The 54823-nt window shown below is 51.9% G+C and carries 63 protein-coding genes (1 of these 63 cut by a window edge); 52 read left to right on the forward strand and 11 right to left on the reverse strand.

The window, feature by feature from the left end:
* Positions 1-118 precede the first annotated feature (118 nt).
* Positions 119-610 carry a cyclic pyranopterin monophosphate synthase MoaC gene (gene moaC / locus ACT53G_RS11585; RefSeq protein ID WP_476169478.1) on the reverse strand — a complete coding sequence of 164 codons (492 nt, stop codon included), beginning with the start codon at positions 608-610 and terminating at the stop codon, positions 119-121.
* 127 nt (positions 611-737) lie between these two features.
* Here moaC and ACT53G_RS11590 point away from each other — a divergent pair, with 127 nt between their 5' ends.
* The 8 genes from ACT53G_RS11590 to cyoD all read left to right on the forward strand — a co-directional run bounded on the left by ACT53G_RS11590 (position 738) and on the right by cyoD (position 9831).
* On the forward strand, positions 738-2297 hold the full coding sequence (locus tag ACT53G_RS11590) for a beta-barrel assembly-enhancing protease (protein ID WP_476156380.1): 1560 nt from the start codon (positions 738-740) through the stop codon (positions 2295-2297).
* 9 nt (positions 2298-2306) lie between these two features.
* Positions 2307-3113 carry a thiosulfate oxidation carrier complex protein SoxZ gene (gene soxZ, locus ACT53G_RS11595; protein ID WP_476156382.1) on the forward strand — a complete coding sequence of 269 codons (807 nt, stop codon included), beginning with the start codon at positions 2307-2309 and terminating at the stop codon, positions 3111-3113.
* Positions 3114-3266: 153 nt separating this feature from the next.
* Positions 3267-3830: an alkyl hydroperoxide reductase subunit C gene (ahpC, locus tag ACT53G_RS11600; RefSeq protein ID WP_313986261.1), complete on the forward strand. Its 564-nt coding sequence runs from the start codon at positions 3267-3269 to the stop codon at positions 3828-3830.
* A 189-nt stretch (positions 3831-4019) separates the two neighbouring features.
* Positions 4020-5585: an alkyl hydroperoxide reductase subunit F gene (ahpF, locus tag ACT53G_RS11605; protein WP_476156384.1), complete on the forward strand. Its 1566-nt coding sequence runs from the start codon at positions 4020-4022 to the stop codon at positions 5583-5585.
* Positions 5586-5842: 257 nt separating this feature from the next.
* Positions 5843-6787, forward strand: a complete 945-nt coding sequence (gene cyoA, locus ACT53G_RS11610; RefSeq protein WP_476169479.1) for a ubiquinol oxidase subunit II — start codon at positions 5843-5845, stop codon at positions 6785-6787.
* Positions 6788-6791: 4 nt separating this feature from the next.
* Complete coding sequence (gene cyoB, locus ACT53G_RS11615) at positions 6792-8828, forward strand: cytochrome o ubiquinol oxidase subunit I (protein ID WP_476156388.1); 2037 nt, start codon at positions 6792-6794, stop codon at positions 8826-8828.
* Positions 8825-9436: a cytochrome o ubiquinol oxidase subunit III gene (gene cyoC / locus ACT53G_RS11620; RefSeq protein ID WP_476145314.1), complete on the forward strand. Its 612-nt coding sequence runs from the start codon at positions 8825-8827 to the stop codon at positions 9434-9436. Before cyoB ends, cyoC begins: the two co-directional genes overlap by 4 nt.
* Complete coding sequence (gene cyoD / locus ACT53G_RS11625; RefSeq protein ID WP_476156390.1) at positions 9436-9831, forward strand: cytochrome o ubiquinol oxidase subunit IV; 396 nt, start codon at positions 9436-9438, stop codon at positions 9829-9831. Before cyoC ends, cyoD begins: the two co-directional genes overlap by 1 nt.
* 32 nt (positions 9832-9863) lie before the next feature.
* On the opposite strand, the gene ACT53G_RS11630 is transcribed toward cyoD, so the two are convergent.
* Positions 9864-11495, reverse strand: a complete 1632-nt coding sequence (locus tag ACT53G_RS11630) for an NAD(P)/FAD-dependent oxidoreductase (RefSeq protein WP_476156392.1) — start codon at positions 11493-11495, stop codon at positions 9864-9866.
* Positions 11496-11679: 184 nt separating this feature from the next.
* On the opposite strand from ACT53G_RS11630, the gene ACT53G_RS11635 reads away from it, so the two are divergent.
* Positions 11680-12774, forward strand: coding sequence for a diguanylate cyclase domain-containing protein (locus tag ACT53G_RS11635; RefSeq protein ID WP_476156394.1), 1095 nt, complete (start codon positions 11680-11682; stop codon positions 12772-12774).
* 36 nt (positions 12775-12810) lie between these two features.
* On the opposite strand, the gene ACT53G_RS11640 is transcribed toward ACT53G_RS11635, so the two are convergent.
* Together ACT53G_RS11640 and ACT53G_RS11645 are read right to left on the reverse strand one after the other, a co-directional pair.
* Positions 12811-13416, reverse strand: a complete 606-nt coding sequence (locus ACT53G_RS11640) for an HdaA/DnaA family protein (protein ID WP_476145310.1) — start codon at positions 13414-13416, stop codon at positions 12811-12813.
* A 20-nt stretch (positions 13417-13436) separates the two neighbouring features.
* Complete coding sequence (locus ACT53G_RS11645; RefSeq protein WP_379073381.1) at positions 13437-14567, reverse strand: AI-2E family transporter; 1131 nt, start codon at positions 14565-14567, stop codon at positions 13437-13439.
* Between the two features lie 173 nt (positions 14568-14740).
* Here ACT53G_RS11645 and purM point away from each other — a divergent pair, with 173 nt between their 5' ends.
* The 7 genes from purM (at position 14741) to ACT53G_RS11680 (ending at position 22064) form a co-directional block, all read left to right on the forward strand.
* Positions 14741-15787 carry a phosphoribosylformylglycinamidine cyclo-ligase gene (gene purM / locus ACT53G_RS11650; RefSeq protein ID WP_445241978.1) on the forward strand — a complete coding sequence of 349 codons (1047 nt, stop codon included), beginning with the start codon at positions 14741-14743 and terminating at the stop codon, positions 15785-15787.
* Positions 15787-16488, forward strand: coding sequence for a DUF3108 domain-containing protein (locus tag ACT53G_RS11655; protein ID WP_476156396.1), 702 nt, complete (start codon positions 15787-15789; stop codon positions 16486-16488). The genes purM and ACT53G_RS11655 overlap by 1 nt, the downstream gene beginning before the upstream one ends.
* A gap of 25 nt (positions 16489-16513) precedes the next feature.
* Positions 16514-17608 (forward strand): DUF3108 domain-containing protein, encoded by a 1095-nt coding sequence (locus tag ACT53G_RS11660; protein ID WP_476156398.1) that lies wholly within the window; start codon positions 16514-16516, stop codon positions 17606-17608.
* 39 nt (positions 17609-17647) lie between these two features.
* Complete coding sequence (locus ACT53G_RS11665; RefSeq protein ID WP_476156400.1) at positions 17648-18925, forward strand: RsmB/NOP family class I SAM-dependent RNA methyltransferase; 1278 nt, start codon at positions 17648-17650, stop codon at positions 18923-18925.
* 178 nt (positions 18926-19103) lie between these two features.
* Complete coding sequence (locus tag ACT53G_RS11670; protein ID WP_476156402.1) at positions 19104-20330, forward strand: dicarboxylate/amino acid:cation symporter; 1227 nt, start codon at positions 19104-19106, stop codon at positions 20328-20330.
* 4 nt (positions 20331-20334) lie between these two features.
* Positions 20335-20871: a GNAT family N-acetyltransferase gene (locus ACT53G_RS11675; protein WP_476156404.1), complete on the forward strand. Its 537-nt coding sequence runs from the start codon at positions 20335-20337 to the stop codon at positions 20869-20871.
* A gap of 266 nt (positions 20872-21137) precedes the next feature.
* Positions 21138-22064 (forward strand): DMT family transporter, encoded by a 927-nt coding sequence (locus tag ACT53G_RS11680; RefSeq protein WP_476156406.1) that lies wholly within the window; start codon positions 21138-21140, stop codon positions 22062-22064.
* Here the strand turns inward: ACT53G_RS11680 and ampD are convergent.
* Positions 22061-22618, reverse strand: coding sequence for a 1,6-anhydro-N-acetylmuramyl-L-alanine amidase AmpD (gene ampD / locus ACT53G_RS11685; protein WP_476156408.1), 558 nt, complete (start codon positions 22616-22618; stop codon positions 22061-22063). The two genes, ACT53G_RS11680 and ampD, sit on opposite strands and share 4 nt — an antisense overlap.
* 126 nt (positions 22619-22744) lie before the next feature.
* On the opposite strand from ampD, the gene ACT53G_RS11690 reads away from it, so the two are divergent.
* Positions 22745-23755, forward strand: coding sequence for a sodium:calcium antiporter (locus tag ACT53G_RS11690; protein ID WP_379073389.1), 1011 nt, complete (start codon positions 22745-22747; stop codon positions 23753-23755).
* 45 nt (positions 23756-23800) lie between these two features.
* Here ACT53G_RS11690 and ACT53G_RS11695 read toward each other — a convergent pair whose 3' ends face one another.
* Together ACT53G_RS11695 and ACT53G_RS11700 are read right to left on the reverse strand one after the other, a co-directional pair.
* Complete coding sequence (locus ACT53G_RS11695) at positions 23801-25291, reverse strand: sigma-54-dependent transcriptional regulator (RefSeq protein ID WP_476156410.1); 1491 nt, start codon at positions 25289-25291, stop codon at positions 23801-23803.
* Complete coding sequence (locus ACT53G_RS11700; RefSeq protein ID WP_476145299.1) at positions 25292-26884, reverse strand: two-component system sensor histidine kinase NtrB; 1593 nt, start codon at positions 26882-26884, stop codon at positions 25292-25294.
* Between the two features lie 318 nt (positions 26885-27202).
* Here ACT53G_RS11700 and ACT53G_RS11705 point away from each other — a divergent pair, with 318 nt between their 5' ends.
* The 3 genes from ACT53G_RS11705 (at position 27203) to ACT53G_RS11715 (ending at position 28727) form a co-directional block, all read left to right on the forward strand.
* Positions 27203-27778, forward strand: coding sequence for an RNA polymerase sigma factor (locus ACT53G_RS11705; protein WP_476156412.1), 576 nt, complete (start codon positions 27203-27205; stop codon positions 27776-27778).
* 3 nt (positions 27779-27781) lie between these two features.
* The gene (locus tag ACT53G_RS11710) at positions 27782-28153 is read left to right on the forward strand and encodes a DUF3619 family protein (RefSeq protein ID WP_194749808.1); all 372 of its coding nucleotides are present in this window, start codon (positions 27782-27784) and stop codon (positions 28151-28153) included.
* Positions 28154-28325: 172 nt separating this feature from the next.
* Positions 28326-28727 (forward strand): DUF3106 domain-containing protein, encoded by a 402-nt coding sequence (locus ACT53G_RS11715; protein WP_379073753.1) that lies wholly within the window; start codon positions 28326-28328, stop codon positions 28725-28727.
* A gap of 57 nt (positions 28728-28784) precedes the next feature.
* On the opposite strand, the gene pbpG is transcribed toward ACT53G_RS11715, so the two are convergent.
* A complete protein-coding gene (gene pbpG / locus ACT53G_RS11720) occupies positions 28785-29867 on the reverse strand; it encodes a D-alanyl-D-alanine endopeptidase (protein ID WP_476156414.1) in 1083 nt (360 codons plus the stop codon).
* 214 nt (positions 29868-30081) lie between these two features.
* On the opposite strand from pbpG, the gene ACT53G_RS11725 reads away from it, so the two are divergent.
* Positions 30082-30453: a glycine cleavage system protein H gene (locus ACT53G_RS11725; RefSeq protein ID WP_194749811.1), complete on the forward strand. Its 372-nt coding sequence runs from the start codon at positions 30082-30084 to the stop codon at positions 30451-30453.
* A gap of 26 nt (positions 30454-30479) precedes the next feature.
* Here ACT53G_RS11725 and ACT53G_RS11730 read toward each other — a convergent pair whose 3' ends face one another.
* Positions 30480-30674, reverse strand: a complete 195-nt coding sequence (locus tag ACT53G_RS11730; protein WP_194749812.1) for a hypothetical protein — start codon at positions 30672-30674, stop codon at positions 30480-30482.
* 126 nt (positions 30675-30800) lie between these two features.
* On the opposite strand from ACT53G_RS11730, the gene ACT53G_RS11735 reads away from it, so the two are divergent.
* The 8 genes from ACT53G_RS11735 (at position 30801) to trhP (ending at position 37426) form a co-directional block, all read left to right on the forward strand.
* The gene (locus ACT53G_RS11735; RefSeq protein ID WP_476145297.1) at positions 30801-31067 is read left to right on the forward strand and encodes an FmdB family zinc ribbon protein; all 267 of its coding nucleotides are present in this window, start codon (positions 30801-30803) and stop codon (positions 31065-31067) included.
* A gap of 10 nt (positions 31068-31077) precedes the next feature.
* Positions 31078-31677 carry a DUF502 domain-containing protein gene (locus ACT53G_RS11740; RefSeq protein WP_275356490.1) on the forward strand — a complete coding sequence of 200 codons (600 nt, stop codon included), beginning with the start codon at positions 31078-31080 and terminating at the stop codon, positions 31675-31677.
* 32 nt (positions 31678-31709) lie between these two features.
* On the forward strand, positions 31710-33500 hold the full coding sequence (aspS, locus tag ACT53G_RS11745; protein ID WP_194749815.1) for an aspartate--tRNA ligase: 1791 nt from the start codon (positions 31710-31712) through the stop codon (positions 33498-33500).
* A gap of 91 nt (positions 33501-33591) precedes the next feature.
* Positions 33592-34113, forward strand: coding sequence for an adenine phosphoribosyltransferase (locus ACT53G_RS11750; RefSeq protein ID WP_194749816.1), 522 nt, complete (start codon positions 33592-33594; stop codon positions 34111-34113).
* A gap of 61 nt (positions 34114-34174) precedes the next feature.
* Positions 34175-34603 carry a VOC family protein gene (locus ACT53G_RS11755; protein ID WP_275356493.1) on the forward strand — a complete coding sequence of 143 codons (429 nt, stop codon included), beginning with the start codon at positions 34175-34177 and terminating at the stop codon, positions 34601-34603.
* Positions 34604-34699: 96 nt separating this feature from the next.
* Positions 34700-35488 carry a quinoprotein dehydrogenase-associated SoxYZ-like carrier gene (locus tag ACT53G_RS11760; RefSeq protein ID WP_476145295.1) on the forward strand — a complete coding sequence of 263 codons (789 nt, stop codon included), beginning with the start codon at positions 34700-34702 and terminating at the stop codon, positions 35486-35488.
* Positions 35489-35604: 116 nt separating this feature from the next.
* Positions 35605-36024, forward strand: a complete 420-nt coding sequence (locus ACT53G_RS11765) for a secondary thiamine-phosphate synthase enzyme YjbQ (RefSeq protein WP_194749819.1) — start codon at positions 35605-35607, stop codon at positions 36022-36024.
* A 55-nt stretch (positions 36025-36079) separates the two neighbouring features.
* Positions 36080-37426: a prephenate-dependent tRNA uridine(34) hydroxylase TrhP gene (gene trhP / locus ACT53G_RS11770; protein ID WP_476169480.1), complete on the forward strand. Its 1347-nt coding sequence runs from the start codon at positions 36080-36082 to the stop codon at positions 37424-37426.
* Positions 37427-37495: 69 nt separating this feature from the next.
* Here the strand turns inward: trhP and ACT53G_RS11775 are convergent, their stop codons facing one another.
* A complete protein-coding gene (locus ACT53G_RS11775) occupies positions 37496-37927 on the reverse strand; it encodes a CBS domain-containing protein (protein ID WP_194749821.1) in 432 nt (143 codons plus the stop codon).
* A 112-nt stretch (positions 37928-38039) separates the two neighbouring features.
* Between ACT53G_RS11775 and ACT53G_RS11780 the strand changes: the two genes are divergently transcribed.
* From ACT53G_RS11780 to xerD, 22 genes are all read left to right on the forward strand, one after another.
* Positions 38040-38549, forward strand: coding sequence for a MarR family winged helix-turn-helix transcriptional regulator (locus ACT53G_RS11780; RefSeq protein WP_476169481.1), 510 nt, complete (start codon positions 38040-38042; stop codon positions 38547-38549).
* 28 nt (positions 38550-38577) lie between these two features.
* Entirely contained in the window at positions 38578-38952 is a 375-nt protein-coding gene (locus tag ACT53G_RS11785) for a YybH family protein (protein ID WP_476169482.1), read from the forward strand.
* Positions 38953-38968: 16 nt separating this feature from the next.
* Complete coding sequence (locus tag ACT53G_RS11790) at positions 38969-39889, forward strand: DMT family transporter (protein ID WP_275356498.1); 921 nt, start codon at positions 38969-38971, stop codon at positions 39887-39889.
* 181 nt (positions 39890-40070) lie between these two features.
* Positions 40071-40799, forward strand: coding sequence for a YebC/PmpR family DNA-binding transcriptional regulator (locus ACT53G_RS11795; RefSeq protein WP_194749825.1), 729 nt, complete (start codon positions 40071-40073; stop codon positions 40797-40799).
* Positions 40800-40858: 59 nt separating this feature from the next.
* On the forward strand, positions 40859-41419 hold the full coding sequence (ruvC, locus tag ACT53G_RS11800; protein WP_194749826.1) for a crossover junction endodeoxyribonuclease RuvC: 561 nt from the start codon (positions 40859-40861) through the stop codon (positions 41417-41419).
* Positions 41416-41991, forward strand: coding sequence for a Holliday junction branch migration protein RuvA (ruvA, locus tag ACT53G_RS11805; RefSeq protein WP_194749827.1), 576 nt, complete (start codon positions 41416-41418; stop codon positions 41989-41991). The genes ruvC and ruvA overlap by 4 nt, the downstream gene beginning before the upstream one ends.
* Before the next feature lie 129 nt (positions 41992-42120).
* Positions 42121-43167: a Holliday junction branch migration DNA helicase RuvB gene (ruvB, locus tag ACT53G_RS11810; RefSeq protein WP_194749828.1), complete on the forward strand. Its 1047-nt coding sequence runs from the start codon at positions 42121-42123 to the stop codon at positions 43165-43167.
* A gap of 1 nt (position 43168) precedes the next feature.
* Positions 43169-43564, forward strand: a complete 396-nt coding sequence (ybgC, locus tag ACT53G_RS11815; RefSeq protein ID WP_476169483.1) for a tol-pal system-associated acyl-CoA thioesterase — start codon at positions 43169-43171, stop codon at positions 43562-43564.
* Positions 43561-44235: a protein TolQ gene (gene tolQ, locus ACT53G_RS11820; protein ID WP_194749830.1), complete on the forward strand. Its 675-nt coding sequence runs from the start codon at positions 43561-43563 to the stop codon at positions 44233-44235. The genes ybgC and tolQ overlap by 4 nt, the downstream gene beginning before the upstream one ends.
* 11 nt (positions 44236-44246) lie before the next feature.
* The gene (locus ACT53G_RS11825) at positions 44247-44639 is read left to right on the forward strand and encodes an ExbD/TolR family protein (protein ID WP_194749831.1); all 393 of its coding nucleotides are present in this window, start codon (positions 44247-44249) and stop codon (positions 44637-44639) included.
* Positions 44640-44660: 21 nt separating this feature from the next.
* Positions 44661-45500 (forward strand): cell envelope integrity protein TolA, encoded by an 840-nt coding sequence (gene tolA / locus ACT53G_RS11830; protein ID WP_476169484.1) that lies wholly within the window; start codon positions 44661-44663, stop codon positions 45498-45500.
* 99 nt (positions 45501-45599) lie between these two features.
* Entirely contained in the window at positions 45600-46895 is a 1296-nt protein-coding gene (gene tolB, locus ACT53G_RS11835; protein ID WP_409934479.1) for a Tol-Pal system beta propeller repeat protein TolB, read from the forward strand.
* Positions 46896-46956: 61 nt separating this feature from the next.
* Complete coding sequence (gene pal / locus ACT53G_RS11840) at positions 46957-47508, forward strand: peptidoglycan-associated lipoprotein Pal (protein WP_194749834.1); 552 nt, start codon at positions 46957-46959, stop codon at positions 47506-47508.
* Positions 47495-48358, forward strand: coding sequence for a YbgF trimerization domain-containing protein (locus tag ACT53G_RS11845; protein ID WP_275356505.1), 864 nt, complete (start codon positions 47495-47497; stop codon positions 48356-48358). The genes pal and ACT53G_RS11845 overlap by 14 nt, the downstream gene beginning before the upstream one ends.
* A gap of 84 nt (positions 48359-48442) precedes the next feature.
* A complete protein-coding gene (gene queE, locus ACT53G_RS11850; RefSeq protein ID WP_338656300.1) occupies positions 48443-49084 on the forward strand; it encodes a 7-carboxy-7-deazaguanine synthase QueE in 642 nt (213 codons plus the stop codon).
* A 2-nt stretch (positions 49085-49086) separates the two neighbouring features.
* Positions 49087-49785 carry a 7-cyano-7-deazaguanine synthase QueC gene (gene queC / locus ACT53G_RS11855; protein WP_194749837.1) on the forward strand — a complete coding sequence of 233 codons (699 nt, stop codon included), beginning with the start codon at positions 49087-49089 and terminating at the stop codon, positions 49783-49785.
* Positions 49786-49866: 81 nt separating this feature from the next.
* The gene (rpsP, locus tag ACT53G_RS11860; RefSeq protein WP_194749838.1) at positions 49867-50289 is read left to right on the forward strand and encodes a 30S ribosomal protein S16; all 423 of its coding nucleotides are present in this window, start codon (positions 49867-49869) and stop codon (positions 50287-50289) included.
* Between the two features lie 37 nt (positions 50290-50326).
* On the forward strand, positions 50327-50863 hold the full coding sequence (gene rimM / locus ACT53G_RS11865; RefSeq protein ID WP_476169485.1) for a ribosome maturation factor RimM: 537 nt from the start codon (positions 50327-50329) through the stop codon (positions 50861-50863).
* Between the two features lie 18 nt (positions 50864-50881).
* Positions 50882-51631, forward strand: coding sequence for a tRNA (guanosine(37)-N1)-methyltransferase TrmD (gene trmD, locus ACT53G_RS11870; RefSeq protein ID WP_476169630.1), 750 nt, complete (start codon positions 50882-50884; stop codon positions 51629-51631).
* A 33-nt stretch (positions 51632-51664) separates the two neighbouring features.
* A complete protein-coding gene (gene rplS, locus ACT53G_RS11875) occupies positions 51665-52054 on the forward strand; it encodes a 50S ribosomal protein L19 (RefSeq protein ID WP_194749841.1) in 390 nt (129 codons plus the stop codon).
* Between the two features lie 104 nt (positions 52055-52158).
* Positions 52159-52635 (forward strand): methylated-DNA--[protein]-cysteine S-methyltransferase, encoded by a 477-nt coding sequence (locus ACT53G_RS11880; RefSeq protein ID WP_379073403.1) that lies wholly within the window; start codon positions 52159-52161, stop codon positions 52633-52635.
* 6 nt (positions 52636-52641) lie between these two features.
* Positions 52642-53559, forward strand: coding sequence for a site-specific tyrosine recombinase XerD (gene xerD / locus ACT53G_RS11885; RefSeq protein WP_275356510.1), 918 nt, complete (start codon positions 52642-52644; stop codon positions 53557-53559).
* A gap of 793 nt (positions 53560-54352) precedes the next feature.
* Here the strand turns inward: xerD and folB are convergent.
* A complete protein-coding gene (gene folB / locus ACT53G_RS11890; protein ID WP_194749139.1) occupies positions 54353-54703 on the reverse strand; it encodes a dihydroneopterin aldolase in 351 nt (116 codons plus the stop codon).
* Between the two features lie 109 nt (positions 54704-54812).
* On the opposite strand from folB, the gene plsY reads away from it, so the two are divergent.
* Positions 54813-54823, forward strand: the 5' end (the start) of a protein-coding gene (plsY, locus tag ACT53G_RS11895) for a glycerol-3-phosphate 1-O-acyltransferase PlsY (protein ID WP_194749140.1). Its footprint extends 601 nt past the window's final position; only the first 11 of its 612 coding nucleotides appear in the window; it begins with the start codon at positions 54813-54815; its stop codon lies off the right edge, out of view.

A 54823-nucleotide genomic window follows, 5' to 3' on the forward strand; every position in this document is an offset into this window, starting at 1 on the left:
TAAAGGTTAGCCTTCGCCGCAACACTGCGTTAGTTGTGGTTACTTTCTGTGGGGCAAGCAACAGAAAGTAACTCGCCAAAAGGCGAAATAAATCTGCCGTTAAAATTCGATATTTAATTTAGTCATTTGCCACCCAGTCCCCACTCTTCCCACCATGTTTTTCCAGTACGCGAACACCTTGTATTGTCATACCTCTATCAATCGCCTTACACATGTCGTAAATCGTCAGCAGGCCAACCTGCACCGCGGTCAACGCTTCCATTTCGACGCCAGTTTGCCCGGTAGTTTCACATTGCACTCGGCAAGTAATACTGTGTTGCGTTTCATTCGCCATAAAACTGACATCTACGCGGCTTAGGCTAAGCGGGTGGCAGAGGGGGATCAGGTCGCTAGTTTTTTTGCTGGCCTGGATGGCGGCAATCCGGGCGATGCCAAGCACGTCTCCTTTTTTGGCGGTGCCTTGCAGGATGGTTTGCAACGTGGCTGCCTGCATTTGAATCTGGCCTTCAGCGATGGCGATGCGTTTGGTGTGTGCTTTGTCACCGATATCGACCATATGGGCATGGCCTTGGGCGTTAAAGTGGGTGAGTCCGTTGTTGGCAGTTGACATAAGTGGTCTTGAGCTCAGTTTGAGTGAAATCAGTGCGAGTGAAAAAGGATGAACTCGGGCAGTGAAGTCGTTATCATAACAAGTTTGGGTCTTTAGCACAGGGCACATGCGTTTTAAACCACTCCACATGGTATTTCAATCTGGCAATCTGCGTATACATTGTGCGCGGCTGTTGCGCGGGTTGTGTTTGTGCGCACTGTTCATCGTGCCAGAGGCGTCCTTGTTGGCGAATAACGCGACTGGTATTTTTTCTGGCAAGCCTTATGAGCCCGGCGATCTGGATGTCACCCTGCCTGCCGATTCATCTAACCAGCTGCCTGAGTTGGGTGACGCTTCGCAAACCGTATTGTCATTACGCGATGAAGAAAAAATTGCGCACCAGATTTTAAAGCAAGTCGCTACCGATGAAGATGTGTTCGATGATGCCGAGGTGACTGATTACCTGCAGGCACTGGGCACGCGGCTGGGGGCAAGTAGCCCGGACCGCGCTCAAAAGTTTTATTTTTTTGTGGTACAGGACAAGTCGATTAACGCTTTTGCCATGCCGGGCGGGGTCATTGGCGTCCATACCGGTTTATTCATTGCGGCCAACAGTGAGTCTGAGTTGGCCAGTGTGCTGGGGCACGAAATCGGCCATGTCACGCAGCATCACCTGGCGCGTATGCTTGCCTCTCAAAAGTACGATATGTTCAAAAATATCGCTGCGACGGCCCTGGCCTTGCTGGTGGCACGCTCTAACCCGCAAGTGGGCATGGGCGCGATGACTGCGGCCTCTGCTGCCGGGATACAAAAGCAGCTGGATTACACGCGTGAGCACGAGCGCGAAGCAGATCGGGTCGGCTTGACCATTTTGCAAGATGCAGGCTTTGATGTGCGCGCCATGCCGGCCTTTTTTACCACCATGCAGCGGGCGACGCGCTTTTCGGATGGCAATATGCCCAGCTATTTGCGTACCCACCCGCTGACCAGCGAGCGGATTGCCGATATAGGCAACCGTGTACAAAACTTGCCTTATAAGCAGGTGAATGAAAGTCTGCCCTTTTTTATGATGCGGGCAAAAATCCGGGCCTTTCAAGGCGCGCCCCAGCAAATGGTAGAAGAGTTTCAGAACAATATTAACGAGGGCCGCTATCAGAATGAGCTGGCTGAACACTATGGCCTGGCTTACGCCTGGCTGCGTGTCAATCAGCCGCAAAAAGCATTGACCGAGGTCGACTGGCTGGTTAAGCATGGGCTTTCCAGCCCTTATCTGGTGACCCTGCAAGGCTTGACCCTGGCCAAGTCGGGGCAGGTGGCACAGGCGCAAAACCGTTTTGTTCAGGGCTTGCAACAATATCCGCAACATCGTGCGCTGGCGCAAGGCGAGGCTGAGTTATTGATCCGCAGCAATCAGTGGGCGCCGGCAGTCAGTTTTATCCAGAAACAGCTTGAGGCCTTCCCTGAGGACCCAAAACTGTATGACTGGCTGGCTGCCGCATATCAGGGCCAGGACAAACAGATGTTGCGGCATCAGGCGCTAGGGGAGTCTTATGTGCGCAAGTATGATTTGCCGCGGGCGATTGAGCAGTTTGAAATTGCCAGCAAGGCCAAGGATGGCGATTTTTACCTGCAATCCAAAGTCGAGGCCAGATTGAAAGCGCTCAGGGTGCAGCTCAAGCTGGAACAAGGGGATGACAAAAATGGATAGGAGGGCAGGATGGACAGACGTCGCTGGTTAAAAAACAGTGTGCTGCTGGCAGCGCTACCATTGTGGATCATCGCCCGCAAAGTGCAAGCGGCCACCTGGTTTGCTTCTGCCTTTGAGGCTAAGCAAACAGCACAAGTGTTGGCTGCGCTCAAAGCCACCGCGGTGCCTGTCGCCAGTGATCTCAGTATTGACGCACCGCAAAAAGCTGAAAACGGCGCCGTGGTGCAAATTGAGCTGAGCAGCACGCAGGCGGCGGGCAAACTGCGTAGTTTGCGCTTGCTGGCAGATGCCAATCCCACTCCCTTGATTGCGAGTTTTGAGTTAGGCAAGCAGGTATTGCCGAGGCTGGTGACACGCGTCAAGCTCGCGCAATCGGGGGAGGTGATCGCGTTGGCAGAACAGGGGAATGGCCAGTTTACGCAGCAGCGGCGTCAGGTCATCGTGCTCGAAGATGGTTGCGCCAGCAGCGAACGTGAAGAGCCGTTTGCCAGCAGCATGAAAATGCGTGCGCGCATGCTGGAGAGCAGCCCGCTGGGGAACCATGTCACTGAACTTAAAATCATTATTGTGCATCCCATGCGTACGGGTCGTAGCAAAAATGAAGATGGCCAGTTAATGCCCGCGCACTTTATGCAACTGATGCAAGTGGTGATGAATGGGCAGGTGATTGTAGATGCCCAGACGGGCACCGCGATTGCACGCAATCCCTATTTCACCTTTTATATACAGGATGCCAAGGTCGGCGATGTGATTACGGTAAACTGGCAGGATAACCGTGGCCTTGAAGGGCATGGACAAGTCACGGTGGCTGTATAGTTTGATAAAAATAATTTATTGATAAAATTAAAATAATCAATTTTACATATTGAATGTGTGTGTCTACAATGCACTCATTCGCTGTTGAAATGCAGCAATATTTAATGAAGTCTGTTTAATTAACCCACGTTCTAAATCATAAAGGAGAACTACATGTCATTGATTAACACACAAGTACAACCATTCAAGGCGCAAGCTTTTCACAACGGTAAATTTATCGAAGTGACTGAAGAGTCTTTGAAAGGCAAATGGTCTGTGTTGATTTTCATGCCAGCAGCGTTCACTTTCAACTGCCCAACTGAAGTTGAAGATGCGGCTGACAATTATGCGGAATTCCAGAAGGCTGGTGCTGAAGTGTACATCGTGACCACCGATACCCACTTCTCCCACAAGGTTTGGCACGAGACTTCACCTGCAGTAGGCAAGGCAAAATTCCCACTGGTTGGTGACCCAACGCACCAATTGACACGTGCTTTTGACGTGCATATTGATGAAGAAGGTTTGGCTCTGCGCGGTACCTTCGTGATCAACCCAGACGGCGTGATCAAGACTGTTGAAGTACACAGCAACGAAATTGCCCGTGATGTAAAAGAAACCTTGCGCAAATTGAAGGCTGCGCAATACACCGCTGCTAACCCAGGCCAGGTGTGCCCAGCCAAGTGGAACGAAGGTGCAAAAACCTTGACGCCATCTTTGGACTTGGTAGGCAAGATCTAATCTCGTTGAGATTGGTATGAGCAACGCCCTGCGCCAGCAGGGCGCTCAGGAAAAGTCACTGAGTGGATGTGTTGTCACTGTGGTTTTTCCTGAGCGAGTTTCCCCCAACCATTTTTGATTGCCATGCGTGATGGCCACGGCGTGTTGTTGCCTGAAGAAATGCACCAGCCGTGATTTTGGAGAATGAATATGTTAGATGAAACCTTAAAAACCCAACTGCAGACTTACCTTGGCATGTTGCGACAACCTATCCGTTTGATTGCTTCGCTGGATGCGAGTGAGCGTGCCGCAGAAATGCGTGAACTGTTGCAAGAAATTGCTGCTTTGTCTGACAAGGTCAGCCTTGACGAGACTGGCGATGATGCACGCAAACCGTCATTCGTGATTGCCAAAGAAGGCGAAACCCATGGTGTGCGTTTCGCGGCGATTCCGTTAGGCCATGAGTTCACCTCATTGGTACTGGCGTTGTTGTGGACCGGCGGCCATCCACCAAAAGTGGAGCAGGATGTGCTAGACCAGATTAAGGCGCTGGATAGCGATTTGAATTTTGAAGTCTATATGAGCTTGTCTTGCCATAACTGCCCGGATGTCGTGCAGGCGACCACACTGATGACTGTGTTCAACCCAAGCATCAAGACCACCGTGATTGACGGCGCGCTGTTTCAGGACGAAGTCAACGAGCGCAACATCATGGCGGTACCCGCCACTTTCCTCAATGGCGAGATGTTTGCCTCAGGCCGTATGCTGGTCGAAGAAATTCTGGCCAAGGTGGATACGGGCGTTGTTGCCAGAGAGGCCGAAAAGCTCAACGCTAAAGAAGCGTTTGATGTGCTGGTGGTTGGCGGTGGCCCGGCGGGTGCTTCAGCAGCAATTTATGCAGCCCGTAAAGGCATACGCACGGGCATCGTCGCTGAGCGCTTTGGTGGCCAGGTTAACGACACCCTGGCGATTGAAAACTTTATTTCAGTCAAAGAGACCGAAGGCCCTAAACTGGTCGCGGCGCTTGAAGAGCACGTGAAAACCTACGACGTGGATATCATGCCATTGCAACGTGCCGTTGGATTGGCCGAGCCTAGCAAAACCGACAGCAAACATGCTGGCTTGATTGAAGTGAAGCTCGAAAGCGGGGCGATTTTGCGCAGCAAGTCTGTGATTCTGGCCACCGGTGCACGCTGGAGAAATCTGAATGTGCCTGGCGAAGAGGCCTATAAAAATAAAGGCGTGGCCTACTGCCCACACTGCGATGGGCCCTTGTTCAAGGGCAAGCATGTCGCGGTGATTGGCGGCGGTAACTCCGGCGTTGAGGCTGCGATTGACCTGGCGGGCGTCGTGGGGCATGTCACCTTGCTGCAGTTTGATACTGAACTGAAAGCCGATGCCGTGCTGCAACGCAAACTGCGCTCACTTGAAAACGTGACGATTTTAACCAGTGCGCAGACCACCGAAATCACGGGGGATGGGGCACGCGTCAATGGCTTGACCTACACGGATCGCGTCTCTGGCGAGAGCAAACATATCGCACTGGAAGGCGTGTTTATCCAGATCGGCCTGGTCCCCAACAGTGACTGGCTGAAAGGCACCCTGGACCTGAGCAAATATGGTGAAATTGAAATTAACCACCACAATGCCACTTCGTTGCCAGGCGTGTTTGCGGCCGGGGATGTCACAACGATTCCCTACAAGCAGATCATCATTGCCATGGGGGAAGGCTCGAATGCGGCACTGGGGGCATTTGATTACCTGATTCGTCAATAATGAATCATTAACCTTAAAGTATTACTGTTGCATCGCCCTCTACTTTGGATCAATCTCCAAAGTAGAGGGCGTAATTTTTTGTCGAAAAGAGGTTAATCGTTAAGCCTGCAAGGTCAATGTAAGACAATTTATTTAGCATACTTGCCAGAACTCAAAAGGTTCATGAGGAAATGGGCGGTTACATTCATGACGGCCAAGGTCATTTCTCGCCCAGTCACAGGTTTGATGTGGCGCAAGTTAGTTAAGGAAGTTGCTATATGCAGGAAATCCCGTTGAGTGAAATTCTTCCCCAACATGCTGTAGAGTGTCTGACCAATTGTTCATCATGGGTGCTACTCGATCCCGCAGGGCCCGTGGCCGCAGATGAAAAAAGACTAATTATTATTGCGTTTGCGCTGATGTTAACGGTGGTCATTCCGGTCATCGTGATGGCGATCATGTTTGCCTGGAAGTACCGTGCCTCCAAACAATCAGCAGACTTTGCCCCGAAATGGGCACACTCCTTCAAGATTGAGGTCGTGGTTTGGCTGGTGCCAGCCGTGATCGTAACAATATTGAGTGTGCTGGTGTGGGACTATTCACATCGGCTTGATCCTTACCAGCCACTGGCGTCAACAGTAAAACCCATTCAGGTGGAAGCTGTTTCCATGGACTGGAAATGGCTGTTTATTTATCCTGAGTTAGGTATCGCGTCTGTTAATCAGCTTGTGGTGCCTGCCAATGTCCCGGTCAGCTTCCGCATTACGTCTGATTCGGTCATGACTTCTTTCTTTATTCCGCAGCTGGGTAGCCAAATTTACGCCATGGCGGGGATGGAAACCAAATTACATTTGCAGGCCAACCGTATCGGGGTGTTTCAAGGCTTGAATTCACAGTTTAGTGGCGATGGTTTTTCGGGCATGCATTTTCATACGATTGCCACAGATGAGAAGGGCTTTAACACTTGGTTGAGTAAAGTGCGTCAGTCCAAGATTCCATTGGATCAAGCGCATTTTAAAAGCTTAGAGATCCCTAGCCATCATACGCCGGTGCAATATTTTACGCAGGTAAAATCAGGCCTCTTTGACGATGTCCTGATGAAGTATATGCCGGACATGACCTCCCAACAGCAAACTGCTGACTTATGCCGACAGCCTGCTGGTCATCAGCAATTTGCTTCTGCGGCTTCGCAGCCGACAACAATTTCGCATTCTCGGGAGTAGTACCTTGGAAACAGAGCTGTTTGGAAAGCTGACGCTTTCTGCAATTCCCTATGATAATCCTATCGTTATGGGGGCGGTGGGTGTCTCCGCATTGATCGGTCTGCTTATTCTGGCTTGGATCACCGTCCAGGGTAAGTGGGCTTATTTGTGGCATGAGTGGTTCACCAGTGTCGATCACAAACGTATCGGTATCATGTACATTGTGCTCGCAGGGGTCATGTTGCTGCGAGGTTTTGCCGACGCCATCATGATGCGCATACAGCAAGCCATGGCCGTCGGATCCTCCTACGGATATTTGCCGCCCGAGCATTATGATCAGATTTTCAGTGCGCACGGCACCATCATGATTATTTTTGTCGCAATGCCATTTTTTATTGGCTTGATGAATGTGGTTGTGCCACAACAGATTGGTGCACGGGATGTCGCGTTTCCTTTCCTTAACTCGGTGAGTTTCTGGTTGACCGCAGTCAGCGCCATGCTGATCATGCTGTCTTTGGCGGTTGGTGAGTTTTCCAAGGCGGGTTGGACCGGATATCCGCCATTGTCCGAGATGGACTACAGCCCGGGTGTTGGGGTGGATTACTGGATTTGGAGTATTCAGATCGGTGGTATTGGCACCATGGTCACAGGGATTAATTTCTTTGTCACGATCATGAAAATGCGTGCGCCAGGCATGACGCTCATGCGGATGCCAGTATTTAGCTGGACGATATTGGTGACTAATGTGCTGATTATGTTATCTTTTCCAGTACTGACTGTCACTTTGGCACTGTTGAGCCTGGATCGCTATCTGGATATGCATTTTTTTACCAACAGTTTGGGCGGCAATATGATGATGTACCCGAATCTGTTCTGGATATGGGGCCATCCTGAGGTCTATATTGTGATCTTGCCGGCATTTGGCATGTTCTCTGAAGTGGTCTCTGCCTACTCGCAAAAGCGCCTGTTCGGATATAAATCCATGGTCTACGCGACCGCGGCGATTGGCGTCCTGTCATTCTCTGTATGGTTGCACCATTTCTTTACCATGGGTGAGGGCGGTGATGTCAACGCAGTATTTGGGATTGCCACCATGATTATTGCGGTCCCCACAGGTGTGAAGATTTTTAATTGGCTGTTCACCATGTACCGCGGGCGCGTGCAAATCACCTCCCCCATGTTGTGGGCGTTGGCGTTTATTGTTTATTTCAGTATTGGTGGCATGACGGGCGTGCTGCTCGCCGTGCCTCCAGCCGACTTCGTTTTGCATAATAGCCTGTTCCTGGTGGCGCATTTCCATAACATGCTGATTCCTGGCGCTTTATTTGGCTATTTCGCTGGCTTTACTTATTGGTTTCCAAAAATGTTTGGTTACAAGCTGGATGAAGTCTGGGGTAAGCGGGCTTTCTGGGCCTGGGTACTCGGTTTCGGTTTGGCCTTTATGCCATTGTATGCTCTGGGCTTAATGGGGATGCCGCGCCGGCTGGAGCACTACATTAATCCTGAGTGGCATCCATTGCTGATGGTCGCCCTTGTCGGTACGGTGTTTGTGTTTGCGGGCATCGTTATGCAAGTCATCCAGTTGGTGGTCAGCTATAAAAATCGTGCTGAGTTGCGTGATGCCAGTGGCGACCCATGGAACGGACACACCTTGGAGTGGGCCATGTCATCGCCACCGCCTTTTTATAATTTTGCTGTGGTTCCAGTGGTAGAGGATCTGGATGCGTGGACTGACATGAAAGAAAAAGGCGTCGCATATGATCGTCCACAACAGTATGAAGATATTCATATGCCAAAAAATACAGCTCTGGGCTTTGTTATGGGGATATTGGCATTTATTTTCGGCTTTGCCATGATCTGGCAGATTTGGTGGCTGGCATTGCTCGGTGCCATTGGTTTAGTGGTGAGTGTTATTGTGCGCGCTTCAGATACCGACGTAGATTACTATGTCCCGGCAGCAGAAGTGCAGCGGATTGAAGATGCGCGTTATCTTCAGCTCGCCGGGTTAAGCAGCAAGTCTTCCGATATTTCTCAAGCATTTGATGATCAGGTGAAACCATGAGCGTACAACATTCTACTCAAGTGATGCATACGCACGGTCATGCCGGGCATGACCCTGTCGGTAATACTATTTTCGGCTTCTGGCTGTATATCATGACCGATTGTGTATTGTTCGCTGCCCTGTTCGCGACTTTTGCCGTACAAAGTCAGAGTTTTGCTGGCGGTCCGAGTGGCAAGACCTTGTTTGAACTGCCTTATGTGTTTGCTGAAACCATGTTGTTGTTGGTCAGTAGCGTGACTTATGGTCTAGCAATGCTTAACATGCAAAAGAACCAAGCGCAGAAAGTGATGCTTTGGTTGGGGATGACATTTTTGCTGGGCCTGGGATTTATCGGGATGGAAATCAATGAGTTTCACCATCTGGTCATGGCTGGTCACGGGCCTTCTCGGAGTGGTTTTCTATCAGCATTTTTTACGCTGGTAGGGACCCATGGGGCACACGTCAGTTTCGGGTTGATATGGATTGTTGTGATGATGGCGCAAGTCTCTGCACGTGGGCTGAATACTCCGGTGCGATCAAGACTGGTGCGCTTAAGCTTGTTTTGGCATTTTCTGGATATCGTCTGGATTGGTGTCTTTAGCATTGTTTACCTGATGGGAGTGATTTGATGCAGACAGAAACACAGCACCATAACGGGCCGACTGAGGTGCCATACCACGGCACTTTACAGGGATATGTGACGGGTTTTGTATTAGCACTTGTGCTGACTGCCGTGCCGTTTGCGCTTGTGATGAATGGATTTTTACCACAATCAGGGTTGCTGGTGGGGGTATTGCTGGCAGCGATTGTGCAGATGGTCGTACATTTGCACTTCTTTTTGCATCTAGACCGATCTGCTAATGAGCGCTGGAACGTCATGTCACTCTTGTTCACCGTATTGATTATGGTGATTTTTGTGGCGGGTTCAGTCTGGATTATGTACAGCTTGCACCTACGGATGCACGCCCCTGTCTCGGTTCATCACGCGCATGTGCACCGCTCCATGGAGATGCCGGAAAAATGAGACCAGCACACGTGCCAAACATGTGCTGATCTTTAAGACAAGATAGATATTGAAACTGCTTCAGCTACTTTAATCCCATCTACGGCAGCTGACAGAATGCCACCTGCATAGCCTGCGCCTTCACCACAGGGAAACAAGCCTTTGGTGTTGATGCTTTGCAAGGTATCGTCATCGCGTTTGATGCGAATCGGGCTGGATGTGCGGGTTTCAACACCAGTAAGGACGCCATCCGCCAGGTCAAATCCGGTAACTTGTTTGGCAAAAGCCGGTATCGCTTCACGCATGGCGGTAATCGCGAATTCAGGCAATGCCGTATCCAGATTGGTCAAGTGTACGCCGGGTGCGTAAGACGGCGTCACTTCACCAAATTGGGTCGAGGGGCGGTTAGCTAAAAAGTCGCCTATCAGTTGGCCGGGGGCTGAGTAATTACTGCCGCCGAGCACGTAGGCCTGGCTTTCCAGTTGGCGCTGGAATTCGACTCCGGCCAGCGGATGGCCGGGATAATCCACTTCCGGCGTGATGCCAACCACAATGCCAGCATTGGCGTTACGCTCGTTGCGGCTATATTGGCTCATGCCATTGGTCACCACGCGGTTGGGTTCTGAGGTAGCGGCAACCACCGTGCCGCCCGGGCACATGCAAAAGCTATACACGCTACGGCCATTTTGCGCGTGATGCACCAGCCGGTAATCAGCTGCGCCCAGTTTTTTAAGGATATCGTCGCTATAGCTTTTGCCATAGCGTGCGCGGTCTATCAGGCTTTGTGGATGTTCAATGCGGAAGCCAATCGAGAACGGCTTGGCTTCAACATAAATGCCTCTCTCATAGACCATCTCAAACGTGTCCCGTGCGCTGTGACCGACGGCGAGCACCAGATGATTGGTCGGGATAAACTCACCGCTATGCAGAGTGACGCCCTGTACCTGCTCGTTCTCAATGGCAATATCGGTTACCCGGCTTTCAAAGCGGATCTCGCCGCCCAGGCTGATAATGGTGTTGCGCATTTCTTCAACCATGCCGACCAGACGGAACGTTCCGATGTGCGGATGGCTGACGTAAAGAATTTCTTCTGGCGCCCCGGCCTTGACGAATTCCTGCAAGACCTTGCGGCCGTAATGTTTGGGATCCTTGATCTGGCTGTAGAGCTTGCCATCTGAAAAGGTGCCGGCTCCGCCTTCACCAAACTGTACGTTGGATTCAGGGTTTAATGTGCGTTTGCGCCAGAGTCCCCAGGTGTCTTGGGTCCGTTTGCGCACTTCTTTGCCGCGTTCGAGCACAATCGGATTGAAGCCGGCTTGCGCGAGAATCAGCGCGGCAAAAATCCCGGCTGGGCCAAACCCCACCACAACAGGCCGGTGTGTCTTGGTCTGATTGGATTGTGCGACAAAGTGGTAGCTGGTATCCGGTGCCGGTTTGATGTGCGGGTCTTTTTTAAACCGTGCCAGTATTTTGGCTTCGTTTTTGACTTCGACATCCAGATTGTACACATACAATATGGCATGTGACTTGCGCGCATCCACGCCGCGCTTAAAGATCTCAAAGCGGAGCAGTTCGCTTTCGGGGATTTCAAGGCGTCTGAGCAGCGCGGCCTTGATTTGGTCATCCTGGTGTTTGAGCGTATCTGCAAGCTCAATCGGTAGTTTGATTTCTGTGATTCTGAGCATAATGGGATAGTGGTTATCTATCAAAAGGCTATTTTATTATACTTGACAAGGCTTTATCATGATTTAGTTGGAAATTTTCCCTAAAAAACATGTGAGATTGTGACGATATAAAGTTTGTATGTTTAACTACAAGCGACGAATACTTATCCCACTAATCATTGCGGCTGCATTATTATGCATCTCAATGGCGGGGTTGTTTGTTGCCATGTATCAGCTCGTTGATTACTCAGAGCAAAAAGACCTGGTAGACAGGCAGCGCTACCAGGTGGTGACCTTGGGTAAGGCGATCACCAATGCCGAAAGTGGGCAGCGTGGTTATTTGCTCACCGGCCATACCCTGTTTCTGGATGCCTTGGAGCAGGGCCAAGCAGAAGCCATGAAAGCCATCTCGCTACTGGAGCATGACCTGGATACGTCTTCGGCTGCACGCCCCTTGCTGGCTAACATCAAACAGCTGGTGCAACAAAAATTTAATGCCATGGATAAAAGTGTGCAGGTGCAGATGCATGCGGGTGAGTACGCGCCTCATCTTTCATTAAGCCGAGATCGCGGACGCGAGTTGATGAAACTTATTGATGGGCAACTGGCGCAGATTGATGAGCAGTTGCTGATCAAACGTCAGTGGTTTGAGCAAGCGATCCGCAATCGCATTCTGGCTTCAGTGACGGTAGCGATTCTATTGAGTATTGTCATTATCAGCGTCTTGGTCTTTTCTTACCGCAGTACCACCCTTTTGCTGGAACAGGTCATGGAAAATCAGGCCGTAGCTAAGCAGCTTAGCCATCAGGCGGATCACGATTTGCTCACCAGCCTGCCAAACCGCCGCAGTGTGAATGTCTATCTGGAAAGCACTTACGAAATGGCCAGGATAGGCTCCAAGCAGTTTGCTGTCTTTTTTATGGATCTGGATGGGTTCAAACGGGTGAACGATGCCTATGGACATGATGTGGGCGATGCCTTGCTAATTGAAGTGGCAAATATGTTTAAGAAAGTGCTGAGACAGTCTGACTTTCTGGCCCGTCAGGGCGGAGACGAGTTTGTATTGGTGGTGAGCAACTACTTACATCGGCTGGAATTGACGCAGCTCGCGCAGCGCTTGATCCACTTGTTTGCGCAACCCGTGGTTGTGCGCGGGATTCAATTGGAAATCGGGGTGAGTATCGGCATTGCCGAATACCCGCATCATGGCAAAAACGTGAAACAGTTGTTGCATGTGGCAGATAAAGCCATGTACGACTCCAAGAAAAATGGCAAGAATCGTTTCAGCTTTGGCGAGTAGGTCGATAGCTGAGTGTGGTGCCCGTCTTGTGTTTGATTACCGCGTTGTCTGCAACTGACGCATTTTTTTGAGCATGGCGACGGTGACGGGCTTTTTGGTGGTCAACGACCATTTATCCAGCGCGTCCAGCACGGCCATCAGTGTTGGCAAGTCCCGGCGCAAATAGCGCAAGCAGTAAGCAATCACCTCTTCGGGTAATTTCATGCCACGCTCATGCGCATGTGCACGCAAGGCCTCCGCTTTTTCACTGTCACTCAGCGGATGTAGTTGATAAACCAAGCCCCAGGCCAGCCTGGTCGCGAGGTCATCACGCAAGCCCATCTGGGTGGGCGCATGGCTGCCAGCGGTCACCAGCATGCCGCCTTCCGCCTTGATCTGGTTAAAAGTATCAAACAAAATGATTTGTGACTCTTCATCCAGCAGATGCACATCATCGGCAATATGCGCTCCCAGGGCTTGTGCGGCCAGCAATAAATGGCTTTTACCACTGCCAGATTCGCCCCAGAGGTAAAGAAATCGGGTGGGGGCTTGTGCGGCCAGCACGGCATGTAAGCTGGCCAGCGCCTCTTGGTTTTGGCCCACAATAAAGTTGTCAAAACCGGGCGCGGCCGGCGGCTGAATATTCAGTAGCAGTTGTTTCACGGCAGTCTTATCGCGAGGGATCACTCATCCAGGGTTTGGATCAGATTCGGCTCGCTATTCAAATAGGTTTCGCTACGCAAATAACTTTGTTTGGTATGGCGCAAGCCTACGGCAATTGCGGCACTCACCGGCAACGCCAGCAATACGCCGGCAAACCCAAATAATTGCCCGCCCGCCATTAATGCGAGAATCACGATGACCGGGTGCAATCCAATGCGGTCGCCCACCAAAATAGGCGTAAGCAGAAAGCTTTCTACAAACTGGCCGACGCCAAATACCAGCAGGACCGGGACAACTTCTGTTAGTGAGGCAAACTGTAACAATGCGAGCAAGACTGCCATCACAAAGGCCAAGGCAAAACCCAGGTAGGGGACAAAGCTTAACAAGCCTGCAATCATGCCGATGGAGAGCGCCATATCCAGCCCCACCAGCCACAGGCCGACGCTGTAAAACACGCATAGCGACAGCATGACGGAAAGCTGGCCACGCAAGAACTCTGCGACCACGCTGTCTACGTCTTTACAGATATGCTTTACCCGCGCGATCCAGTTGCGCGGGATCAGGTTGCCGGTTTCAGCCACCATATGATCCCAGTCGCGCAGAAAATAAAACAACACCACGGGCAACAGGCAAATATTGGCAAACATGCCAATCAGGTTAAGGCCTTTTTGCCCGGCGCTGAGCAAAAAACTCCCCAGCATGCTGCCTGCGGTTTGCCAGTGCTCGCTGATCAGTTTTTGGACAACGTTGCTGTCAATATCAAGGTGGATGCCGAATTTGTCGCGTAACCAGGGCTCTACCTGCTGATGGAAGTGATCGACCACGACCGGTAAGCGTTGCGCGATTAACTGCGACTGCTGTTGCAAGAGCGGAATCAAGATCAGCAACAGACCAATCAACGCCAAAATGACGCCAGTCATCACCAGCAAGGTGGCGACGGTACGGCCAAACTGCCAGCGGCCCAGGCCGGCTTCGCTCAGTTTGTCCACCATGGGGTCCAGCATATAGGCAATCACGGCAGCGGCCAGAAAAGGCGTGAGGATGGGCTCGAGCAGGTAAAACAGGTAAATGAAAATGCCGATCACAATCCACCAGCGATGATCACTGACAAACTGGGTAGCAATGGACTTGTGATGGTCTTGGTCTGACATGGGTAGGGCGCATGCGCGAATCCGGCATAGGTCGAACTGGCAAGATGCGTTAAAATAATGATTATTTTAAAATTATACTGAATTTCGACGCGGTCTTACGCTTTGTTGCAAACATCTGCACATTGCCGGTAGTGCGTCACACAATTAATCGCATTGAAAGAAACGAGAGTATCTTGACGACTTCTTCTGATAAAACTTCCATTACCTACCGCGATGCCGGTGTAGACATTGAGGCGGGCGATGCCCTGGTCGAACAAATCAAGCCCTTTGCCAAGCGCACGCTGCGTCCTGAAGTCATGGGCGGGATAGGTGGGTTTGGGTCATTGTTTGCCATGCCAAAAAAATTCAAGGAGCCTGTGCTGGTTTCGGGCACTGACGGCGTGGGGACCAAGCTTAAATTGGCATTTCAGTTGAACAAGCATGACACTGTGGGTATAGACCTGGTGGCCATGAGTGTGAACGATATTCTGGTGCAAGGCGCCGAGCCGCTATTTTTCCTCGATTATTTTGCCTGTGGCAAACTCGAAGTCGGCACCGCTGCAGCCGTGATCAAAGGCATTGCGCAAGGGTGTGAAGAGTCTGGTTGTGCGCTGGTGGGCGGTGAAACCGCGGAAATGCCTGGCATGTATCCTGCTGGTGAATATGATTTGGCTGGCTTTGCTGTTGGCTGTGTCGATAAAGCCAATATTATTGACGGTTCTACCATTCGTGCCGGTGATGTGGTGCTGGGCCTGGCTTCCAGTGGCGCGCACTCCAATGGCTACTCCTTGATCCGCAAACTGATCGAAACATCCGGGATTGATATGGAGTCAGATTTCCATGGCCGCAAATTCAAAGATGTGGTGATGGCACCGACCAAGCTGTATGTGAAGTCTATTCTCAAATTGCTGGAAACTTTGCCAGTCAAAGGCATGGCGCATATTACGGGTGGCGGTATCACCGAAAATATCCCGCGCGTGTTGCCTGAAGGCCTGACTGCAGAAATCCAGAAAGCCAGCTGGACGTTGCCGCCCTTGTTCCAATGGTTGCAGGCACAAGGCAATATCGAACCGATTGAAATGTACCGCACGTTTAACTGCGGTATTGGCATGGCCGTGATTGTGGCGGCAGAGCACGCAGACCAGGCGCAAGCCGTGCTGGCATCAGCAGGGGAGACGGTTTACCGGATTGGTCAGATTCGCGCACAGCAAGCGGGCGAAGCCCCAACCGTGGTGGTGTAATGGCTGGCATGCAGCGTTTTTGCCGCCATCTAGCGTTCTGTCTGGCGATTGCAGGCTTGTTGGCCGCACCGTGCTTGTCTGCTGCGCCCAAGCAACTGACCGTCACCTATGATTTGTTGCAGCAAGGCGTCAGTATTGGCACCATCAAAGATCAGCTCAATGTCTCCGCAGGGCGTTACGAGATCAACTCCCTGGCGGAAGGTAAAGGCATTTACAAGCTGATGGGTGAGCGCACACTCTCCAGTCAAGGCCAGGTTATCTCAAATACTTTGCGTCCGGCACATTTTGAGTCACGCCAATCCAAACATCCGAATAAAGCCTTGATCAGTGAGTTTGACTGGGCGAAAAAAATCCTCAATATGCAAATCAAAGACGAGCAGGAAACCGTGCCGTTGACCAAAAACGTACAGGATTTGCTAAGTGTGATGTATTGCTGGATGTGGCAGCCCCCTAAAGGTAAACAAATCAGCCTGGACGTGGCAAATGGTAAAAAACTCTCGCCCCACGCCTTTGTGATCACCGAAGAAAAAACACCGCTTGTCACCGAGGCAGGGACGTTTAATGTGATCAAACTGGCGGATACCGAGGGTGAGAAAACGCTATACCTGGCCAAAGAAAAAGGCTATCTGCCAGTCAAGCTGATTGTGCAAGATGATGGCAAACAGATGGAGCAGGTGATCACCAGCATCACCGGCCAGTGATGCCGTCAATGCTGGGAACTTAAACATGCCAGCGTCAGGGTTACGAGAAAAGATCACGCAGCATTTTTCGTGGCCGTTGTTACTCGCTTTCTGTGTTTCTTTGTTGTTGCATGTGCTGGTGTTGAGTGAGGTCAATTGGCGGAGCTGGTTACCGGCAGAAGCGGAACAGCCAGCGCGATTGCAAGCACGTCTTGTGTTGCCAACCAAGTCCGCGCCAGTCGCTTCCAAGGTTGAGGCGCCAGCCTCTCGCTCTGCGCCTGCGGCGAAAAAGCGCTCTTCCGCGCAGCCACTTTCAGAACCGGCGACTGATCAGGTTGATCGTGTCGCGCCGGATGCTTCAAGCGGGTCATCCTCAGCAGATGTGAGTCAGCCAGCTCAGGATGCGCCTGCTGTGCCTGAGGCTGAGGCGGTGGCAGAACAAATTGCCGAGTGGCATGCCAGTGATCATCCAGAGGCAACGGACGATGAGCGGCCTGCCCCGCCATATCGCCATGTGCTGACCGAGTATGCGGTGTATGTGAATGACGAGTCGCGCCCGGCCGGCAGTGCCAGCATTGAATATGTGCGCGAGACTGCAGAAAGTTATTCCTTACGCTGGCTGGTTGAGGGCAAGGGGCTGCTAAAATTGTTGTACCCCTCGCTTGAACAGCAAAGTCGCGGTGAAGTGGGGCCCGCTGGGCTCAGGCCTAGCTATTACCGTTATGCGTTTGGTAGCCGTGAAAGCAAAACCTATGAGGCGACCTTTAACTGGGCGATCGGTGAATTGACCCTCAAAACCAGCAAGGGTGAGCAAAAGCGCGAGTTGCCCGCCAATACGCAAGACATCCTGAGTTTTATGTATCAGTTTATGTTTGTACCGCCGCTGCAAGAAATGCGCGTGACATTAACCAATGGCCGTCGGCTGGGCGAATATGAGTATGTGTTTGAAGGCGAGGAGACGTTAGAGATTGCCGAGCAGTCTGTGTCTACCCTGCATATTGCGCACACCCGTGGAGACACAGATGAAAAAGTGGAATTATGGCTGGCCAGCGGCTATCGCTATGTGCCGGTTAAAATCAAAAAGCTCGAGAAAAACGGCATGGTGATTGAGCAAGTGGCCACGCGCTTGATTGCCGAATAACGCAACTATTGCAACTATCGTAAGTATTGAAAGAACCTGATGAACCAATCCCTGATGCGCCAGACGGCGATGCTGTTAAACGACCTGCTGAAATTTGAAAGTCCGGCCGATGCCAAGCTCGGCGAATTTTTCCGTCAGCATCGCGAGCTGGGCACCAAAGATCGCGCTTGGGTGGCTGAAACCGCCTACGGCGTCTTGCGCCGCTATCGTTATTTGCGTGAAGTGAGTGTCGGCGAGCCAGATGAACAAGAAGACACACGCAAGCTCATTATCGCCCTGCTGCTTAAAATAGAGGGCAAAAGCATCCGTGACTTGGATGAGATGCTCGACGAGCGTCAAAAAGAATGGGCCGTCACCATCAAAGCCAAAAACAGTGAAGGCTTTGCGCCAGCAGTGCTGGCCGATGTGCGCGACTGGTTCTGGCAAAAGCTGGTTGAACAATATGGCGAGACAGAAGCCATGACCATCTGCCGCAGCATGTTTGAGCAAGCCAGTCTGGATTTGCGTGTCAACACCATCAAGGCCAGCCGCGAAGAAGTGCTGGCCCGTATGTTGGCGGAAAACACGGTTAAAGATAATGTGATCACGCCTACGCCATACTCCCCCGTCGGCATCCGCATGGGTTCGCGCCTCAATATCGGCAAACACATCCTGTTTACCGAAGGCAAAATCGAGGTGCAAGATGAAGGTAGCCAGTTGCTGAGCTATCTGGTTGCCCCCAAACGCGGCCAGATGGTGGCAGATTTATGCGCAGGGGCAGGCGGAAAAACCCTGGCTCTTGGCGCACTCATGAAAAACACCGGTCGCCTCTATGCCTTTGATGTCTCGGAAAAACGCTTGAATAATCTCGGCCAGCGCCTCAAACGCAGCGGCTTATCCAACCTGCAAGCACAACTGATTAACAACGAAAACGACCTCAAACTCAAACGCCTCAACGGCAAGTTTGACCGCGTGCTGGTTGATGCGCCTTGTAGCGGTCTAGGCACCTTGCGCCGCAACCCGGATTTAAAATGGCGGCAGGCTGAAGAAGATGTGGCTGAGCTCAATGTGAAGCAAACCAATATCCTCGCCCGCGCCGCCAAGCTATGCAAAGCCGGTGGCCGCGTTGTGTATGCGACCTGTAGCTTGTTACGTGAAGAAAATGAGGCCATCGCCGAAGCCTTTCTTGCTGCACACCCTGACTTCAAACTCATCCCTGCCAATGAAGTTTTAGCCCAGCAAAATATTGCGATGGATACAGGTGACTATCTGAAATTATTGCCTCATCTGCATGGCACGGATGGGTTTTTTGCGGCGGTGTTTGAAAAGTCTGCTTAATTGGCTAAGGCGTACCTACTGGCGGTACGCCAAGTGGTCTGCTAAGTTTAGGCCTTGCAATAAGGCTGTCTTAAGAGCTGGTTATGCATTAAGCCTATTCCCCTTTCAATGCTGTGATTACTCACCCGAGTTGCAGTATGATGTTTCCAAGCCATTGTTCCCTTAAAATGCCAAAAAAATGAAATTCCCCAGCCTCAACGTTCAAATATTCATTGCTGCCATTGGGGGTGTCTTTTTTGGCTGGTTGGCGCATACCGGTGAACATGGGGTGGCGCTTTATGCGGCGAACTTAGTGGGCACTTTGTTCATTGATTTGTTGAAAATGGTGATGATCCCATTGGTGTTTTGCGCGATTGTGACTGGCATCGCTAATCTGCGCCAGCATCGCCAGATCGATGTGGTGTGGAAAACGACCTTGCTGTTTTTTGCTACCACGACCATCATCGCGGTGGTGATTGGGTTGACTGCGAGTCATCTTTTTAAACCGGGGGCAGGGCTGCATCTTGAAATGTTTTCGCATGCCATGCAGCAGTTTGAATCCAGGCAGATGAGCCTGCCCGAGTTTTTCACACAGTTTTTGCACGGCATATTCATGAATCCCTTCAAGGCGCTGGCCGAGGGTAATATTCTGGCGATTGTTGCTTATGCCATGTGTTTGGGCATTGCGCTGGTGATGGCGTCCGAGCGCTATCCGCAATGGCTGGCGTTGTTTGAAGAGGGCATGGGTCTAAGCATGCAGATGATTGGTTGGATCATGCGGCTGGCACCATGGGGGATTGCTGCACTGTTATTCAAGCTGGTCGCAACGCAGGATATGAGCCTGTTTACCTCTTTGACCAAGTTTATGCTGGTGGTGACCGGGACGACCTTGTTTCATGGCGTGATTATTTTACCGGTCTTGTTGTTTCTGTTTACAGGCAAACATCCCGTGTGGTTTTTGCGGCAAGCCAGGGAGGCATTGGTGACGGCATTTGCCACCAGTTCTAGCAATGCGACCATGCCGGTGACGATGCGGTGTGCGACGCAAAACATGCATGTGAAGCCTGAGATTGCCGGGTTTGTGGTGCCGCTAGGGGCAACCATGAATATGGACGGCACAGCCCTGTATGAGGCGGCGGCGGCCTTGTTTGTGGCACAACTGGCCGGGATTGATTTGTCGCTGGGGCAGCAGTTGGTGGTGTGTTTAACCACCATGATCGCGGCCATGGGGGCCCCCGGGATTCCCAGTGCGGGCATGGTGACCATGGTGATGGTGTTGCAAAGTGTAGGATTGCCGGCTGAAGCCATTGCCATTTTGTTGCCTATAGACCGCTTGCTCGATACCGTCCGTACTGCCGTGAATGTCGAGGGCGATATGATAGGCAGTTTGGTGGTACAACATCGCATTGAAAAATTAGCACAATAAGGTCATGACTGAGTTAGTGATTAGACCTGCGCAAGCGCAGGAGGCCGACAGCATCGCGGCACTGGTGAATCGTGCATATCGCGGCGAGAGCAGCCGGGCGGGGTGGACCACGGAGGCTGATCTTCTCGATGGCAAGCGTACCACGTCAGCGGAAGTGCTGAGTTTGCTCGCACGGGATGATATTCAGATACTCACAGGCTGGCTGGCATCACAATTGACGGTGACGCTGTGTGCCGAATGGCATGCTGTACAGCAGACCGTGCATCTGGGCATGATTGCCGTAGAGCCGACTGCGCAGAACCGCGGGTATGGCAAAACAGTGATTCTGGCGGCTGAGCAATGGGCGGTGGAGCATTGGCAGGTGCGTGCCAGCCAAATGGCGGTTGTCAGTCTGCGGCAGGCGTTAATCGCGTTTTATCAGCGGCTGGGTTATCAGCCGACCGGGGAGGTCCGGCCGTTTCCTTACCAGCCAGAGATGTGGCAGGCCAAGGTCGACAACATGCAGCTGATCACTTTGCAAAAGTCGCTTGCCTTGAGTTGAAGCTATCGTGCCAATCACCCAATATCAGGCAATGATCGTCGGTGTATCGCAAGACGCTTGACCATTTTTGCCAATCCACGTAAATTGCCCAACCTTATGAACAAGCAATTTTTCTCAACTATTGTGTTGGCAATGCACCGAAAGGCATTGTGGCTGGTCGCCACAGCGTGCCGCGGTTGCTGCTTGTCGTAAATCTCATGCAACCGCGGGCTCTCCGCGGTTGATCTGTTGTTCCTCCCTCCCGGCGAGCCCTTTTTAGGGCACATATGAAAGACGCGACACACCCCTATTACGGTGCCATATTGGTACTGTTATCCTCCGTGGCCTTTTCGTCAAAAGCGATTATGGTCAAGCTGGCCTATGCCTATCATGTAGATGCAGCGACCTTGATCTCCTTGCGGATGGCGTTTGCTATTCCTTTCTTCGCTGCACTTGGCTGGTGGGCTATGCGCCAAGGCACGCCTGTGCGTATGGCGCGCCATGACTGGTGGAAGCTGGCATTGTTAGCGATGGCTGGTGGGTATGGGTCGATGTGGCTTAATTTTGAAGGCTTGCGTTATGTCTCTGCAGGGCTGGAACGAGTCATTTTATTCCTATACCCAACCTTGGTCGTTGTGATGAGTGCGATTTTTCTTAAACACCAGATTACCCGGCGTGAGTGGTTTGCCATGGTGACCAGCTATGCAGGTGTCGTGCTGGTGGTCTGGCATGATGTGGCGCTGGCGGGATTCGATTCTGCAGACACCTTGTATGGCGTTGGGCTGGTGTTACTTAGTGCGATTGTCTATGCCGGTTATTTACTGGTGAGCGGGCAACTGATTCCCAAGTTGGGGGCCAGCCGCTTTACTGCGTTGACCATGGGTCTGGCCGCGCTCGCTAGCGCTACACATTTTGCCTGCAATGGTTCATACGAAAAGGTGGTCTCATTCCCGCAGGCCGTTTACTGGTTGGCTTTGTTGATGGCGCTGGTGGCGACTGTTCTACCTTCGATGTTGATGAATCTCGGCATCCAGCAATTGGGGAGCCGCAAAGTCTCGCTGATCAGTGCGATAGGCCCGGTTTCGACCATTATGCTTGCCTACCTGTTTCTGGGCGAGCATCTCTCCTGGATACAGGGGCTGGGCACCCTGCTGGTGCTGGCAGGGGTGATGGCGGTCAGTCTGGATAGGTCCGGTGAGAAACCCGTCCGCTAGCCAGTCGTGGACAGACGTTGCCAGTCAAAAAAAGGGCCGGGGTCGGATTTACGCCCCGGTGCGATATCAGCGTGGCCGACAATATGCTGGATGGGATAGCGTTGCTGTAGCGCCTTGACCAGGGCTTGCAAGGTGACATATTGCGCATCTTCAAACGCCTCAATATCACAGCCTTCCAGTTCAATACCAACTGAAAAGTCGTTGCATCGTTCGCGGCCTTGCCATTGTGAAACGCCAGCATGCCATGCCCGCTGCGCGCAACTCACATACTGTAATAGCTCACCGGTACGGCGGATCAGAAAATGTGAAGACACTCTGAGCTGCGCAATTTCTGCGTAGTAAGGGTGTTCGTCCGCATTCAGCCGATTGGTGAATAACTGTGTAATGCCCTCGCCGCCATATTGTTGCGGTGGCAGGCTGATGTTGTGAATCACGATCATGTCGATGGCTGCATGCTCAGGCCTGTCGTCCTGATTGGGCGAGGTGATGATGCGCGCATGACTGGCAAAGCCAGCATGATCAATTTCTATCATGGGTGACAAGTAGCGTGACATATAAACATTGTAGGTGAATTTGACCGAATTGCGTTATGATTTCGCCCGCGTGCACACCTTTGGCATGCACATGCGGATCGGGCGGTGGACGCATGCAGGATTCATGACCGCCAGACAGGGACAGGTATGGTTTTTTTACAATTATTGCTGATGCTGGTGTTGATTTTAGTGGCAGCAGAGGTGTTTACCAACGCGCTGGAACATTTGGGGGAGCGCCTGGGGATTTCTGAAGGCGTGACAGGCTCAATTTTTGCGGCGGTGGGGACTGCGTTGCCAGAGACGCTGGTGCCATTGCTGGCGATTTTTTCGTATACGTCCTCCACGGGCGATAGCCATGCCGGCAATGACATCGGGGTGGGTGCCATTTTGGGCGCGCCCTTGATGCTGGCAACCTTATCTATCAGTTTGATGGCTTTTTCAGTCTTAAAGCGTCGTGGCGCACACGGTCATATCCGTCCCGAGCGTACCGGCCTGATCCGTGATCTGAATTTCTTTATTCTGGCATTTGTCTTTGCCACAGTAGCCATGTTTATTCCGCACACCGTCCCCATGGTGCGCTACGCGATCAGTATCCTCATGATTTTGATCTACTTTGTGTATGTGCTAATGACCATCAAGGCGTCTAAAGGCCTGGTGGAGGAGGGGCACGCGACGGAGGCCGAGGATGTCATGATGTTATCCCGGTTGGGCTTGCCCACCAACATGGTCACCATTCTGCTGCAATTGTTGCTTGGCTTGGGCTTGCTTATCGTCGGTGCCAAAGGCTTTATCAACGAGGTGGAAACTGCGGCCGCCATTTTGGGCGTGTCAGCCTTGTTGCTGTCTTTGCTGATTATCCCGATTGCTACTGAATTGCCCGAAAAGGTGAACAGCATTTTGTGGATACGCAAAGGCAAAGACACGCTGGCGTTTGGCAATATTACGGGTGCCATGGTGTTTCAAGGCACTTTGTTGCCGGCAATCGGCATTATGTTGACTGACTGGTCTCCGCGACAAGAGGTCGCGCTCGGCATCCTGATCACCTTGCTGGCGGCCATCTGGGTGCGGTACCGCATTGCCAAAGGTGGTTTGCTGGTATGGCACCTGCTTGTCAACGGCCTGTTCTACCTGGCCTATCTGGCGATTGTATTAAGCTAACCCTGACTGGATGAAAAAAGGCGACCTTCTGGTCGTCTTTTTGTTTTACTCTTCGTCGCCGTCTGCGTCGTCCAGGTCCGCGTCTTGCTCTTTCGATAATCCTAGCTTGGATAAACGGTAGCGCAAAGTGCGGAAACTGATGCCCAGTAACTTGGCCGCCGCAGTTTTATTATTGTTAGTTTTCTCCAGGGCTTGCAGAATCGTGCGCTTTTCAATGTCTTCCAGATAATCAGACAAGCTCACATCCATCGGCAACATGGTTCCAGGGGCCGTCGCGGGTGCGGTGCTGGCTGGCGGGACCACGTCAGCCGCTTTCGCCACGGGTTCGTTGGCACGCTCCAATACAGGGGCCTTCCAGGGCAACACCGGGCGATCACTCAGTTGCGCCGGCATGTCCTCCAGCGACAAGTCCTCTACCGTAATGGTCTGGCCATCGCATAGCGCCAGTGCGCGTTCCAGCATGTTTTCGAGTTCACGGACATTGCCATGAAAGGGCAGTTGCTGAATAAATACTTTGGCATCATCGGCAATCACCGGGATGTCTATGCCTTGTGTCTGGCACAACTTGGTCAGCAAACGTTCTGTCAGCTCCGGAATGTCTTCGGGGCGTTCACGCAAGGCCGGCATTTTGAGCTGAATCACATTGAGCCGGTAATACAAATCCTGCCGGAATTCGCCTTTTTCCATCATGGCATTGAGGTTTTTGTGCGTGGCAGAAATGATGCGTACATCCACCGCTTCTTCAATGGTGCTCCCCACCACGCGGACTTTTTTCTCCTGAATCGCGCGCAGCAGTTTCACCTGCATGGCCAGCGGTAGGTCGGCTACTTCATCCAGAAACAATGTGCCCCCACTGGCGGCCTGAAACAGGCCTTGCGTATCCTGAACGGCGCCGGTAAAAGCCCCTTTTTTATAGCCAAAGAATTCGCTTTCCATCAGGTTCTCGGGGATGGCGCCACAGTTAACTGCTACAAAAGACTGGTCCTTGCGGGCGCTGTTCTGGTGGATCAGGCGTGCGGCCAGCTCCTTACCACTGCCTGATTCCCCGCTGATGTAAACAGGGGCCTGGCTGCGTGCCAGCTTGGCAATCATGGTCCTGACATAGCCCATGGCCGGAGACGCCCCAATCAAATCGACGGTGTTGGCTCCTTGAGATTCTTTTTGCGAGGAAAGCTTGAGCGCAGACTCGACCAATGGCCGCAACTGTTTGAGTGAAATCGGTTTGGTGATGTAGTCGTAGGCCCCGGCCTTGAGCGCAGAAACCGCATTTTCTGCACTGCCATAAGCCGTAATTACCGCGACGGGCAGCCCCGGAAATTGTGCATTGATGTGCTGTACCAGTTCCAGGCCCAAGCCATCCGGCAGGCGCATATCGGTTAGGCACAAGTCATAGCTGAAAGACTGCAGCATATGTTTTGCATCGGTGACGGTACTGGCGCTCTCGGCCTGTATGCCCATACGTTCCAGTGTCAGGACGACCAGTTCGCGAATATCGGTTTCGTCATCAACTACCAGACAACGATAAGTGTTTGCCATTTAAACAATTGCCTTTTTAACTGTCAGTGAAAATTGGGTGCCACCGGCCCCCGTGGTATAACTTAATTTTGCGCCATTGGCCTCAGCCAGCTCTCTTGCGATAAACAAGCCCAGCCCTGTCCCGGTTTTCTCCGTGGTCATGAACGGTTCGAACAAGTGGGGTTGAATTTTCGGGTCCACGCCTTGGCCATCGTCTTTGACCAGCAGATGAATAAACTGTCCGCTTTTATCGCTCAAGACGCTCAGTTGCAGGCTTTGTGCCTGTTGCTGACTGTGCCGCCATCCATTTTTACACAGATTCCATAAAATCTGGTTGATGTGTCGACGATCAAAAATAATGCCGGTCTCTGCTGCAGGCAAACTGAGTGTGAAATCACTCAGGGCAATCTTTTCTACCGCACAAAACTGTTGATAAAACTCCAGCACAAAGCTGTTGATATTTAATTTTTCCTGATTGGTGCGGTCGCGCCGGTTCAACTCCAGCACATCCTTGATAATCTGGTCCAGCCGCTGCACGTTGTCAGAAATAATTTGCAGCATGCGCTGCGTGCCAGGCTGCTGCGAGTCTTCTTGCATGAGTTGCGTCGCATGGCTAATCGCACTGAGCGGATTGCGGATTTCGTGCGCGATATTCGCTGTCAGCCTGCCCAGTGCTGCCAGTTTTACCTGGTGGGCCTGGGTTTGTATTTGTGACCAGTCCTCAATAAAAATCACCACACCATTGTCTGCATTTTCTGAGATGGCGTGAAAGCGGATACCGAGGTCGCGATTGTTGATACTGAGCTTGGTGGCATCTGGCGAGGCCAGTTTGGCCGAGGACGTCGTACGCAATAATTGCATGATTGCCGGAATCAGTTGCTCCACCGGGGTGGAGAGTTCCAGCGCTGCCAGCATTTGTGATTCTTCCAACCCCAGCAGCTTGCAGGCTTGCAGGTTGTAGTGTTTGAGCTGCTGGTGCTGGTCTATCACCAGCACCCCGTTAGGCATTTCTTGCGTGATCAGGGCGTTAGTTTTGGCTAAATGTTCAATATCACGCCCACGCTGGCTGGCCAGCTTTTCACTGCTTTGCATGCGTGCAGTCAGCGTTTGTGCCAGCCAGGCCGTGGCAAAGCAACTCAATGACAACAGCACTGCATTGCTGTAATCGTTCATGGGCACGTTGCGGTTTAACAGCTGAAAAGTGTTCTCGAGCAGAATGCCTATGGTGGCAATGGCCGCATAAAACATGGCAAAGCGGCCATCGCTGATCAGCCCGGCAAAGATGATATTGATGATGAGCAGCAACCCAATCGCACTCTGGTTGCCAGGTAAAAAATGCAGCATGAGCACGATAAAAACAATGTCGAGGCTAGTCTGGATCTTGACGGCTAGCCCTTGCTTGCATTGCAGGGACTCAAAGCTGACACTGACAGCAATCGCGTACAAAAAGAATAGCAGCAATGCCCAAAAGGTGAGCGAGGGTTCTGCCGGGGCATTGCGAAAAAATGGCCACAACTGGCTGCCAAACAACATGCCCGAGGCTCCGAGCCTGAAGAGCGTGTACAGGCGCAAGTGCTGGATATCAGGGGTTCTTTCAATCGTGCTGATCATCATAAGTCGCACGCAGAAAAAACGCAGGGTTGCCGAGCGGCGGCTTGCACTACTTGGCAATTTACTGGACAAGGCATAAACATTATTTTTTAATTGTGAGCATAAATAGTGTGCTTTTGCTATTGAGCTTGTGGCCGTTATCACGTGGCAATTCGCAGGCTTATTCTAACAGTAATTAAATTTAAAACTGATATACTCCCTGTCAGAGGGAGATAAAACCGTGCATATTTGTTTTAGACGGATAAACACTCACAACAATGTCGCAAAAATGGCACCTTTGTCAGCATGAGAAACTGACGATCGCGGGAATGGGAATTTGTAGTGGCGAGTGCGCAAGAACTATCGGATTTTTTACGCCAGGTTGAAAAACGGGCCTTCAGGCAAACGGCGTATGCGGTGCGTGACGATCATGCCGCACTGGATATCGTGCAGGATGCCATGATGAAGCTGGCTGAAAAATATGCCAGCAAGCCGATTGAAGAGTATCCCTTGTTGTTTCAGCGCATTTTGCAAAATACCATGCGCGACTACTGGCGGCGGCAGAAAGTGCGTAACTTATGGACCAGCCTGTTTTCGTCACTCGGCTCGCAAGAGGATGAAGACTATGACCCACTTGAAACGATAGAGGTGGAAACCCAGGAAGGGGATCCTGCCGAGCAACTCGAGCGGTCACAAGTGATTCGCCTGATTGAAAAAGCCCTGGCAAAATTACCGGCACGTCAACGGGAAGCCTTCGTCCTGCGTTATTGGGAGGAATTAGACGTTGCTGAAACAGCGTCGGTGATGGGATGTTCAGAAGGAAGTGTTAAAACGCACTGCTCCAGAGCAGTCAGTGCGTTATCAACGTTAATGGAGCAGGCCGGCATTGGTCGCCGGAAACTGCCAAACAAGGAGTAAGGCATGAGGATACAACGTCACGTGGATGATGACTTGCCCACCCCTCTGCGCGAAGGGGTGCAGGCACTCAAGCAGGATGATCGGCCGCTGTCTGCCGCAGTGCAAGACCGATTGGCGAAGGCCCGTCAGGCTGCTTTGGCGCAACATGCAGCTGCGCATCAGGCCCGTTCCGGTTGGTCGGATGTGTTGTCATGGGCTTCATGGGGGCATCCCCGTGTCGCCGGGATGGCCGCGTTCTCTATCTTTTTTGCGGTGGGCTTGATGTTTATCTCTAACAGCCAGAATGATGATGCGCTGTTGCTCAGCGATGATATGCCTGTCGAGGCATTTGTCGATAACGGGTTTGCTGCCTGGCAGTATTCAGAAGATATTTGATGGCGCTTTGGGTAGGGTTGTGCGCCGGGCGATACAAAATGCTTTCATGGAATAATGAGAAATGATACGAAATCATTCTTTGTGGATAGGGTGGATATTCTGTTTCGGCACTTCGTTGCCGAGTTTTGTGGCTGCAGAAGCGTTCCCGGGCGAGGCCGCTGCCTCGAGCGTGATGGCGATGGCCGATATCGGGGCGATCAAGAATGACCTGGCCCCGGCCGATCCTGCGGCCAATGTGACTTGGGCACAGTTGACGGAACAGCAGAAAACCGTGTTGGCGCCTTTGGCCAGTGAGTGGGATAGCTTGCGGCCCTGGCAGCGTGAAAAAATGCTCGATATTGCCAAGGAGTATCCAAAAATGGATGCGCAGAAGCAGCAGCGCATCCAGCATCAACTGGTGAAATGGAGCCGCATGACGCCCTACGAGCGCGAGAATGCGCGCAAACGTTACCAGCAGTTTCAAAGCTTGAGTCCCGAGAAAAAAGAAGCTTTGCGCAAACAGTGGCAACAGCACAAGCAAAAATCGGCGATCAGTGAAGGTTATGATCCTGAGTTTGATGGCGCAGAGCATTAATTTGTCCATCATAAAAAAGGCCCGCAACATGCGGGCCTTTTTTATGATGATTCAGAATTAGTTGGCGTCTTCATTCAGAGACTTGCTCATCGACAGGCCGGTCAGCACAATGCCGGAGCCCGCGCTCTGGGAGGTCAGGGTGCTGTAGTTGTGTTCCATCCATTTTTTGATGCGTTTGGCATCGCCTATCCGGGTCAATTTACCAACGGAGTCCAGCAACACCATGATGAGTGGTTCACCCGCAATGGTTGCCTGCATTACTAGGCAGCGGCCTGCTTCACTGATGTACCCTGTTTTGGAAAGGCCAATTTCCCAGCTGCTGTTGGAGCTGTCACGCACCAAGGCATTGGTATTGTGAAAGTGTATCGGCTGGCGTCTGCTATTCACATATAAGTCGTAATCAGATGTGGTCGTAATCTGGCGTATTAATGGGTACTGATACGCGGCGTGAACCATTTTGGCCAAGTCCATGGCGGTTGAGACATTGTTGCTGGTCAGACCAGTGGAGTCTTCAAAATGCGTATTCATCATGCCCAGGCTGGCTGCTTTGGCGTTCATTTCCTGAATAAAACGGGCCTTACCACCTGGATAGTGGGTTGCCAGTGCTGAAGCTGCGCGGTTTTCGGAGGCAATCAAGGCCAGATTCAACAGATCTGCACGTGTCATGGTGGTGCCGACTGGCAGGCGTGAAGAAGTGCCTTTCAGGTAGTCAACGTCCATTTCAGTAATGGAGACTTCTTCATTGAGGTTAAGTTTTGCGTCCAGCACGACCATGGCAGTCATGAGTTTTGTGACGGAGGCAATCGGCGTCGGCGTATCGAGGTTTTTGGAGTAAATGATCTCGTGCGTGTTCTGGTTCATCACCAGCGCCTTGGTTGAGGCGATGGACAAATTGCCATTGTTGAGCGATTTGCCCTGGAACGAATCAAACATCTCGGCATCGACTGTCGGTCGCGCCGCTTTTCTGGCATGCGAGTGTAATTTCACCGGGCGCATCCCTTTGGTTTTTTCAGGGTTAACGCGGTACTGCGAAGAAACGCGCGCGCTGTATTTTTTACTTTTGCTCGCAGAAACGGTTTGTTTCTTGGAGGATGATTTGGCAATGGCTTGACCCGCAGGTGCAAAAGCAATTGAACACATTAGTAAAACTTTAAAACAGTGCTTGTAAAAACTCATAATCAACCTTCCTGAAACCCGCCTCATTATTGCCCAGTAATTATTCAGCGTCAATCACTTATCGCAATTTTTTCGTGTGAAAAGTTAAGCAATTTGCTTGCCTGTCTGAATAAGTTTTGGCGCGTTGTGCAGACTATGGCACAATAATTATCTACTAAACTTTTGATTTTTAAATTCTATGTCAGCAGGCTTGAAATACTTCTTTTCCAAAGACCACACCTGGGCAGCGCAAGGCGAAGATGGATTATGGCTGGTTGGGATTACTGACTACGCCCAAAATATGCTGGGGGATGTGGTGTTTGTCGACCCGCCCAAAGTGGGGCAGTCTGTTGAGCAAGGGGCGGTGTGCGGCCTGATTGAGTCAGTCAAGACCGGTTCTGATCTCTATGCGCCCTTGACCGGGGTCGTGGACGCCGTCAATGAACAGGCATTGTCTTCACCTGAGCGCATTAATGATCATCCTTATGACACCTGGTTGTTCAAGCTGGCAGCGACTGCCAGTGGTGCAGAAGGGCTGCTTGATCAATCAGCTTATGAATCACAGCTTTAGTGGCTGATGGTTTAGCTGGGGGTTGTTTAGTCCGCCTGTTTGATCCTGAGCGGGCGCTTGGTGGCTGCCAATTCGGCTGGCGTGAGGGCTGCCACTTTCACTGTGTCGGCTTTTTGATCTAGCGATAACATGGTGTGATGGATGTTCAAATCGCGGCTGGCTAAGCTCAGAAAAAATAGTGCGATCAGGCTGAGGGGTATTTTAAGTGACAGTGATTGCATGGCGGGTTCCTTAAAGTCTTTTTAATTCAAATACATCGCGCTGCTTTTTATGATTTGTAACGCGAATCGGGTATAATTTGTCTTTGTTCAGTTTTTAAGCAAGTTATCTTTCGGTTGACGTTCAAAATGCCTATCTACGATTTTCAATGTACCGCCTGTGGTTACCAGCAAGAGTTGATGCGTAAGGTCTCTGCGCCTGCAGTGGAGGCTTGTCCGCAATGTCAGCAGCAAACCTTTAGCAAGCAAGTGTCGGCGCCCAATTTTCAGCTGACCGGCAGTGGCTGGTATGCCACCGATTTCAAAAATAACCAGTCAGCCAAGAGCAGTTCTACGTCTGAATCTGCCAGTGCCGGAGACACTGCCAAGTGCTCACCGGGTTGCGCCTGCCACTAAAAAGACAAGCATGAAAAAATACTTTATTACAGGGTTATTGGTACTGGTTCCATTGTTCATTACGGTGTGGGTGCTAAAAACTTTAGTGCAAACGCTGGACCAGAGTCTGCTGCTGTTGCCCGCCGCCTGGCGGCCAGAAGCCTGGCTGGGTGTGGATATTCCAGGTTTTGGCGTGATTCTGACCGTGGGCATTATTTTGGCGACCGGACTGGTAGCGACCAACATTTTTGGTCAGCAACTGATTGTATTATGGGAAGGCTTGCTGGTCCGCGTCCCTGTGGTCAAGTCTATTTATTCCAGCGTCAAGCAAGTATCAGATACCTTGTTTTCTGACTCCGGTAACGCATTTCGCCAGGCATTGTTGATTCAGTACCCACGGCAGGGCGTCTGGACCATCGCCTTTTTAACCGGTACACCGGGTGGCGATGTGAGCAAGCACTTGCAGGGGGAGTATGTCAGTGTGTATGTGCCGACCACGCCTAATCCGACCTCAGGATTCTTTTTGATGCTGCCCAAGGCGGATGTGATTGAGCTGGATATGAGCGTAGATCAGGCCTTGAAATACATCATCAGCATGGGTACAGTGGCGCCCTTGCCTAAACAACATTAACCGCAACACCACTTTAACTTTATAAAATTATTATGATGCGTACACATTACTGCGGTCACTTGAACCGCGAACATATTGGACAAACCGTGACCCTGTGTGGCTGGGCTCACCGTCGTCGCGACCACGGGGGGGTGATTTTTATTGATTTGCGGGACCGCGAAGGTCTGGCGCAAATCGTGATTGACCCGGATACCAAAGATGCATTTGCCATCGCAGAAACCGTACGTAATGAATTTGTGTTGCGTGTGGTCTGTAAAGTGCGTGCCCGTCCTGAAGGCACCGTGAATCCCAACCTGCCAACCGGCGAAGTGGAGATGCTGGCGACAGAGATCGAAGTACTGAATGCTTCACTGACACCGCCGTTCATGCTGGATGACGACAATCTGACCGAGACCGTTCGTCTGGAGCATCGCTATATCGATCTGCGCCGCCCGGCCATGCAGAAAAACCTCATGTTGCGTTACAAAGTGGCGAAAAACCTGCGTGACTACCTCGATGAAAATGGCTTTATCGAAGTAGAAACGCCAATGCTGACCCGTTCGACGCCAGAAGGCGCACGTGATTACCTGGTGCCTTCACGCGTACACCACGGCATGTTTTTTGCACTGCCACAGTCACCACAATTGTTCAAACAATTGCTGATGGTGTCCGGTTTTGACCGTTACTTCCAGATCACCAAATGTTTCCGTGACGAAGACCTGCGCGCAGACCGTCAGCCAGAATTTACCCAGGTGGATATTGAAACTTCTTTCCTGGAAGAAAACGACATCATGGACATCGTCGAAGAGATGATTCGTCGCATGATGAAAAAGGTGCAGGATATCGACCTGCCCGCCAAATTCCCGCGCATGCCCTTCTCTGAGGCGATGAACAAATACGGTTCTGACAAGCCTGATATGCGCGTGACACTGGAAATCACTGAGCTCACCGATGTGATGAAAGATGTGGATTTTAAAGTGTTTGCCGGTGCTGCCAATATGGCCGGTGGCCGCGTGGCTGCGATTCGCGTGCCTAACGGTGCGGCCATCAGCCGCTCTGAGATTGATGCCTATACCGAATTCGTCAAAATTTATGGCGCCAAAGGTCTGGCTTATATCAAGATCAACGACATTACCAAACTGAACGAAGAAGGTCTGCAAAGCCCGATTGTGAAGAACATTCACGTGAATGCCTTGCAAGCCGTGCTTGAGCGCACGGGTGCGCAAAACGGGGACATCGTATTCTTTGGCGCCGATAAAGCCAAGATCGTCAATGAAGCCCTGGGCGCACTACGCACCAAGGTTGGCCATGAAAAAGGCCATGTCGATGGTCGTCAGTGGGCGCCATTGTGGGTGGTGGATTTCCCGATGTTTGAGCACGACGAAGATGCAGACCGTTGGGTCGCCTTGCATCACCCGTTTACTGCACCGAAAGATGGTCATGAAGACCTGTTGGTCAGCAATCCAGGCGCTTGCTTGTCTAAAGCGTATGACATGGTGCTCAACGGTTGGGAAGTGGGTGGTGGTTCCGTGCGTATCCACAAGCAAGAGGTGCAGTCCAAGGTGTTTGATGCATTGAAGATCAGCAAGGAAGAAGCGCAAGAGAAATTTGGCTTCTTGCTGGATGCACTGCAATACGGTGCGCCACCGCATGGCGGCTTGGCATTTGGTCTGGATCGTTTGGTTACCCTGATGGCTGGCGCCGAATCAATCCGTGATGTGATTGCCTTCCCGAAAACCCAGCGCGCACAATGTCTGATGACCAATGCGCCTAACGAGGTGGACGAGAAGCAATTGCGTGAATTGCATATTCGCGTACGTCAGCAAAACGCTGCTGGCAGCTAACATGCGGGCGACTTGCCACGAGATTGTTGCAGGTCTCTGTTTTGTGATCAACGCGCCCAGACGGGCGCGTTTTTTATTGGATGTTTAGAGTATGTTGTCACTGATACGCACGATTCCCGATTACCCAAAACCCGGCATTCAGTTTCGGGATATCACGCCTTTGTTGCAGGATAAGCAGGGGTTTGCAGCGGTGCTGGATGCGCTGGCAGCACATTGTTCCCAGATGCCGGTAGATAAGGTGGTCGCCGTGGAGGCGCGGGGCTTTATTATTGGCGCAGCATTGGCTGCACGCCTGGGAGCAGGCTTTGTGCCTGTGCGCAAACCGGGCAAATTGCCAGCGCAGACCATCAAGCAGTCTTACAGTCTCGAATATGGCACCGATACACTGGAGCTTCATGCCGATGCGATTCAGGCAAATGAGCGCATTTTGCTGGTGGATGATCTGATCGCTACCGGTGGCACCGCACTGGCCGCGGTCGCGTTGATTCGGCAGCTGGGCGGGCTGGTAACGCAGGCTGCTTTTATCATTGATCTGCCCGATTTGGGCGGGATGCAACATTTAGCCAATGCTGGCGTCCAAGGCTTTGCCTTGTATCAATTTGAGGGCGATTAAGTTTTGTACTATAGTGGCCGACTTGCATGCCACTTAACACACGGGACCTCACAGGATTACTATGCCACTGACCGAAATCAATCATGTCAATTTTCGCTCTGACCGCGAAACCATGCACAAACTGCGCGATTTTTATTGCGAGGTGCTTGGGCTGACGGTGGGCAAGCGGGTGGCGAGTACCACCTATGGCTATTGGCTGTATATCGGTGATAACGATGTGATTCATCTGGCCGAGTACAAAACGGCAGAAGCGCCGCAGTTGCATGTGCATGGCACCTATGACCATGTTTCATTCACCTGCACAGACATGCCTGCCATGGAGGCGCACTTGCAGGCGCACGGCATCACTTACACCACGCGTATCCTGGCCAATGGGGTTCGCCAGATCAACTTGCGGGATCCGGCCGGTAATGGCGTGGAGCTGAATTTTGAAGAGTACCGTGACCCGGCGTATGTGATGCGGCCATCTGGCGACCCGAGCAAAATGTGAGGGTCAATGTGATGCGTATCACATATTGTATTTGTCAAAGCATAAGAAAATCCTTTTCATGCAATCTAAGATAAAAAATGGAAGATGGGGAATCGTATGAAAAAAACATGGATGATGATCGTAGGGGTGTTGGCTTTCTGTGCTGCAAGTGTGGTGCATGCAGAGGCGGATCCTAAGTTATGGTCAGTAGTGAAAGAGGCTTTTTTCCCCAAGCGGGAGATTCAGGAAGTTGACTTCCTGAAAGTGGAGGGGCCACGCCGCGCCGAGAGCGGCGCACAGGTGCCCGTCACTTTTATTTACGACAAGGCGGCGGCCAACGGCATCCAGTTAAAGAAACTGTATGTGATCGTCGATGCCAACCCGATACAATTGGCGTCCACTTATCATTTAACCGACAGCTTGAACGGCTTTCAGATGGCGACCCGTATCCGTCAGGAAACCGATTCTTATGTGCGCCTGATTGGCGAAACTGCAGATGGCAAGCTGTATATGGGTAAGCGCGAGATTCGTGCGGCGGGCGGCTGTGGCGGTACCGTCGATAATAATGAATCCGAAGTGCGGGCGGCGGCGGGCAAGATCAAAATGAGTGTGGATGCGCCAAAATTTGGCGAGCCCGCCACGGCCACGTTCAACATTAAACATGTGATGCGGACCGGCTTGCAGCGCGACCTGGTTTCACAAGGCTATGTGCCTGCGTTTTATATCAACAAAACCACCTTTACCTACAACGGCAAGGAGTTGATGACGGTCGATGTCGGTGTGGGCACCAGTGAAGATCCTTACATGAAGTTCAGTTTTATCCCCGATGCGCCGGGCAAGCTCGAAGTAGTCGCTACGGATAATGAAGGCAAGACGTTTAGCCAAAGCCTGGATGTCCATAGTTAATCGCGATGCATGCATAAAAAGGTCTCTCAGGAGGCCTTTTTTATTTGCGCTGCGTGGGTGCGTTTGGCCTGCTCACCGTCAATGTTAAAATAACATTATTTGGGGAAAGGGAAAGCATGAAAAGTTTTCGTAAAGAGCTGTGGTTTAACATTCCGGCACGCATGGATTTCAAGAATATCACCAGTGACGTGGTTGCGTGTGTGCGTGAAAGTGGCGTGCAAGAAGGTCTGGTGCTGATTAACGCCATGCATATTTCTGCCAGCGTGTTTATCAACGACGATGAGCGCGGCCTGCACCATGATTACAAAATATGGCTAGAAAAGTTGGCGCCCCACGAGCCGGTGAGTGGCTATCGCCATAACGATACTGGTGAGGATAATGCAGATGCGCATATCAAGCGCCAGATCATGGGTCGCGAAGTGGTGGTGGCGATTACTGAAGGCAAGCTGGATTTCGGCCCATGGGAACAGATTTTTTACGGGGAGTTTGATGGCCGCCGTAACAAGCGTGTACTGGTGAAAATTATCGGCGAATAAATGGCATTCTCTGCAAGTGATTGAGCTATAAGCTTTTTTAATGGACTAAATTGAAATGAAATCCCCTGAATTGTTAGCGCCCGCCGGTGATCTTGATCGCATGCGTACGGCGTTTGATTATGGCGCCGACGCGGTCTACGCCGGTCAGCCGCGCTACAGCTTGCGCGTGCGTGAAAATGATTTTTCAATGCAAAACTTGGCAATTGGCATTCAGGAGGCGCATGCACGCGGCAAAAAGTTTTTTGTCGCCAGCAATATTTCACCGCATAACGCCAAAGTCAAAACCTATATGCGCGATATGGCGCCGGTGATTGACATGCAGCCCGACGCATTGATTATGGCCGACCCTGGCCTGATCATGATGGTGCGCGAGCAATGGCCGGACATGCCTATCCATTTGTCTGTACAGGCCAATGCGGTCAATTACGCTTCGGTCAAATTCTGGCAGCGCATGGGTTTAACACGGGTGATTTTGTCGCGCGAGTTGTCGCTGGACGAGATTGCCGAAATCCGCCAGGAATGCCCGGACATGGAGCTTGAGGTGTTTATTCACGGTGCCTTGTGTATCGCTTATTCCGGCCGTTGCCTGCTGTCAGGCTATTTCAATTCGCGCGATCCTAATCAGGGGACCTGTACTAACAGTTGCCGCTGGGATTACAAGGTGCATAATGCCCAGCCCGATGCCGCAGGCGTGATCCGTTTAAAAGAGTTTGATTTTCAGGCCGAGCTGGAACAATCCAATCTGTCTTCCTGTGGCTCCTTACCCCGCCATTCGGCGGCAGACCAGGTTTACCTGATCGAGGAAAAAGGCCGTCCTGGCGAGCTTTTGCCTATCATGGAAGACGAACATGGCACCTATATCATGAACAGCAAGGACTTGCGGGCGATTGAGCACGTGGAGAAGCTAATTGCCATTGGCGTCGATTCGCTCAAGATTGAAGGACGTACCAAGTCGCGCTACTACGTGGCGCGTACCAGCCAGAATTACCGCCAGGCGATTGATGATGCCGTAGCCGGGCGTCCGTTTGACTGGCGTTTGCTGGGCGAGTTGGAGAACCTGGCCAACCGGGGCTACACCGATGGTTTTTACCAGCGTCACCATACCGCCGAGCACCAAAATTATGTCCAGGGGCACTCGAGTGCCAATCGCAGCCAGTATGTCGGCGATGTGGTGGCCTATGATGCAGAGCTGGGACTGGCTTCCATTCAGGCGCGTAATAAATTTGCCGTAGGCGACAAATTGCAACTGATACACCCCAGTGGTAACCGCGACATTGTGGTGGAGCAGCTTTTTGATAAGCGGGGCGAAGCCGTGCAGCAGGCCGCTGGCAGCGGGCATTTTGTCAAACTGCCTATTGCCGCATCTGCTCTGGATAATGCCATGGTTGCCAAATATCTGTAAGTGCGGGTCAATCTGGGCAATCAAAAAAAGGGGAGTGGGCTCCCCTTTTTTGTTGTCTGCTGACATGCATCAGCTATGAATATAGCTTTCCAGTTGCTTGATCAGCGATTGCTGGTAGTCTATCGTTTCTTTGAGAATATCCCCGATCGAAAGCATGCCTAGCAGTTTGCCATGATCGACCACGGGCAAGTGGCGGATACGCTTTTCCAGCATGGTGTTCATGGCCGACTCGACCAAGTCGCCCGGTTTGCCTGTGATGACTTTTTCTGTCATCACTTCACTGACTTGCGTGGTTTTGGATGAGCGGCCTTTCAGGATAATCTCGCGCGCATAATCGCGTTCCGAGAAGATTCCTACCAGTTCGCCGTCTTTGATCACAGCCAGTGCACCAATCTGGTATTCCGCCAGAATCACCAGTGCGTCAAACACCGGTCGGTTGGGCGCAATACTAATGATGCCTTGATGTGTTTTATGAGTGAGTACTTGCTGAAGCGTCTTCATGACTTCCTCCTTTCATAGGGCACGAGCGTCTAAATATACACCGATGTGTCGTGGAGTAAAACCTCAGATTTTTATTGACATAATTAGCTGGCTAACTATAATGTGGCTAATTATGTTACAGCTTAGAGATCTTCCTACCCCAGAAGTCCTGCAACGGTTTGCCCAGCGCTATCCGGAAGCCGATGTCACGGCCATTGCGAGCTTCTTGATGTTGCTGCGTGTGGCCACCGATTTGTCAGTGGCGCTGGATGCCTGCCTGAGTAAACACGATTTGTTGCAGGGGCGCTGGTGGGTGTTGATTTTGTTGATGCGCGAAGTTGACCTGACTTCTACGCCCTCGGTGTTGGCAGAAAAGCTGGGGGTGACGCGCGCCACCATGACTGGGTTGTTGGATGGCCTGGAGCAAGGTGGCCTGGTCCAGCGTATCTTGGTGCCAGAAGACAGGCGCAGTGTCAAAGTGCGTCTGACTGAAGCCGGGCAAGCCCGGCTGGATGCCGTGATGCCGGATTATTACACGCGGCTGCGCCAGTCTATGCAAGGGTTAAACGAGCAGCAGCGCCAGGATTTGCAAGCGCTGTTAGGGGTGATAGACCATGGCATCTCAGCCTGGGATTTTAAATAGTAATGTGTCTTTAATTCAGGAGTTTTGTATGACTAATGTTGATCACTTCATAGCGTTAAACCAGCAGTTTGATGCTGCCTTTAACAGCAAAAATCCACAGGCGATTGCGGCCTTATATGCAGAGCAGGCGATCGTGATGCCTGCGCCCGCTGGCCAGGTCGTGAAGGGCCGTCAGGCGGTTGCAGATTTTTTTGCTGGCCTGATTCAGGCTGGGGTCATTGAACATGCGCTGACGATGAACGAGGCGGTGGTCAGCGAAACGCTGGTCACTCAAACCGGACATTGGGCAGCAGCCATGATTGCTGAGGATGGCGTCAAGCAGCAGTTTGGCGGCAATGTACAAGTGGTGTTTCAAAAGCAGCCTGATGGGCAGTGGCTGGCTGTGACCCATATCTGGAACTAAATCAGCGGATAACGTCATGGATCAATTGCTTAAACAGCGTTCACAGGCACTGACAGCACTGCTGGTGCTGACGCTGATCTGGGGCTATAACTGGGTGGTGATGAAAAGCGCGTTGCAATATGCGGGGCCGTTCCAGTTTGCCGCCATGCGTACCTTTTTTGGCGCGCTGGTGTTGTTTTTGGTGCTGTATGTGACGCGGCGGCCAATGGGCTTGACCGAGTTTCCAACCATGCTGCTGCTCGGCATTTTGCAGAATGTGGGGTTTACCGGCGTGCTCATGTGGGCGCTGGTGCAGGGGGGCGCGGGCAAGACGGCGGTGCTGACTTATACCATGCCTTTCTGGACCTTGCTGTTTGCCTGGCCCATGCTCGGTGAGCGTATCCACGGCTGGCAATGGCTGGCGGTGATTTCTGCCGTGTTGGGCATGCTGTTTATTTTTGATCCTTTGCATTTGCGTGCAGACAGCTTCAGCATGCTGTTGGCTGTGCTGTCCGGCGTGTCGTGGGCGGTGTCTGCGATTATGACCAAGCAATTGCACAGACGTCATCCAACGCTAGACCTGATCAATCTGACGGCCTGGCCTATGTTGCTGGGTTCGCTGCCTATGGTGCTGATTGCCTTTCTGGTCCCTGCGCCGACTATGCAATGGTCGGGTTATCTGATCGGCGCGGTATTGTTTAATGTGGTGTTATGTGGCGCGTTGGCCTGGTTGCTCTGGCTGTTTGCCTTGCAGCGGTTGCCCGCCGGGGTGGCCAGTATGGCCTCCATGCTGGCACCCGTGATTGGGGTGATTGCGGCCTGGATACAGTTGCATGAAGTGCCGGATGGCATGGAGATGATCGGCATGGCACTGATTTTGTTTTCCCTCAGCCTGATTTCCATTCTGATGATGCGGCCTGCCTATCACGGTATCCCGCCGGCGAGTGCCAACGTTTAGCGCCATTTTTCGCTGTTCTCCCGGTTTTTTCATTGCGCAGGGCTTGCGTAAATCAGGCCCTGTTCTTATTTGTCTTGCCTATCTGCCTTCAATCAAGCCGCCGCCAAGCCTGCTTGCGCCTGTGGTAAAATCCGCCAGTTAAAACATTTCATCCCGTTGTTAAAAAATACAAGGAAGTCATATGGCTGGACATAGTAAATGGGCCAATATCCAACATCGCAAAGGTCGCCAGGATGCCAAGCGCGGCAAAATCTTCACCAAGCTGATTAAAGAGATCACGGTCTCTGCGCGCATGGGTGGCGGTGATACAGCCATGAACCCGCGTCTGCGTGCGGCCGTGGCAGCGGCCAAAGAAGAGAATATGCCTTCAGACAATATCACGCGTGCGATCAAAAAAGGCACGGGTGAGCTCGAGGGTGTTAACTACGAAGAAATTCGTTATGAAGGCTATGGCATTAATGGTGCAGCCATCATTATTGATTGTCTGACCGATAACCGTCAGCGTGCGGTGATGGATGTGCGCCATGCCCTAACCAAGCATGGTGGCAACCTCGGCACTGATGGTAGCGTGGCTTTTATGTTCAAGCACTGTGGTCAGCTGGTGTTTGAGCCTGGTGTGTCAGAAGATGCCGTCATGGAAGCGGCACTGGAAGCAGGTGCGGAAGATGTGATTGCCGATGAGGATGGCAGCATAGAAGTGATCACGGCCCCTGGCGATTTTGTGACGGTGAAAGAAGCGCTTGAGGCTGCGGGCCTGAAGGCGGTGATGGCGCAAGTGACCATGAAGCCGCTGAATGAAGTGGTGTTTACTGGCGATGATGCGGTCAAAATGCAAAAAATTCTCGACATGCTCGAAGACCTCGATGACGTGCAAGAGGTCTACACTTCTGCCGTGATTGAAGAAGATTAAATGGCGCGATTGGCGGTGCACGCCTTTCTGGCCAACCAGCTTGAACTGGGTGTCTTGACGTGAGTAGTCAGCGTATTTTGGGCATAGACCCCGGCCTGAGAATTACGGGTTTCGGTGTGATAGAAGCCGTGGATGGCAAATTGTCCTACGTGACCAGTGGCGTGATTAAAACCGCTTCAGCTAAAAAAACCGCAGAGGGCGAATCGGAAAAAGAGGCCTTGCCCGAGCGCCTGAAGGTTATTCTGGACGGCTTGTTTGAGGTGATTTCAACCTATCAGCCCACGCAAGTGGCGATTGAAAAAGTGTTTGTTAATGTCAACCCCCAGTCCACGCTGTTATTGGGTCAGGCGCGCGGTGCCGCCATTTCTGCGGCGGTGATCCGTCAACTGCCGGTGGCCGAATATACGGCGCTGCAAGTCAAACAATCGGTCGTGGGTAATGGCCATGCGCAAAAAGAGCAGGTGCAAGAGATGGTCAAGCGCCTGCTTAAATTACCGGCTACGCCTAGCCCAGACTCTGCGGATGCCTTGGCTTGCGCGATTTGTCATGCGCATGGCGGTCAGGGCTTAGGGGCTTTGGCGACGACCGGCTTCAGAGTTAGAAATGGAAGATTGATATGATCGCACGCCTGAATGGCCGCTTGCTGGAAAAGTCCCCACCCTTGATTGTGGTGGATTGCAATGGCGTGGGCTATGAAGTAGAGGTGCCGATGAGCACTTTTTATAATTTGCCCGATCTGGGGCAACCTGTGCAGATTTTGACGCATATGGTGGTGCGCGAGGATGCGCAACTGCTGTATGGCTTTGGCAGTGAGCAAGAGAAAAATACCTTCAAGCAGTTGTTGAAGGTGAATGGCATTGGTGCCAAGTCGGCCCTGGCGATTTTGAGCGGTGTCAGCGTGAATGATTTGATGCTCGCCGTCAGCCAGCAAGAAGTCGGCTTGCTGACGCGTATTCCCGGCATCGGCAAAAAAACGGCCGAGCGTTTGTTACTCGAGCTCAAAGACAAATTTGTGGTGACGGGGTCCACCTCGGCGCAACCGGCCGTCAAAGCGGCGACAGATGATATCCTCAATGCACTGGTGGCGCTTGGTTACCATGAGCGTGAGGCGGCTGCGACCCTGAAGTTGCTGGAACCTGGCATTAGTGTGAGCGATGGTATCCGGCAGGCGCTCAAGTATCTGGCCAAGTAGTCCGGCCAGGCCGAGCGCGAGTCTGTAATAGTCATACGCTGCATGGTATGATGACAAAAATAACTGATTCAATCGCGGCATGAGGCCTTCATTGTTGAGTATTGCATTGCACTTCATCGCCCATCACCCATGATAGAAACCGATAGACTCGTCGCTCCCGCTACTGCCAGCACTCAAGAAGAAGCGCTTGAGCGTGCCTTGCGTCCCAAGCATCTGGATGAGTATGTGGGGCAGGAGAAGGCGCGCGGTCAACTCGAAATCTTTATTAATGCGGCCCGTGGCCGACAAGAGGCACTTGATCATGTGCTGCTGTTCGGCCCGCCTGGTCTGGGTAAAACCACGCTTGCTCACATTGTGGCTAAAGAGATGGGCGTGAACCTGCGCATGACCTCGGGCCCAGTGTTGGAGCGAGCCGGCGATCTGGCTGCATTGCTGACCAATCTTGAACCCAACGACGTCTTGTTTATTGACGAGATTCATCGCCTGAGCCCGGTGGTTGAGGAGATTTTGTATCCGGCCATGGAAGATTACCGACTCGATATCATGATCGGTGAAGGACCTGCAGCACGCAGTGTGCGACTGGATTTGCCGCCTTTTACGCTGGTGGGGGCGACCACGCGCGCGGGCATGTTGACCAACCCCTTGCGTGACCGCTTTGGCATTGTGGCGCGGCTGGAGTTTTACAGTCACGCCGAGCTCTCCAAGATTGTCATGCGGTCGGCCAACTTGCTCGAGGTTGAAATGCAAGCGGCCGGGGCACTGGAGATTGCCAGACGTTCACGCGGCACACCGCGGATTGCCAACCGCCTGCTACGCCGGGTTAGGGATTATGCGCAAGTCAAGTCGGATGGCATTGTGACCGATACGATTGCCGATGCCGCCTTGAAAATGCTGGATGTCGATCAGCAAGGGCTGGATGTGATGGATCGCAAGTTATTGCAGGCGGTGGTTGAAAAGTTTGGTGGCGGGCCAGTGGGACTGGACAATCTTGCCGCGGCCATTGGTGAAGAGCGTGACACCATAGAAGATGTGCTGGAGCCCTATCTGATTCAGCAAGGCTATCTGATGCGCACGCCGCGCGGACGCGTGGCCACGCAGTTGACTTACCAGCATTTTGGCTTGAAAGCGCCTGTCAGCATGGTGTCAGCCGATTTATGGCAAGATGCCGGGCAATAACATGGTTGAGTTTCCTGTGCGTGTGTATTACGAGGATACCGATGCCGGTGGTGTGGTCTATCACAGCCGCTACCTGAATTTTATGGAGCGTGCGCGCACCGAGTGGTTGCGGACTGCAGGCTTTGATCAAAGCGCGCTCAAGCAGCAAGAACAAGTGTTGTTTGTCGTCCACAGCATGCAGCTACAATTTAAAAAACCGGCCCGGCTGGATGACCAGTTGCGGGTGGTTTCGCAGTTGCTGGAGATGGGGCGTGGCAGTTTTAGCTGCCAGCAGCAGGTCATGCGTGGCGACACGATTTTAATTGAGGCACAGGTGAAAGTCGCCTGTGTTGATGCGGATTCATTTAAACCCACGGGTATTCCGGCCCGTATCAAAATTGCACTGGAGTCTTCATGAATGTAGCGAACGATATGTCGATTTTTACCCTGGTGAGCGGGGCCAGTTTGCCAGTTCAGCTGGTGATGCTGATTCTGCTGCTGACCTCACTCGCCTCCTGGTGGTATATCTTCATTAAGGTTTTTTCACTTAAGGCTGCCAACGAAAATGTGGATCAGTTTGAAGCGCAATTCTGGTCCGGCGGTGATTTGAACGAGCTGTACGAGCGCATCACGACTGGTCGCAAAACACCTCAAGGCATGGCCAGCATTTTTCAGGCCGGGTTAAAAGAATTTATCCGCTACAAGCAGCAAAAAGATACCGAAGTCAGTGATGTGATGGAGGCGACGCGGCGTGCCATGCGTGCAGCATATAACCGTGAACTGGATTATCTGGATGCGCACCTGCCATTCTTGGCTTCCGTAGGTTCAGTCAGTCCTTACATCGGCCTGTTCGGCACCGTATGGGGCATCATGAACGCCTTCCGTGGCTTGTCTAACGTTGCGCAGGCGACATTGAGCCAGGTTGCCCCTGGCATTGCCGAGGCGCTGGTGGCGACTGCGATCGGGTTGTTTGCCGCGATCCCAGCCGTGATTGCCTATAACCGCTTTGCCGCGGGCGTAGACCGCCTCTCTGTCCGTTACGAGAGCTTTATCGAAGAATTTACCAACATTTTGCAACGTAGAGCCTGATAGGAGCCGCGATGAGCAGAACGCGTAAACGTCGCATGATGAACCAGATTAACGTCGTCCCCTATATCGACGTCACGCTGGTGTTGCTGGTGATTTTTATGGTGACCGCGCCCATGACCAATCCCGGTATGGTGGAGTTGCCCAAAGTCGGGCAGGCGCTCAAGCAGAGTGGTGACCCGATTGTGATCACCGTGCAAAAAGAAGGCACTGTGATGATGGAAGGCAAAGAGATGCAGCGTGACGATATGCTGGCTTTGATTCGTCAGCGCCTGTCTGAGACACAAAAGCCGGTGGTGGTGTCTGCAGATAAAAACACGCCTTATGGTGAGGTGGTGTCCGTCATGGATTTGCTCAAACAGGCGCAGGTGAATCAAGTTGGTTTGCTGTTTCAGAATGAGAAATAACGGGCAGGTTGCTTAAAGCGCATGAAAGTCACTTACTCCCCACAAGATCAAGCGATACGCAAACGGGCAGCCATCTTATCCGTGCTCATGCACGTGTTGCTGTGCTTGGGCATGATCTTTATGGTTGACTGGAAAGCGGTCCACGTGACCCCCAGTGTGATGGAGGCGACCTTGTGGGATAGCTTGCCTAGTAAACAGCCTGCCAAGCCAGTGGAAAAGCCGGTAGAACCGACGCCACCACCGCCTGAACCCAAACCAGAACCGACACCGCCGCCCAAGCCGCCTGAGCCAGAACCTAAACCGCAACCCAAGCCTGAGCCTGCGCCTCAAGTCAAGCAAGCGGAACAAGAGGCGGAAATTGCACTCAAAAAGCAGGAGGAAGAGAAGAAGCGCCTGCTAGAAGAAGAGAAAAAGAAGGAACTTGAGCAGAAAAAGCAGGAAGAAAAACTGAAAAAAATTCAGGAAGCCTTGCGTAAACAAGAGGAAGAAGAAAAGCTGAAAAAAATTCAGGATGCGATGCGCCAGCAAGAGTTGGACGCACAGCAGTCGGCGGCGGCTGCAGCGGTTGATCCGTCTGTGCTCAGTTATTACATGGGCTTGATGAGCCGCAAAATCCGTAGCAATGTGAACCCCGGCTTGTGCCCTGTTTCTAACCCCGAGTTGCTGGTAGATATCCAGATGATGAATTCGGGAGATATTTCCGGCATGCCCAAGCTGGTGCGAGGGTCGGGCGATGCCATTTGTGATGATGCTGTGATCCGTGCCATTTTGGCGGCCAAGCCCTTCGATTTGCCGGATGATCCTGCGGCACGTAGAAAAATGGTAGATCAGATTCGCTTGAAGTTGAAGCCACGTGGCTAAGCAAGCAATGACGATGAAGCGGCTTTTCGTTATAATTCAGATATATAAGCAAACCAGATGAATAATATTGTCACCATGAAAACACACACACGAGGTTTGATGCACGCATTTGCTACGGCTATTTTTGCCGGATTCGTTGCGCTGCTGGCGGTTATCCCTGCCCATGCGGCACTAGAGCTTGAGATCAGTGGCGGTAGTGCCATTCAGATTCCAGTCGCGATTCTGCCGATGGCCGAGACAGACAATCCGCAAGCACAAAGCCGTTTGCATGAGATCATCAGTAACGACCTGCGTAGCAGTGGCATGTTCCGTATTATCAATACCAGCGGTATGCCAGCGTTGCCGACCAATGCTTCTCAAATCAAATATACCGACTGGACTGCGCTCAAGGCACAAGGCTTGAGCCTGGGTGAAGTGCAGTCAACAGGCAACGGCAATCTCAAGATCTCGGTGCAGGTGATGGATGTGTTGCGTCAAACGGCGTTGCTGCAACTGACGTATACCGTCTCTGCTAGTCAGTATCGCCATGTCGCGCACATGATTGCCGACCAGATTTATGAAAAGTTTACCGGTCAGCCCGGCGCCTTTGCCACGCGCATTGCTTACGTTACCAAAACAGGTAAGCGCTTTACGCTGCAAATTGCGGATTACGATGGCTACAATGCACAAACGCTGGTGTCTTCGAATGAGCCGATTATTTCACCGGCCTGGTCGCCAGATGGCACCAAAATGGCTTACGTCTCTTTTGAGAAGAAGAAACCAATTGTCTTTGTGCAGTCCTTGTATACGGGTGAGCGCAAGGTGGTGGCTAACTTCAAAGGGAATAACAGTGCCCCGGCCTGGTCGCCAGATGGTAGCAAATTGGCGGTGGTGTTGACCTATGGCGCCAACTCACAGATTTATACTATTGCTGCGGATGGTTCCAACTTGCAGCAAATAACCAAAAGCAGTGCGATTGATACCGAGCCAGCGTTCTCGCCTGATGGCCAGTTTATTTACTTCAGCTCAGACCGTGGCGGACGCCCTCAGATTTACAAGGTGCCTGCTTCTGGTGGCTCCCCTTCGCGCGTGACTTTTGAGGGTGGCTATAACGTGAGCCCGCGCTTTTCCCCCGATGGCAAGTATTTAACCTACATTCGCAATGACGGCGGTTCTTTTAAAGTAGCCGTTCAGGAGTTGGCGTCTGGCAATGTCAAACTGCTGAGCAATGGTTCGCAAGATGAGTCGCCGAGCTTTGCCCCGAACGCACGTACCATCATGTATGCCACCCGGGTGGGCGGCAAAGGTACCTTGGCGACAGTGACCGTGGATGGCCTGGTCAGGCAGCGTCTGTCTGAGGCCGGCGGTGATATTCGTGAGCCCGCCTGGGGTCCTGCACAAGCTTCAGCCAAGTAGTCGTAACAATTATCGTCTTTTTGGTTAATTTTATTCAGTCAATCATTTTTAAGGAGAAAGTATGAACAAGAGTATTTGGACAATTGCAGCACTGGCATTAGTGCTAACCGCTTGTAAAAGCACCCCGATGAACCCAGCCAAGGTTGAAGATTCCAGCGTGACTCGCCCAATGGCAAAACAAAACGGCAATGGTAATGATGGCTCTGCAAACACAGACAAAATCAATATCAAAACCGTTGATGTGGATACCAGCAAAGACGAGTTGAGTGCCGCTGAATTGGCCAAGCGTCAGGTATTCTTTGACTACGACAGCGACGCGATTCGTGAAGAGTACAAGAGCCTGATCGCTAACCACGCCAAATACCTGATCGCCCACCCACAAACTAAAGTGGTACTGCAGGGTAACACCGACGAGCGTGGCACACACGAGTACAACCTGGCATTGGGTCAGCGTCGTTCCGTGGCTGTGAAAAATGCGCTGAACGTATTGGGCGTGAGCGATAGCCAGATCGAAACTGTGAGCTACGGTGAAGAGCGTGCGAAACAAAACTGCGCGGATGACGGTTGCTTCCAGCAAGACCGCCGCGTAGACATCGTTTATGCAGGTCAGTAATTTGCGATACGCTGCGGTATTGATGGCCCTTGGCTTGACGGTGTCTACCGTCAGCCAGGCGGCTTTATTCGATGATACTGAAGCCAGAAAGCGTATTCTTGAGCTCGAAACCAAGCAGGGTGCAGATTATGATGCACAGCAAAAAGCCATCACAGACCTGACGCGCACCCAGCAATCGCTGGACAGACGCGTGCAAAGTCTGGAAATGCTGATCAACGGCAAGGGTTTGCTGGACATGCAGAATCAGCTGGAGCAGCTCCGTCAGGATGTGGCGCAACTGAAGGGTGATCTTGAAGTGGTGACACATCAGCTTGAGGATATGCGTACCAAGCAGAATGCGGCTTATACCGATCTGGATACGCGTGTGCGCAAGCTGGAAACCTTGGCACAATCAGTGACAAATGGTCAAGGCTTACCTGTCGCAGGCGCGAGTGGCACGACTGGCGATGTAAAAGCTGATGTTTCCCAGCAGGAAACCAGCGCGTTTGCCGAGGCAGAGTCGCTCAACCAGGCAGGCAAGTACAAAGAGGCCTTTAATGCCTATGATGCGTTCCTGAAGACTTACTCTAATAGCAAGCTGGTGCCAGATGCCATGTACGGCATGGGATATACCCAGTTTGCATTGAAGAGCTACAAATCTTCTGCTGCCACACAGCAGAAGTTTCTGGAGAGTTATGCGACGCATCCCTTGGCACCGAATGCCATGCTCAATCTGGCGAATAGTCAGATTCAGTTGGGGCAGATTCCGGCCGCCAAAAAGACCTTGAAGGATCTCATTGCGGCCTATCCATCGGCTGAAGTGACACCTAGCGCGCAAAAACGCTTGAAAGTGCTCGAAACGATCAAATAGCAGATTTTCGTTATTGAAATGACCTTATTTCAGCGATAATAGCGGGCAGATAGCAATATCTGCCCGTTTACTTTTAGTTTCCCCATGACCACACTCAAAATTTTCGAGATTTTTTACTCCCTGCAGGGCGAGAGCTCACGTGTCGGGCTGCCTACGATTTTTATCCGCTTGACCGGCTGCCCATTGCGTTGTGGTTATTGTGATACAGAGTATGCGTTTAAAGGCGGCAGCAATATGACGCTGGATGACATCATGCAGCAGATTGCAGCCTACGATACCCGTTACGTCTGCGTGACCGGCGGCGAGCCGCTGGCGCAAAAGGGCTGTATTGAATTGCTGACCAGGCTGGGCGATGCTGGCTATCAAGTGTCTTTGGAGACCAGTGGTGCCATGGATATCGCCGAGGTCGATTCACGCGTGAAAGTCATTATGGACATCAAAACGCCGGGGTCGGGTGAAGTAGAAAAAAACCGCTGGGAAAACTTGCCTTTGCTGAAAGCCGGTGATGAAGTGAAATGGGTGATTTGCAGCCGGGAAGATTATGACTGGGCCAAATTGATGTTACAGACCCGGGCATTTCCGGCCGATTGCGATCAGTTATTTTCGCCTAGCTTTCATGAGGTCAGTGGTGAAACTTTAGCCAGCTGGATTTTGCAAGATCACCTCAAGGTGCGTATGCAGCTTCAATTACATAAAATTCTCTGGGGCGAGAAACAAGGAGTATAAGCGTGACAGCAGCAAACCCTAAGGCGGTGATTTTATTATCCGGCGGCCTGGACTCAAGTACGGTATTGGCAATTGCCAAATCGCAAGGCTATGACTGTTATTGCCTGAGTCTGGATTATCATCAGCGCCATAATGTCGAGCTGCAGGCCGCCCAACGCGTTGCGGCAGCCTTGGGGGCAGCCGAGCATAAAACCGTACAGCTGGATTTGTCCTTGTTTGGTGGTTCGGCACTCACTGACAATGCGATCGCCGTCCCTGAGCAAGAGACGCAGGGCATTCCTGTCACTTACGTGCCGGCACGCAATACGATTATGCTATCCTTGTCCCTGGCCTGGGCCGAGGTGTTACAGGCGCGGGATATTTTTATCGGCGTCAATGCGCTGGATTATTCCGGCTACCCTGATTGTCGTGGTGAATATGTCAAAGCCTTCCAGCAAATGGCCAATCTGGCCACTAAAGCTGCGGTAGAGGGGCAAACCATTACCGTGCATGCACCGTTGATCGATATGACCAAGGCTGACATTATCCGCACCGGCCATGCGCTGGGGGTGGATTATGGCTTAACCGTTTCTTGTTATCAGGCCGATGGTCAAGGCGCCGCGTGTGGCGTGTGTGACTCCTGCCGCTTCCGCAAAGCGGGATTTATACAAGCGGGCGTGGCTGATCCGACGCTGTACAGGAATGCATCGTCAGGTGAGTGAAAAAGACTTGCCACTGTTTTAAAAAATCAAGTATAATCCGCGCCTTTCTGCAAAGAAATTCATTTTTAAGAGAACAAGATTATGGTCGTTATTCGTTTATCACGTGGTGGCTCCAAAAAGAACCCGTTTTACAGCGTTGTTGTGGCAGATTCCCGCAACCGTCGTGACGGTCGTTTTATCGAGCGCGTTGGTTTCTACAATCCATCTGCACGCGCTGGCGCTGAAGGCCTGCGTATTGATGAAGCACGTACACAATACTGGGTTGAGAACGGTGCACAACTGTCCGACACCGTAGCACGTCTGGTTAAATTCCACGCTAAAGGCGTTGAAGGCATGGCTGCTGCTAAAGCGAAAGAAGTTGCTAAAGCTGAAGCTGCCAAAGAGAAAGCCATTGCTGCTGCCGCTGCAGAAGCCGCTGCCAAGGCTAAAGCAGAAGCCGACGCTGCTGCTGCAGAAGCTGCCGCCGCACAAGCAGCTGCCGCTGAAGCGCCAGCTGCTGAGTAATTGTTTCAACGCCTGAATACAGATGGCGTTTGAGAACATGGTTGTGATGGGGCGCATTGTCGCCCCATATGGCGTTTATGGCTGGGTAAAAGTCTTGCCTGATACTGAGTATCTGGATGGCCTGCTGGACTACGAAGCCTGGTGGATCGGTAAAGCGCCGAATTGGCGTGAAACGACGGTAGAGCAAGCCAAAATCCATAACGATGTGTTGCTGATCAAGTTGTCAGGGGTGGGCGATAGAGATGCCGCCTTTGCGCTCAAAGGTCAGCAAATTGCTGTACCGCGTGAAGCCTTGCCCGAGACAGAAGAGGGCGAGTATTACTGGTCTGATCTGATTGGTTTGCAAGTCAGCAATACTGAAGGCGTGGATTTCGGCAAGATTACGCAAGTGCTGGAAACCGGCGCGAACGATGTCCTGGTTGTGCGTGAAAACCAGCCGACACAGGTCAAAGGCAAGGATGGCAAACTGCGCGAAGAGTATCGCGAGCGTTTGATCCCGTTTACCAGTGACGCTGTGCCAGAGGTGGATATCCAGGCGGGTACCGTGCTTGTGGAGTGGGATGCCGATTTTTAAAAGAAAGCGCAGCTCATGATGCAGATTGAAGTGATCAGTTTGTTTCCTGAGATGTTTGCAGCACTGACGGAATACGGGATTACTAGTCGTGCCAAACAGCGTGGCTTGTATCAGTTAACCCTGACCAATCCGCGCCAATATACGCAGGATGTGCATCACACCGTTGATGACCGGCCGTATGGTGGTGGACCAGGCATGGTGATGCTTGCGGAGCCCTTGGCACATGCCATTGGCGAAGCCAAAGCACGCTTAAGTGCGAAAGAAATAACGCCCAGGGTGATCCACTTATCGCCACGGGGCAAACCGCTGACACACGAAAAAGTGATGCAGCTCAAAGCATTACCGGGGCTGGTGCTGTTAGCCAGCCGCTATGAAGGCGTAGACCAGCGCGTGCTGGATACCTTGGTGGATGAAGAACTCTCCATCGGCGATTATGTGTTAAGTGGCGGTGAGTTGCCTGCCATGGTGTTGCTGGATGCCATCATCCGCCAATTGCCTGGGGCACTTGGCGATGCTGATTCGGCGCAGGAAGATTCATTTGTGAATGGCCTGCTCGACTATCCGCACTACACGCGCCCGGAAGAGTTTGCAGGATTAAAGGTGCCCGACGTATTGTTGTCCGGGCACCATGAAAAGATTAGACAATGGCGATTACAACAATCGCTGCTGCTAACAAGGGCTAAACGCCCGGATTTATTGGCTGAAAGGCCGTTGACGAAAGAAGAGGCTAGGCTACTTAAAGACGTTGCATCAAAAGGCGTCGAGTAGGAACGAGTCACTTTACAATTAAAAGGAACCGACATGGCAGACATTATCAAAATGTTAGAGCAAGAAGAAATTGCTCGTTTAAACAAAGCTATCCCTGACTTCGCGCCAGGTGACACCGTGGTTGTAGGTGTAAACGTGGTTGAAGGTAACCGTAAACGGGTGCAGGCTTACGAAGGCGTTGTAATCGCCAAGCGTAACAGAGGTCTGAACTCCTCTTTCATCGTGCGTAAAATCTCTTCAGGTGAAGGCGTTGAGCGTACATTCCAGACTTACTCCCCACTGATCGCTTCTATCGAAGTGAAACGCCGTGGTGACGTGCGTCGCGCTAAACTGTACTACTTGCGTGAGCGTTCAGGTAAATCTGCACGTATTAAAGAGAAACTGGTTGCTCGCGAAAAAGACATCGCAGCAGACAACTCTTAATTCAAGCGTTGCAGCAAAAAGCCCTTCAGTTGAAGGGCTTTTTTATTGCCATATTCTAATGATCGTTGGTTGCACCCGGGCCAAGATTACAGTTAAATAGGCGCATGAACAGTCTTGATGATGAACTCGATGCATTGGTGCCTGCGCCCTTTGGCTTTGTTGGTGTGCGTAGCGATGAGGCCGGTGAGCGGCTGCAGTTCTTGCTACATGCATTGCCCGTCAAAGCCAGCCCCAATCCGCGTGCGCAAGCCGTGGCCGATCAAGTCGCCACTTATCTTGAAAATCCGCATATGGTCTGGCAACCTATTCACTCTACTCTGGGCACGGCTTTTCAGCAACGCGTCTGGCAGGCCATGCGTGCGATCCCTGTCGGTGAAACCTGGACTTACAGCCAGTTGGCGGCAGCGGTTGACTCTGGCCCACGTGCCGTGGCTAATGCCTGCGGTGCCAATCCTTTGCCCTTGTTTAATCCCTGTCACCGGGTGGTTGCCAGCCATGGGCTGGGCGGATTTATGCAAGGCTTAGACGGTGGTTTGGAGATTAAACGCTGGCTGCTCGCCCATGAGCAAGGCCACAAATAAACGCCGATGCAGCAAAAAGCGCATTCTTTGACCGAGGCGGCAGCATTTCCTGAAATCGATACCTTTATCGATCAGCTCTGGCTGGAAGATGGCTTGTCGCCCAATACCTTATCCAGCTACCGCAATGATTTAAAAGGTTTTGCCGAGTGGTGCAGGCAGCACACCCATACTTTGTGGGAGGTGCAGTCGCATGATGTGCAAGCATATCTTGCCCATCGTTTCCCGCAAGTGAAGGTGCGGAGTATTAACCGCCTGATAGCCACCTTGCGCCGTTTTTACCGGTACGCGCTGGCCGCCAATCTGATTCAGCAAGACCCTACCTTGCATATCGAAGCGCCCAAAATGCCTAGGTCACTGCCAAAAACGCTGAGTGAGTCGCAGGTGGAAGATTTGCTCAATGCCCCGGATGTGAATGTGCCGCTTGGTATGCGAGACCGTGCCATGCTGGAACTGCTCTATGCCAGCGGATTGCGTGTCTCAGAGCTGGTGAATATCAAAATCAGCGAAGTGAGTACGCAAGATGGCGTGGTGCGCGTCACCGGTAAAGGCAGCAAAACGCGCCTGGTGCCCATGGGCCAGGAAGCGGCCGAGTGGATAGACCGTTACTTGGCAAGCGCCCGCGCAGAAATTTTAAAAGGCAGTCTGAGTGACGCGGTATTTGTCACCACACGTGGCGATGCCATGACGCGGCATGCGTTCTGGCACATTATCCAGCGTTATGCCTTGCAGGCGGGGATTTCACAGCATATCAGCCCGCATGTGTTGCGCCATGCGTTTGCCACGCATTTGCTCAATCATGGCGCGGATTTACGCGTGGTGCAGATGTTGCTTGGGCATGCGGATATTTCGACGACGCAGATTTATACGCATGTGGCGAGGGAGCGGTTGCAGCAGCTGCATAAGGTGCATCACCCGAGGGGGTAGAATTTTGTCGCATTGTATTGGCTAGAAAGGCAGGGTTTCGCAGAGCATACTCCGCCTAAGTAATGGCTGAATTATGCAGAACCAGTGCATCTTGCAACAAGTTGTCATTCCGGCGGAGGCCGGAATCCAGGTCAGGTTAATACTAAACTTGACACAATCGAAGAGAGAGTACTGAACCTGCTGCGAGTATTTGTAGATATTTCCTCGGAGATCCACCTTTTTCTTTCGCCTCTAGGCGAGTTACTTTTCTTTGCTTGCACAAAGATAAAGTAACCAAAAGAAAGTGCACCCCAGCTTCCGCTTGTTTCCTGTGCTACTCGTCTTGCCGGGCGCCCATCGAAACTCGCCCTGACAAGCCACATACTTCGTGGCTTGTTGCGGAACTCGGACAGCCGATGGCCGAAGACTCCCGGCAACCCTGCGTTGCTCGGCGCGGCAGATGGGGACCCCGAACACCATGCGACCGCAACCATTTATGGAATTAATGAAATAATTGTTGTTTTTCAACCGTCCAAATTTCAACGATGGAACTTTGGTGAGATAAATCCCATTCCATCACGCTGAGTAGCGGAAACAAAGTAAGGAAGAAGGGAGCGACTGTCTGAGCTCCGCGGCAGCTTGCGGTGTGTGCAAGCTGCTAGGGCGAGTTTCGTGACCGCTTACTTTGTTGAGCAACGCAAGGCAGCCGAAGGCCGTGATGGCTGGGTGCCGTCTTCTTTGGTTACTTTCTGTGGGGCAAGCAACAGAAAGTAACTCGCCTAAAGGCGAAAAAGCTTTAAGCTTTCAGGGGGAGTTAAGCGGTCCGAGAAATAACAATTCCTAGCGCCTTCAACCCCGGCAATATCCCCGGCTTACTTACCTTCAACTTCACATTCTGCGCTTTAAATTCCTGCAAAATCAGCTGGCACACATGTTCACCCAAGGCCTCAACCAGTTTAAAGCTATGCTCGGCTAATGTTTCGCGAATGCGGGCGACTACCTGACCATAATCAATCGTGTCTTCAATCGCGTCACTGAGGCAGGCTTTACTAAAGTCGTAGCCGATTTCAATATCCAGAATCACAGTTTGTGGCACGGTGCGCTCCCATTCTGGCACGCCCAGTTTGGTTTGCACTTTGACTTGTTCGAGAAAAATTGTGTCCATGAATCTGTGTCCTTTTATTTCCGCGCAGGCTGGAATCCAGTATGATTCGGCATCATACAACATCGTGCAGTGGCTGGCTAAGCGGCTGCATTTCAGTGGAATTAAGCGCATGAACGAAAT

This window comes from Methylophilus sp. DMC18, from assembly GCF_056314005.1.

What these genes read in the sequence shown, in the direction of transcription:
- trhP (WP_476169480.1), top strand. Translation starts at nt 36,080, where the DNA reads ATGAAATCCCCTGAATTGTTAGCGCCCGCCGGTGATCTTGATCGCATG.
- ACT53G_RS11750 (WP_194749816.1), top strand. Translation starts at nt 33,592, where the DNA reads ATGTTGTCACTGATACGCACGATTCCCGATTACCCAAAACCCGGCATT.
- ACT53G_RS11725 (WP_194749811.1), top strand. Translation starts at nt 30,082, where the DNA reads ATGTCAGCAGGCTTGAAATACTTCTTTTCCAAAGACCACACCTGGGCA.
- ACT53G_RS11790 (WP_275356498.1), top strand. Translation starts at nt 38,969, where the DNA reads ATGGATCAATTGCTTAAACAGCGTTCACAGGCACTGACAGCACTGCTG.
- tolA (WP_476169484.1), top strand. Translation starts at nt 44,661, where the DNA reads ATGAAAGTCACTTACTCCCCACAAGATCAAGCGATACGCAAACGGGCA.
- rpsP (WP_194749838.1), top strand. Translation starts at nt 49,867, where the DNA reads ATGGTCGTTATTCGTTTATCACGTGGTGGCTCCAAAAAGAACCCGTTT.
- ACT53G_RS11825 (WP_194749831.1), top strand. Translation starts at nt 44,247, where the DNA reads ATGAGCAGAACGCGTAAACGTCGCATGATGAACCAGATTAACGTCGTC.
- ahpC (WP_313986261.1), top strand. Translation starts at nt 3,267, where the DNA reads ATGTCATTGATTAACACACAAGTACAACCATTCAAGGCGCAAGCTTTT.
- ACT53G_RS11715 (WP_379073753.1), top strand. Translation starts at nt 28,326, where the DNA reads ATGGCGATGGCCGATATCGGGGCGATCAAGAATGACCTGGCCCCGGCC.
- ACT53G_RS11675 (WP_476156404.1), top strand. Translation starts at nt 20,335, where the DNA reads ATGACTGAGTTAGTGATTAGACCTGCGCAAGCGCAGGAGGCCGACAGC.
- ACT53G_RS11645 (WP_379073381.1), bottom strand. Translation starts at nt 14,567, where the DNA reads ATGTCAGACCAAGACCATCACAAGTCCATTGCTACCCAGTTTGTCAGT.
- folB (WP_194749139.1), bottom strand. Translation starts at nt 54,703, where the DNA reads ATGGACACAATTTTTCTCGAACAAGTCAAAGTGCAAACCAAACTGGGC.
- rimM (WP_476169485.1), top strand. Translation starts at nt 50,327, where the DNA reads ATGGTTGTGATGGGGCGCATTGTCGCCCCATATGGCGTTTATGGCTGG.
- ACT53G_RS11845 (WP_275356505.1), top strand. Translation starts at nt 47,495, where the DNA reads ATGCAGGTCAGTAATTTGCGATACGCTGCGGTATTGATGGCCCTTGGC.
- tolQ (WP_194749830.1), top strand. Translation starts at nt 43,561, where the DNA reads ATGAATGTAGCGAACGATATGTCGATTTTTACCCTGGTGAGCGGGGCC.
- ybgC (WP_476169483.1), top strand. Translation starts at nt 43,169, where the DNA reads ATGGTTGAGTTTCCTGTGCGTGTGTATTACGAGGATACCGATGCCGGT.
- ACT53G_RS11785 (WP_476169482.1), top strand. Translation starts at nt 38,578, where the DNA reads ATGACTAATGTTGATCACTTCATAGCGTTAAACCAGCAGTTTGATGCT.
- ruvA (WP_194749827.1), top strand. Translation starts at nt 41,416, where the DNA reads ATGATCGCACGCCTGAATGGCCGCTTGCTGGAAAAGTCCCCACCCTTG.
- ACT53G_RS11665 (WP_476156400.1), top strand. Translation starts at nt 17,648, where the DNA reads ATGAACCAATCCCTGATGCGCCAGACGGCGATGCTGTTAAACGACCTG.
- ACT53G_RS11590 (WP_476156380.1), top strand. Translation starts at nt 738, where the DNA reads ATGGTATTTCAATCTGGCAATCTGCGTATACATTGTGCGCGGCTGTTG.
- pbpG (WP_476156414.1), bottom strand. Translation starts at nt 29,867, where the DNA reads ATGTGTTCAATTGCTTTTGCACCTGCGGGTCAAGCCATTGCCAAATCA.
- ACT53G_RS11630 (WP_476156392.1), bottom strand. Translation starts at nt 11,495, where the DNA reads ATGCTCAGAATCACAGAAATCAAACTACCGATTGAGCTTGCAGATACG.
- aspS (WP_194749815.1), top strand. Translation starts at nt 31,710, where the DNA reads ATGATGCGTACACATTACTGCGGTCACTTGAACCGCGAACATATTGGA.
- cyoA (WP_476169479.1), top strand. Translation starts at nt 5,843, where the DNA reads ATGCAGGAAATCCCGTTGAGTGAAATTCTTCCCCAACATGCTGTAGAG.
- ahpF (WP_476156384.1), top strand. Translation starts at nt 4,020, where the DNA reads ATGTTAGATGAAACCTTAAAAACCCAACTGCAGACTTACCTTGGCATG.
- ACT53G_RS11700 (WP_476145299.1), bottom strand. Translation starts at nt 26,884, where the DNA reads ATGATGATCAGCACGATTGAAAGAACCCCTGATATCCAGCACTTGCGC.
- ACT53G_RS11690 (WP_379073389.1), top strand. Translation starts at nt 22,745, where the DNA reads ATGGTTTTTTTACAATTATTGCTGATGCTGGTGTTGATTTTAGTGGCA.
- cyoD (WP_476156390.1), top strand. Translation starts at nt 9,436, where the DNA reads ATGCAGACAGAAACACAGCACCATAACGGGCCGACTGAGGTGCCATAC.
- ACT53G_RS11775 (WP_194749821.1), bottom strand. Translation starts at nt 37,927, where the DNA reads ATGAAGACGCTTCAGCAAGTACTCACTCATAAAACACATCAAGGCATC.
- soxZ (WP_476156382.1), top strand. Translation starts at nt 2,307, where the DNA reads ATGGACAGACGTCGCTGGTTAAAAAACAGTGTGCTGCTGGCAGCGCTA.
- moaC (WP_476169478.1), bottom strand. Translation starts at nt 610, where the DNA reads ATGTCAACTGCCAACAACGGACTCACCCACTTTAACGCCCAAGGCCAT.
- ACT53G_RS11710 (WP_194749808.1), top strand. Translation starts at nt 27,782, where the DNA reads ATGAGGATACAACGTCACGTGGATGATGACTTGCCCACCCCTCTGCGC.
- tolB (WP_409934479.1), top strand. Translation starts at nt 45,600, where the DNA reads ATGCACGCATTTGCTACGGCTATTTTTGCCGGATTCGTTGCGCTGCTG.
- ampD (WP_476156408.1), bottom strand. Translation starts at nt 22,618, where the DNA reads ATGTCACGCTACTTGTCACCCATGATAGAAATTGATCATGCTGGCTTT.
- rplS (WP_194749841.1), top strand. Translation starts at nt 51,665, where the DNA reads ATGGCAGACATTATCAAAATGTTAGAGCAAGAAGAAATTGCTCGTTTA.
- ACT53G_RS11765 (WP_194749819.1), top strand. Translation starts at nt 35,605, where the DNA reads ATGAAAAGTTTTCGTAAAGAGCTGTGGTTTAACATTCCGGCACGCATG.
- ACT53G_RS11635 (WP_476156394.1), top strand. Translation starts at nt 11,680, where the DNA reads ATGGCGGGGTTGTTTGTTGCCATGTATCAGCTCGTTGATTACTCAGAG.
- cyoC (WP_476145314.1), top strand. Translation starts at nt 8,825, where the DNA reads ATGAGCGTACAACATTCTACTCAAGTGATGCATACGCACGGTCATGCC.
- ACT53G_RS11655 (WP_476156396.1), top strand. Translation starts at nt 15,787, where the DNA reads ATGGCTGGCATGCAGCGTTTTTGCCGCCATCTAGCGTTCTGTCTGGCG.
- trmD (WP_476169630.1), top strand. Translation starts at nt 50,882, where the DNA reads ATGCAGATTGAAGTGATCAGTTTGTTTCCTGAGATGTTTGCAGCACTG.
- ACT53G_RS11780 (WP_476169481.1), top strand. Translation starts at nt 38,040, where the DNA reads ATGTTACAGCTTAGAGATCTTCCTACCCCAGAAGTCCTGCAACGGTTT.
- ACT53G_RS11760 (WP_476145295.1), top strand. Translation starts at nt 34,700, where the DNA reads ATGAAAAAAACATGGATGATGATCGTAGGGGTGTTGGCTTTCTGTGCT.
- xerD (WP_275356510.1), top strand. Translation starts at nt 52,642, where the DNA reads ATGCAGCAAAAAGCGCATTCTTTGACCGAGGCGGCAGCATTTCCTGAA.
- pal (WP_194749834.1), top strand. Translation starts at nt 46,957, where the DNA reads ATGAACAAGAGTATTTGGACAATTGCAGCACTGGCATTAGTGCTAACC.
- ACT53G_RS11730 (WP_194749812.1), bottom strand. Translation starts at nt 30,674, where the DNA reads ATGCAATCACTGTCACTTAAAATACCCCTCAGCCTGATCGCACTATTT.
- ACT53G_RS11660 (WP_476156398.1), top strand. Translation starts at nt 16,514, where the DNA reads ATGCCAGCGTCAGGGTTACGAGAAAAGATCACGCAGCATTTTTCGTGG.
- ACT53G_RS11670 (WP_476156402.1), top strand. Translation starts at nt 19,104, where the DNA reads ATGAAATTCCCCAGCCTCAACGTTCAAATATTCATTGCTGCCATTGGG.
- ACT53G_RS11755 (WP_275356493.1), top strand. Translation starts at nt 34,175, where the DNA reads ATGCCACTGACCGAAATCAATCATGTCAATTTTCGCTCTGACCGCGAA.
- ACT53G_RS11735 (WP_476145297.1), top strand. Translation starts at nt 30,801, where the DNA reads ATGCCTATCTACGATTTTCAATGTACCGCCTGTGGTTACCAGCAAGAG.
- ACT53G_RS11695 (WP_476156410.1), bottom strand. Translation starts at nt 25,291, where the DNA reads ATGGCAAACACTTATCGTTGTCTGGTAGTTGATGACGAAACCGATATT.
- ACT53G_RS11880 (WP_379073403.1), top strand. Translation starts at nt 52,159, where the DNA reads ATGAACAGTCTTGATGATGAACTCGATGCATTGGTGCCTGCGCCCTTT.
- ACT53G_RS11740 (WP_275356490.1), top strand. Translation starts at nt 31,078, where the DNA reads ATGAAAAAATACTTTATTACAGGGTTATTGGTACTGGTTCCATTGTTC.
- ACT53G_RS11795 (WP_194749825.1), top strand. Translation starts at nt 40,071, where the DNA reads ATGGCTGGACATAGTAAATGGGCCAATATCCAACATCGCAAAGGTCGC.
- ruvB (WP_194749828.1), top strand. Translation starts at nt 42,121, where the DNA reads ATGATAGAAACCGATAGACTCGTCGCTCCCGCTACTGCCAGCACTCAA.
- ACT53G_RS11680 (WP_476156406.1), top strand. Translation starts at nt 21,138, where the DNA reads ATGAAAGACGCGACACACCCCTATTACGGTGCCATATTGGTACTGTTA.
- queE (WP_338656300.1), top strand. Translation starts at nt 48,443, where the DNA reads ATGACCACACTCAAAATTTTCGAGATTTTTTACTCCCTGCAGGGCGAG.